Source organism: Acinetobacter rathckeae (assembly GCF_015627125.1).
GTDB lineage: Bacteria > Pseudomonadota > Gammaproteobacteria > Pseudomonadales > Moraxellaceae > Acinetobacter > Acinetobacter rathckeae.
In genome coordinates this window covers 1-57,671 of sequence record NZ_VTDO01000009.1, presented here as the reverse complement: position 1 = coordinate 57,671, position 57,671 = coordinate 1, and the positions used below count along the sequence as shown (strand labels likewise).

At 40.6% G+C, this 57,671-nt stretch carries 44 protein-coding genes and 4 pseudogenes (1 of these 48 running past the window's edge); 20 read left to right on the top strand and 28 right to left on the bottom strand.

Annotation, left to right across the window (positions count from 1 at the left end; genetic code table 11):
* The 10 genes and pseudogenes from I2F31_RS11800 to I2F31_RS11755 form a co-directional block, all read right to left on the bottom strand.
* Window positions 1-286: the start of a tetratricopeptide repeat protein gene (locus tag I2F31_RS11800; protein WP_195769827.1), read on the bottom strand. It extends 308 nt beyond the left edge of the window; only the first 286 of its 594 coding nucleotides appear in the window; the start codon lies at window positions 284-286; its stop codon lies off the left edge, out of view.
* Window positions 283-876, bottom strand: coding sequence for a methionine biosynthesis protein MetW (gene metW / locus I2F31_RS11795; protein ID WP_195769828.1), 594 nt, complete (start codon window positions 874-876; stop codon window positions 283-285). Before metW ends, I2F31_RS11800 begins: the two co-directional genes overlap by 4 nt.
* 5 nt (window positions 877-881) lie before the next feature.
* A complete protein-coding gene (metX, locus tag I2F31_RS11790) occupies window positions 882-2,042 on the bottom strand; it encodes a homoserine O-succinyltransferase MetX (protein WP_195769829.1) in 1,161 nt (386 codons plus the stop codon).
* A 41-nt stretch (window positions 2,043-2,083) separates the two neighbouring features.
* Entirely contained in the window at window positions 2,084-3,778 is a 1,695-nt protein-coding gene (gene leuA / locus I2F31_RS11785) for a 2-isopropylmalate synthase (RefSeq protein ID WP_195769830.1), read from the bottom strand.
* A gap of 185 nt (window positions 3,779-3,963) precedes the next feature.
* Window positions 3,964-5,064 (bottom strand): alpha-hydroxy acid oxidase, encoded by a 1,101-nt coding sequence (locus I2F31_RS11780; RefSeq protein ID WP_195773931.1) that lies wholly within the window; start codon window positions 5,062-5,064, stop codon window positions 3,964-3,966.
* A gap of 31 nt (window positions 5,065-5,095) precedes the next feature.
* A complete protein-coding gene (locus I2F31_RS11775) occupies window positions 5,096-5,779 on the bottom strand; it encodes a Fe2+-dependent dioxygenase (RefSeq protein WP_195769832.1) in 684 nt (227 codons plus the stop codon).
* Window positions 5,780-5,862: 83 nt separating this feature from the next.
* On the bottom strand, window positions 5,863-8,157 hold the full coding sequence (locus I2F31_RS11770) for a TonB-dependent receptor (RefSeq protein ID WP_195773930.1): 2,295 nt from the start codon (window positions 8,155-8,157) through the stop codon (window positions 5,863-5,865).
* A gap of 728 nt (window positions 8,158-8,885) precedes the next feature.
* Complete coding sequence (locus I2F31_RS11765; RefSeq protein ID WP_195769834.1) at window positions 8,886-11,132, bottom strand: TonB-dependent receptor; 2,247 nt, start codon at window positions 11,130-11,132, stop codon at window positions 8,886-8,888.
* Window positions 11,133-11,361: 229 nt separating this feature from the next.
* A pseudogene (locus I2F31_RS11760) lies at window positions 11,362-13,618 on the bottom strand (TonB-dependent receptor).
* A gap of 252 nt (window positions 13,619-13,870) precedes the next feature.
* Window positions 13,871-16,150 (bottom strand): TonB-dependent receptor, encoded by a 2,280-nt coding sequence (locus I2F31_RS11755; RefSeq protein WP_195773929.1) that lies wholly within the window; start codon window positions 16,148-16,150, stop codon window positions 13,871-13,873.
* Window positions 16,151-16,535: 385 nt separating this feature from the next.
* On the opposite strand from I2F31_RS11755, the gene tig reads away from it, so the two are divergent.
* The 3 genes from tig to clpX all read left to right on the top strand — a co-directional run bounded on the left by tig (window position 16,536) and on the right by clpX (window position 19,995).
* Window positions 16,536-17,873: a trigger factor gene (gene tig, locus I2F31_RS11750; protein WP_195769837.1), complete on the top strand. Its 1,338-nt coding sequence runs from the start codon at window positions 16,536-16,538 to the stop codon at window positions 17,871-17,873.
* 194 nt (window positions 17,874-18,067) lie between these two features.
* Window positions 18,068-18,673: an ATP-dependent Clp endopeptidase proteolytic subunit ClpP gene (gene clpP / locus I2F31_RS11745; protein ID WP_195769838.1), complete on the top strand. Its 606-nt coding sequence runs from the start codon at window positions 18,068-18,070 to the stop codon at window positions 18,671-18,673.
* 26 nt (window positions 18,674-18,699) lie between these two features.
* Window positions 18,700-19,995 carry an ATP-dependent Clp protease ATP-binding subunit ClpX gene (gene clpX / locus I2F31_RS11740; protein WP_195769839.1) on the top strand — a complete coding sequence of 432 codons (1,296 nt, stop codon included), beginning with the start codon at window positions 18,700-18,702 and terminating at the stop codon, window positions 19,993-19,995.
* 54 nt (window positions 19,996-20,049) lie between these two features.
* On the opposite strand, the gene I2F31_RS11735 is transcribed toward clpX, so the two are convergent.
* The 12 genes and pseudogenes from I2F31_RS11735 to I2F31_RS11680 form a co-directional block, all read right to left on the bottom strand.
* On the bottom strand, window positions 20,050-20,577 hold the full coding sequence (locus I2F31_RS11735; protein ID WP_195773928.1) for a DUF2059 domain-containing protein: 528 nt from the start codon (window positions 20,575-20,577) through the stop codon (window positions 20,050-20,052).
* 119 nt (window positions 20,578-20,696) lie between these two features.
* The gene (locus I2F31_RS11730; protein WP_195773927.1) at window positions 20,697-21,230 is read right to left on the bottom strand and encodes a DUF2059 domain-containing protein; all 534 of its coding nucleotides are present in this window, start codon (window positions 21,228-21,230) and stop codon (window positions 20,697-20,699) included.
* A 107-nt stretch (window positions 21,231-21,337) separates the two neighbouring features.
* Window positions 21,338-22,864 (bottom strand): fumarate hydratase, encoded by a 1,527-nt coding sequence (locus I2F31_RS11725; protein WP_195773926.1) that lies wholly within the window; start codon window positions 22,862-22,864, stop codon window positions 21,338-21,340.
* Window positions 22,865-23,000: 136 nt separating this feature from the next.
* The gene (pta, locus tag I2F31_RS11720; RefSeq protein WP_195769843.1) at window positions 23,001-25,118 is read right to left on the bottom strand and encodes a phosphate acetyltransferase; all 2,118 of its coding nucleotides are present in this window, start codon (window positions 25,116-25,118) and stop codon (window positions 23,001-23,003) included.
* Window positions 25,119-25,123: 5 nt separating this feature from the next.
* The gene (locus I2F31_RS11715) at window positions 25,124-26,317 is read right to left on the bottom strand and encodes an acetate/propionate family kinase (RefSeq protein ID WP_195773925.1); all 1,194 of its coding nucleotides are present in this window, start codon (window positions 26,315-26,317) and stop codon (window positions 25,124-25,126) included.
* Window positions 26,318-26,561: 244 nt separating this feature from the next.
* On the bottom strand, window positions 26,562-27,827 hold the full coding sequence (locus I2F31_RS11710; protein ID WP_195769845.1) for a glutamate-5-semialdehyde dehydrogenase: 1,266 nt from the start codon (window positions 27,825-27,827) through the stop codon (window positions 26,562-26,564).
* Between the two features lie 112 nt (window positions 27,828-27,939).
* The gene (locus I2F31_RS11705) at window positions 27,940-28,599 is read right to left on the bottom strand and encodes a methionine ABC transporter permease (protein WP_195769846.1); all 660 of its coding nucleotides are present in this window, start codon (window positions 28,597-28,599) and stop codon (window positions 27,940-27,942) included.
* Window positions 28,580-29,647 (bottom strand): annotated as a pseudogene (locus I2F31_RS11700) (methionine ABC transporter ATP-binding protein). Before I2F31_RS11700 ends, I2F31_RS11705 begins: the two are co-directional and overlap by 20 nt.
* A pseudogene (locus I2F31_RS11695) lies at window positions 29,629-30,455 on the bottom strand (MetQ/NlpA family ABC transporter substrate-binding protein). The pseudogenes I2F31_RS11700 and I2F31_RS11695 overlap by 19 nt, the downstream one beginning before the upstream one ends.
* Window positions 30,436-31,809, bottom strand: a complete 1,374-nt coding sequence (locus tag I2F31_RS11690) for an LLM class flavin-dependent oxidoreductase (RefSeq protein WP_195773924.1) — start codon at window positions 31,807-31,809, stop codon at window positions 30,436-30,438. Before I2F31_RS11690 ends, I2F31_RS11695 begins: the two are co-directional and overlap by 20 nt.
* A complete protein-coding gene (locus I2F31_RS11685; protein ID WP_195773923.1) occupies window positions 31,809-33,017 on the bottom strand; it encodes an SfnB family sulfur acquisition oxidoreductase in 1,209 nt (402 codons plus the stop codon). The genes I2F31_RS11690 and I2F31_RS11685 overlap by 1 nt, the downstream gene beginning before the upstream one ends.
* Before the next feature lie 10 nt (window positions 33,018-33,027).
* A complete protein-coding gene (locus tag I2F31_RS11680) occupies window positions 33,028-34,221 on the bottom strand; it encodes an SfnB family sulfur acquisition oxidoreductase (RefSeq protein WP_195773922.1) in 1,194 nt (397 codons plus the stop codon).
* Between the two features lie 216 nt (window positions 34,222-34,437).
* On the opposite strand from I2F31_RS11680, the gene I2F31_RS11675 reads away from it, so the two are divergent.
* The 8 genes from I2F31_RS11675 to I2F31_RS11640 all read left to right on the top strand — a co-directional run bounded on the left by I2F31_RS11675 (window position 34,438) and on the right by I2F31_RS11640 (window position 42,759).
* Window positions 34,438-35,739 carry an acyl-CoA dehydrogenase family protein gene (locus tag I2F31_RS11675; RefSeq protein ID WP_195769852.1) on the top strand — a complete coding sequence of 434 codons (1,302 nt, stop codon included), beginning with the start codon at window positions 34,438-34,440 and terminating at the stop codon, window positions 35,737-35,739.
* Window positions 35,740-35,809: 70 nt separating this feature from the next.
* On the top strand, window positions 35,810-37,174 hold the full coding sequence (locus I2F31_RS11670) for an LLM class flavin-dependent oxidoreductase (protein WP_195773921.1): 1,365 nt from the start codon (window positions 35,810-35,812) through the stop codon (window positions 37,172-37,174).
* Between the two features lie 152 nt (window positions 37,175-37,326).
* A complete protein-coding gene (locus I2F31_RS11665) occupies window positions 37,327-38,784 on the top strand; it encodes an MFS transporter (protein ID WP_195773920.1) in 1,458 nt (485 codons plus the stop codon).
* A 144-nt stretch (window positions 38,785-38,928) separates the two neighbouring features.
* A complete protein-coding gene (gene msuE / locus I2F31_RS11660; protein ID WP_195773919.1) occupies window positions 38,929-39,651 on the top strand; it encodes an FMN reductase in 723 nt (240 codons plus the stop codon).
* Between the two features lie 31 nt (window positions 39,652-39,682).
* Complete coding sequence (gene sfnG / locus I2F31_RS11655) at window positions 39,683-40,765, top strand: dimethylsulfone monooxygenase SfnG (RefSeq protein WP_195773918.1); 1,083 nt, start codon at window positions 39,683-39,685, stop codon at window positions 40,763-40,765.
* A 309-nt stretch (window positions 40,766-41,074) separates the two neighbouring features.
* On the top strand, window positions 41,075-41,425 hold the full coding sequence (locus I2F31_RS11650) for a cupredoxin domain-containing protein (RefSeq protein WP_228285161.1): 351 nt from the start codon (window positions 41,075-41,077) through the stop codon (window positions 41,423-41,425).
* A 10-nt stretch (window positions 41,426-41,435) separates the two neighbouring features.
* Window positions 41,436-42,248 carry an FTR1 family iron permease gene (locus I2F31_RS11645; RefSeq protein ID WP_195769857.1) on the top strand — a complete coding sequence of 271 codons (813 nt, stop codon included), beginning with the start codon at window positions 41,436-41,438 and terminating at the stop codon, window positions 42,246-42,248.
* Complete coding sequence (locus tag I2F31_RS11640) at window positions 42,238-42,759, top strand: iron transporter (RefSeq protein WP_195769858.1); 522 nt, start codon at window positions 42,238-42,240, stop codon at window positions 42,757-42,759. The genes I2F31_RS11645 and I2F31_RS11640 overlap by 11 nt, the downstream gene beginning before the upstream one ends.
* A gap of 47 nt (window positions 42,760-42,806) precedes the next feature.
* Here the strand turns inward: I2F31_RS11640 and nagZ are convergent, their stop codons facing one another.
* Complete coding sequence (gene nagZ, locus I2F31_RS11635; protein WP_195769859.1) at window positions 42,807-43,814, bottom strand: beta-N-acetylhexosaminidase; 1,008 nt, start codon at window positions 43,812-43,814, stop codon at window positions 42,807-42,809.
* A gap of 198 nt (window positions 43,815-44,012) precedes the next feature.
* On the opposite strand from nagZ, the gene I2F31_RS11630 reads away from it, so the two are divergent.
* Window positions 44,013-46,199 carry a carboxy terminal-processing peptidase gene (locus I2F31_RS11630; protein ID WP_195769860.1) on the top strand — a complete coding sequence of 729 codons (2,187 nt, stop codon included), beginning with the start codon at window positions 44,013-44,015 and terminating at the stop codon, window positions 46,197-46,199.
* A 51-nt stretch (window positions 46,200-46,250) separates the two neighbouring features.
* On the opposite strand, the gene I2F31_RS11625 is transcribed toward I2F31_RS11630, so the two are convergent.
* Window positions 46,251-47,018, bottom strand: coding sequence for a hydroxymethylpyrimidine/phosphomethylpyrimidine kinase (locus I2F31_RS11625; protein WP_195773917.1), 768 nt, complete (start codon window positions 47,016-47,018; stop codon window positions 46,251-46,253).
* Between the two features lie 94 nt (window positions 47,019-47,112).
* On the opposite strand from I2F31_RS11625, the pseudogene I2F31_RS13365 reads away from it, so the two are divergent.
* Window positions 47,113-47,291, top strand: a pseudogene (locus I2F31_RS13365) (phosphoglycerate mutase family protein); the annotation flags it as partial.
* A gap of 171 nt (window positions 47,292-47,462) precedes the next feature.
* On the top strand, window positions 47,463-48,119 hold the full coding sequence (locus I2F31_RS11615; protein ID WP_195769862.1) for an HAD-IA family hydrolase: 657 nt from the start codon (window positions 47,463-47,465) through the stop codon (window positions 48,117-48,119).
* A 53-nt stretch (window positions 48,120-48,172) separates the two neighbouring features.
* Here I2F31_RS11615 and I2F31_RS11610 read toward each other — a convergent pair whose 3' ends face one another.
* Both I2F31_RS11610 and I2F31_RS11605 read right to left on the bottom strand, forming a co-directional pair.
* Window positions 48,173-49,057 carry a DMT family transporter gene (locus I2F31_RS11610; RefSeq protein ID WP_195769863.1) on the bottom strand — a complete coding sequence of 295 codons (885 nt, stop codon included), beginning with the start codon at window positions 49,055-49,057 and terminating at the stop codon, window positions 48,173-48,175.
* A gap of 25 nt (window positions 49,058-49,082) precedes the next feature.
* Window positions 49,083-50,252: a benzoate/H(+) symporter BenE family transporter gene (locus I2F31_RS11605; RefSeq protein WP_195769871.1), complete on the bottom strand. Its 1,170-nt coding sequence runs from the start codon at window positions 50,250-50,252 to the stop codon at window positions 49,083-49,085.
* 164 nt (window positions 50,253-50,416) lie between these two features.
* Between I2F31_RS11605 and I2F31_RS11600 the strand changes: the two genes are divergently transcribed.
* Complete coding sequence (locus I2F31_RS11600; RefSeq protein ID WP_195769864.1) at window positions 50,417-50,893, top strand: Lrp/AsnC family transcriptional regulator; 477 nt, start codon at window positions 50,417-50,419, stop codon at window positions 50,891-50,893.
* A 61-nt stretch (window positions 50,894-50,954) separates the two neighbouring features.
* Here I2F31_RS11600 and hemJ read toward each other — a convergent pair whose 3' ends face one another.
* Both hemJ and I2F31_RS11590 read right to left on the bottom strand, forming a co-directional pair.
* Window positions 50,955-51,407 carry a protoporphyrinogen oxidase HemJ gene (gene hemJ, locus I2F31_RS11595; protein ID WP_195769865.1) on the bottom strand — a complete coding sequence of 151 codons (453 nt, stop codon included), beginning with the start codon at window positions 51,405-51,407 and terminating at the stop codon, window positions 50,955-50,957.
* 18 nt (window positions 51,408-51,425) lie between these two features.
* Window positions 51,426-52,655, bottom strand: coding sequence for a beta-ketoacyl-ACP synthase II (locus I2F31_RS11590; RefSeq protein WP_195769866.1), 1,230 nt, complete (start codon window positions 52,653-52,655; stop codon window positions 51,426-51,428).
* A 265-nt stretch (window positions 52,656-52,920) separates the two neighbouring features.
* Between I2F31_RS11590 and I2F31_RS11585 the strand changes: the two genes are divergently transcribed.
* The 5 genes from I2F31_RS11585 to I2F31_RS11565 form a co-directional block, all read left to right on the top strand.
* The gene (locus I2F31_RS11585; RefSeq protein WP_195773916.1) at window positions 52,921-53,967 is read left to right on the top strand and encodes an EcsC family protein; all 1,047 of its coding nucleotides are present in this window, start codon (window positions 52,921-52,923) and stop codon (window positions 53,965-53,967) included.
* A gap of 164 nt (window positions 53,968-54,131) precedes the next feature.
* Complete coding sequence (gene rpsL / locus I2F31_RS11580) at window positions 54,132-54,506, top strand: 30S ribosomal protein S12 (RefSeq protein WP_002050319.1); 375 nt, start codon at window positions 54,132-54,134, stop codon at window positions 54,504-54,506.
* A 156-nt stretch (window positions 54,507-54,662) separates the two neighbouring features.
* A complete protein-coding gene (rpsG, locus tag I2F31_RS11575; protein WP_016657334.1) occupies window positions 54,663-55,133 on the top strand; it encodes a 30S ribosomal protein S7 in 471 nt (156 codons plus the stop codon).
* A 124-nt stretch (window positions 55,134-55,257) separates the two neighbouring features.
* Window positions 55,258-57,390, top strand: coding sequence for an elongation factor G (gene fusA, locus I2F31_RS11570; protein WP_195769868.1), 2,133 nt, complete (start codon window positions 55,258-55,260; stop codon window positions 57,388-57,390).
* Window positions 57,391-57,484: 94 nt separating this feature from the next.
* On the top strand, window positions 57,485-57,671 hold a 187-nt coding region (locus tag I2F31_RS11565; protein ID WP_228285082.1), incomplete at its 3' end, for a GTP-binding protein.

The following is a 57,671-nucleotide window of genomic DNA, read 5'->3' as shown; positions in this document are numbered from 1 at the left end:
TCAGCTGGGCTGCAGGAATACCTTGGTCAGCGGCTTTTTTATACCAAGCAAAAGCTTGGCTCATGTCTTTTGAGGTATCTTTTCCTGCTTGATAGTGCATTGCGACATAAAACTGAGCAGCTGCTTGACCTGCATTGGCTTCTTGTAATAATTGACTAAAGCCCATGGTCGAATAACGTGCTGCTTGTGATGATGCAGAAGGTTGTTGTGGATTTGTTGAGATTAAATCTGCATGTGACAGTACAGATAAACCAAGCAACAAGGTGCTCATAAACAGTTTTTTCATATGGCGCTCACTCTATATATCGCCACTTCGCCAAATAGATTAGGAAGACGTTTGCCTAAAAAGCTATCTTCTTGATTTCCATTGACGGAGAGTCGGTTAATAATCCGAATATTGTTGTCAGCACACAGTGCTTCAAAATCTCGGAAAGTACATAAATGAATATTAGGGGTGTTGTACCACATGTATGGTAATGCTTTGGACACAGGCATTTTGCCTTTGAATGCTAAAAAGGCGCGTGTTTTCCAATAGGCAAAGTTAGGGAAGGTAATAATGGCTTGTTTACCAACTCGAACCATGTCTTTTAACAATACATCTGGTGCATCTACAGACTGCAAAGCTTGTGCCATAACTACATAATCAAAAGATTGATCTGCAAAACGGTGTAAGCCAATGTTTAAGTCTTGTTGTATAATATTTAACCCTCGACTGATGGCAATTGCAATCTTTTCTTGATCAATTTCCATGCCATATGCACTGATGTTATATTTTTTGCTCAAATGTGCGAGGAGTTCGCCATCGCCACAGCCCAAATCGAGCACTTTGTCGCTTGGGTTAATCCATTTTTCAGAAAGTTGTTGGTCTAATCGCATGAAGTTTACCCCTGTTGCACTGTGGTTTCGTTAAGCAGTGCTTCGCCACCTAAAAATGCCCGTAATGTGTTGACATATAAAGGGATTGGAAATAAGAATGAGTCATGCCCTTGTTTGGCATTAATGTCTAAATAGCTCACAGGTTTATTGTTGCTAATGAGGGCGTTGACAATCTCTTCCGAACGTTCAGGACTAAAACGCCAGTCTGTGGTAAATGACACCACTAAAAAACGACACTTGGTGTTTTTCATGGCTTCGGTGAGTGATGAGTCAAACTCACGTGATGGGTCAAAGTAGTCAAGTGCTTTGGTCATAATCAGGTAAGTATTGGCATCAAAGTTTTGGCTAAAACGTTCACCTTGGTAACGCAAATAGCTTTCAACTTGGAACTCAACATCAAAACCGTACATAAATTTGCCCGATTTTAGGTCACGGCCAAACTTTTGTTTCATGGCTTCTTCAGATAGATAGGTAATATGCCCAACCATACGTGCCAAAATGAGGCCACGGCGAGGGTAGCTGTCATTGGCAAGGTAGTAGCCATCATGAAAATCTGGGTCAGATAAAATAGACTGTCTTGCAACTTCGTTAAATGCAATATTTTGTGCTGACAGTTTAGGTGCACTGGCAATAATGACACAGCGTTCTAAACGGTCTGGGTAGTCTACAGACCATTGTAAAGCTTGCATGCCACCAAGTGATCCGCCTACAATCGCATACCATTTTTTAATGCCCATTTGGTCTGAAAGCATAGCATGGGTACGTACCCAATCACGTACTGTGACTAAGGGAAAGTCAGGCCCATAAGGCATGTTATTATTGTCTGGGTTGGGTGAAATTGGCCCTGTTGAACCATGGCAGCCACCAATATTATTCAGTGCGACCACAAAAAAATGATTGGTATCTATGGCTTTGCCTGGCCCGATGCATGCATCCCACCAACCTGGTTTTTTTTCATCTTCACTGTGATAGCCTGCCGCATGATGGTGGCCTGACAGTGCATGACACAGTAAGATCGCATTAGAGTGGTCTGCATTCAATGTGCCATAAGTTTCTACCATTAGTTCAAAACGTGGCAACACACGACCACATTCAAGTTTGAGTGGTTCTTCAAAAGTATATTTTTTAGGGGTCACTAAACCCACTGAATCAGATGCAAAAGACACGATGTAAGTCGCCTTGTTTTGAAATGGATATTTTCAACTGCTTAGCTGTTTGTAGGCACAATATCAGTGATTTGAAGTACGCCTTGATCAATTAACCGGTTGGTACATGCAATAATCGCTTCGATAGGAGAAGTGATGGTGTTGCTATGAATACCTGCGGCAAAAGTACTTTTACCTGTGTCTTTGACTTGAATTTCAAGCAATGCTAAAGATTGTGCACTTGCGCCTGTGCCAATACTGCGTTCTTCGTAGTGCAACACATCGATTGGAAGTTGTAATGCATCAATCACCGCAGAAATCGGGCCATTACCACGGCCTTGAAGTCGTTGCGTTTTTTGGTTGATTTCAATATCTAGATCAATGACTTGGTCATTGTCTTGGGTAGACAGTTCATATTTTTTCACGCTGTAATACTTGTCTTTAATATTAACATACGTGGCTTGGAAGAGTTTCCAAATCTCTGCTGCAGAAATCTCAGCAGAAGTGGTGTCTGTATGTGCTTGCACAATTTGACTAAATTCAATTTGTACGCGGCGTGGTAGCGTTACGTTGTAGTTAGACTCAAGTAAGTATGCAATACCGCCTTTACCAGATTGGCTGTTGACGCGAATCACAGCATCGTAGTCACGGCCCAAGTCTTTGGGGTCAATAGGTAAGTATGGCATGTCCCAAATGGCTTCATTTTTTTGGAAGTCAAAGCCTTTTTTAATGGCATCTTGGTGAGAGCCTGAAAATGCGGTAAAGACCAAGTCACCTGCATATGGGTGGCGTGGGTGTACGGGTAAGCCTGTGCACTCTTCAACGGTTGCAATGATTTCATTAATGTTGGAGAAATCAAGTTCAGGTGAAACACCTTGGGTGTACATGTTGAGGGCAATGGCTGCAATATCGACGTTACCTGTACGCTCACCATTACCAAATACACAGCCTTCTACACGGTCTGCACCTGCCATAATGGCAAGCTCAGAGGCTGCTATACCACAGCCACGGTCATTATGACAATGTACAGAAATGAGTACACCATCACGGCGAGCAAGGTTGCGGTGCATCCACTCAATTTGGTCTGCATAGACATTAGGGGTAGAAACTTCAACCGTCGCAGGTAGGTTTAAAATAACTTTATTGTCAGGTGATGCGTCCCAAACTGCTGTAACGGCATCGCAGACATCTTTAGCAACATGAAGTTCGGTTGCAGAAAAACACTCTGGGCTATATTGAAATACCCATTCGGTTTCTGGTTGTTTTGCTGCATATTCTTTAACTTTCGTCGCTGCGTTTACAGCAAGTTGTTTTGAGCCTTCAGCATCGGTATTCAGCACTTTTTTACGAAAAGTCGGTGAATTTGAATTATAAATATGCACAATGGCACGCTTAGCACCTGCCAAAGATTCAAATGTACGTGTAATGAGGTGGTCACGTGCTTGTACTAAGACTTCAATGTATACATCGTCTGGAATGAGGTTTTCTTCAATGAGTTGACGGGTAAAGTCAAAGTCAGTTTGAGATGCCGATGGAAAACCAATTTCAATGTGTTTAAAGCCAATTTTAACCAACATTAAAAACATTTTGAGTTTTTGTTCTAGGGTCATTGGCTCAAAAATGGCTTGGTTACCGTCACGCAGGTCTGTACTCATCCACAGTGGGGCTTTGGTAATTTCGTTATTTGGCCACTCACGGTTGGGTAAGTCGACACGCTCGTACATGCGACGGTATTTTTTGCTCGGATCAGCCAACATGAATCAATCACTCCTAGATATAGCCGTGCGTTATGGATTGAAATCGCAACGACTATTTTATTTAAATTTTTTGTTTGCAACATAAGTATACAGCACCGTCTAGCGTGATGTAGACGACTTATGCATATTGGGAGTAAGTTTTTAGGGTGGATAACGCTTAAGTTAATTGATCTGCATGGCTTTTGTCAATGGCTTTGTACCTCTATATGTGCCATTGAAATGTCACTTATACGTGCTGTGCCTGCCAATGCCATGGTAATTTCAAATTCTTCTTTCAGCGTGCGTATCACATGGGCCACACCTAAAGCACCTGCGGTTGCAAGCCCATAAATATAAGGTCTGCCAATCAGTACTGCATGTGCCCCTAAAGCAATGGCTTTAAAGACATCTGTACCACGGCGTATGCCACCATCGATTAACAATGGATAGTCATGTGGTACAACCGCTTTAATCCGCTCTAGTGCGGTGAGTGGTGAAATACATGTGTCTAAAACACGGCCACCGTGGTTGGAAATAATTAAGCCTTTAACGCCGTGTTCCATGGCAAGTTTTGCATCATCGGGGTGAGAGACACCTTTTAATACAATGGGGAGTGCGGTTTGCTGTGCTAACCAAGCAATGTCTTGCCACGTTGGGGCAAGTTGCATCAGACCATCAAATACGGGGTGTTGTTCAGGCGAGAGATTTTCTGCCATGAGAAAGGTTTTAGTGTGTGGATGTGGCATGTCAGGCGGTAGTTGAAAGTTGGCCTTTCGTTCGGTATCTCGTATGCCTTTATGGGGAGAGTCTACGGTAATAACAATGGCTTTATAGTGATGCTGTTCAGACAGTTTAACCAATTGGAGGGATTTTTCATGCCCACCTTGCCAATACAGTTGAAACCATTTAAATGGATTGTCTGCGTTTAAGGCACGTAGGTCTGTGGTGGTAAATGTACTTAAAATAAGATTGCTTTGGAGTACTTCTGCGGCTAAAGCGGTTGCAAGCTCTGCATCGGGGTGGAATAAGGCTTGATGACCAATCGGTGCTAAAAAAATAGGGTGGGGGTAGCTTTGGCCAAACATTTCAAACTGGGTATTGCCACCTGATAGGTCTTTGAGTACACGAGGGCGTATGTGTATTTTGTCAAATTGTTGTTGGTTGTCTTTGAGGCTCACTTCATGCATGGCACCACTTTCTAGGTAGGCCCAGTGGCTGTCTGGCATGTGCTTTTGGGCTTGTTGTTGGTAGTCAGCCAATGTGAGTAGGTGGGGTGGGATGGTATTAAATGGTTGTTGTATTGTCATATGTGTTTACCAAATGAAGGCTAAATTAAGCCTACATGTCACTCCATTGTCTGAGTAAGTTGTGATAAATGCCTGTGAGTTGTACAACGTCTTCGTGGTTACTACCCAGTTGTTGGGTGAGTGATTGTATAGATTGGTCAAGTTCAAATAACATGCGTCTTTGAATGTCCGATGAAACAAAACTTTGAATCCAAAAAAATGATGATACTCTTGCCCCACGAGTGACAGGGGTAACTTCATGTAAACTGGTTGATGGGTAAAGAATGGCATCACCTGCATTGAGCTTGACAGATTGTGTGCCATAGGTGTCTTCAATAATCAGTTCACCGCCATCGTATTCATCTGGATTGGTAAAAAACAGTGTGCATGATACGTCTGTACGCATGTAGTTTTTGAGTATAGGGTGGGGGCGAATGGCATTGTCTACATGTGTGCCAAAGTGTCCGCCATTTTGGTAGCAGTTAAACATGGGCGGTAGAATGGTTTTTGGAAGTGATGCACTAAATGCAGTGGGGTTACTTTGCAGTGCTTGAGTAATGATCTGACCAATGTGTAGAGCTTCTTCGCAGTCTATGGGGAGTTGTAAGTTGTTTTTTATCTGAGCAGATTGATGGCCTGCGGTTTGTTTGCCGTCAACCCAAGGGGCTGTTTCTAAAAGGGTGCGGCATTCATTGACTTGATCGAGTGTAAGTAGGTTAGGAACTTGTATAAGCATTATGGTTTCCTAAATGAGAATAAAAAGCGTTTGCTATATTATAATAGCAAACGCTTTTTGATACTTCTAATATTGCTTAAAGATTAGAATTTATAGTTGATGTTGAGTACAGTTTGGCGTCCTGCACCAGGTAAGGCAAAACCAGAGCTATTTTGTCTTGCTTCTCCTGCCCGTAGGTTGGTGTAGTACGTTTTGTTGGTAAGGTTACGACCAATCAACTGTACATTTAAGTTTTTGTTAAACTGATATGTAATAGATGCATCATGCGTGAAGTAGTCTTGAGATTGGGTTTGTGGCAAGGTGTTGTTTTGAGCGGTTTGTGAGCTTGTGTACATTTTACCTTGGTAAGTGATGCCGTAGCCCGCTTGCCATTGGTCGTTCAGTGCGTAAGTTGTCCATACATGGCCCGAGTAAACTGGTACTAACATAATGCGATTGCCTTTTTGGTAATCGGGGACATTGCCTACCGTGGTTTGTTTGTATTTACCTTCCATCCATGCAAATGTTGCAGTCACATCCCAATTTTTGGTGATTTGACCAAATAAACCTGCCTCTACACCGTTGATGTAGTTTTTGCCGTCTAACACGGTATTTTGGTTGTCTGCACCTTGTATGCGTACTTTATTTGATTCAGTTCTAAAGCCTGCCATGGTAAAAAGTAGGTTTGGATTGGCTTCCCATTTCATACCAAGTTCGTAGTTGAGTGCACTTTCGGGCTTGGTATTACAAGTATTTCCTACGTTTGTGGCAACACATGGTGTATTGGCTGCATCCATGGTTGGTTTTTGTGAGTTGGCATAACTGGTGTAAATACTGACCGCTTCTGTTGGTTTATATGTCAAACCTACACTGTAGCTTAATAGGTTTGCATTTTGCGAAGCAGGTGCTGTTGCAGTAACTTGCTGGGTTGTTGCTGAATAGGTGCTACTGGTGTACTTACTTTCTGAGCGGTCAAAACGTACGCCAAGGTCAAGTATCCAGTGTGAACCAAACTTGGTGTTGTTGAATAAATAGCCGTAATAGCTGTTCATGCTACCAGTTGCGTATTCTGATGCTCTAAAGTTGGTTGCTCCACTCCAGTGGTTGTTTGGGTTGTAAAGGTCTGTTGAAGGCAGTGTCATACGTGTGCCATTGCTGTTAAACAATAAGCCACCGAGTAATCTGGTGTATTCTTCTTGGCTAAAACCAATACCTGTAATGAGTGTGTTTTTAACCTGCTCATTTTCAAAAGTGAATCTGATATTGGTGTCGTTGGCAAATTGTTTGGCGGTAATGTTATTCACAAAGCCAAAACGTACTGCATCTGGAATATAACGCCCTGGTTGGTTACAAGAGGTATAACCTGTTTTGTTGCTGTTACTTTTTACTACAGGTGTTAGCCCTGCGAATGAACAAAAAGTACCACGTGGTGAAGAAGTCACCCCAGTTTGTGAAATATTGCTTAGACGAGTGACTGAGTGTAGTTGTATGTTGTCGCTCAGCTGGCTATCCACTTTTAATAGGCCGTTGCTATTTTTAATGTGAATCTGATCTAGGTTTCTAAAGCCGTAATATGTGGCAGGTGAAAGCCCATCTACACCACGACCATTAAAGTAAGGCACGCCGTATAGTGGGTCATTGCTGTCTTTTTGGTAAGCGTAGGCAAGAGTCGCTTTGGTGCTTTCACCAATGCCAAAAGAAATAGAGGGTGCAATGCCCCAACGTTTGAGTTCTTCACTGCGTCCAGGGTAGGTATTTTCATGTCCCATCACGTTTAAACGAAACGCAATATCGTCTGTGAGGACTTTATTGAAGTCGCCTGTAATGCGTCTGTAGTGATCTGTACCTAAGCCCACAGAAACAAGATGTTCATCTTTATTTTTTGGTACTTTAGTCACAAGGTTTACGCCACCACTGACTTGGCCTGCACCATTTTCTACAGAGTTTGCCCCTTTATTAATTTCTACAGCATCGTAATTAAATAAGTCGGTACGAGTAATAATGGCTGTGTCACGAATACCATCGGTAGTGATGTTATTTTTTGCATCGTAGCCACGAAGGTTAATGCGGTCACCGAGAGTACCGCCTGCTTCACCTGCACTAAAAGAAATACCTGGTGTGGTTGAAAGTGCATCTTGTAGTGAAAGTAGATTTTGTTCTTTTAAGGTTTGTTCAGTGAGGACTTGAGTTGTTTTTGCAGTATCACGTAAAGGCTGTATACGCTTTGTTGATGAGCTTTCTTTGGCATAAAAGCTATTTTCACTGTTGGCACTGCTTTGAATAGATGGCAAATGTTGTACAGACTCAGTCGATGCTGCAAATGCAAGATTGGGGAGTGCAATTGCAAGTGCTACTGTTTTTGCTGCGTGAGTATTGGGTTTTGTTTTCTGACTTGGCATAAGTACGCCCTTTAAAAGTGACTCATATTATCGTTTTGATGAATAAACGATCGAAAGAGTAATGAGTATAAATGATAATTATTTATATTTAAAATATAATGTTATTTGGTATTTTTAACTAAGTTTTTGATTTTAAATAGTAATATATATCTGGGTTTTATGTTTTTTTTAGATTGTTAATTGTTTTTGCCGATTTTAATGTATTTTTTGTGTTTTTTTAATTTTATTTTAAGTTTTATTACTATCGTTATTTTTGAAAGAAAAATCATTTCTAATAACGTCCTTATTTGACTTGCTCGGCAGCATTTATAGGTTTTAGCTAAGATACTGTGGTTTTCAGATCTTTTTGATTTAGGCTGAAGTTTTCAAGATGTTGGCTGAGGTGATGGTTATGCCATTAAATGTATATTTCTAGCTTCTTAGGTGCTTTAATCATCTGAAAGTATTCGTCATCAGTGAGCTTAAATTGCATGGATGATTGAATTAGATTTGATTCAAAAATTCTTTCTCGCTTAATATTTAAAGTAATAAAAAATGGTTCTTTCGGTTGTTTAGCGTTAAGTTTAAGTGATTGCAAGCAAGGGCATTCAATTTAAAGCATCATATCAAGTGGTTAATGTTTTAATCTTTAAAAAGGTTCTATTTTTATTAATATTACAATATGACAAAAAGCGTTTGCCATATTGTAATCGCAAACGCTTTTTGATGCCTCTAATATTGCTTAAATATTAAAACTTGTAGTTGATATTTAGAACCGCTTGGCGACCTTCGCCAGGCATTGCCCAGCCATTGTTACGAATGTGTGTATAATAAATTTTATTCGCTAGGTTACGCCCAATCAGTTGGAAGTTTAAGTTTTTACTCATGGTGTAAGTGATTGATGCATGATGTAGTAAGTAGTCCTCTGATTGAACTTGAGCAACTTTATTGTTTGTAGCGGAGGTGTGTGTACTTAAATACATTTTTCCTTGATATGTTGCCCCATAACCAACTTTCCATTGGTCATTCACTTTGTAGTTGGTCCATAGGCTTCCTGAGTACTCTGGCACTTGTGTTACGAAGTCGCCTTTGGAAAAATCTTGAATCCCATTTGCGGCTGTTTGGTTGAACTTGCCTTTCATCCACGCCATACTTGCCGTAATGTCCCAGTTCGGTGTGAAGTTTCCTGCAAGACCAGCTTCTACGCCATTCACATAGTTTTTACCATCTAAGACATAGTTGAAACCATCGCTACCTTGTACACGTACTTTGTTGCGTTCATTTCTGAAGCCCGCAATAGTCACAAGAAGATTTGGGTTCACTTCCCATTTTGCCCCAACCTCATAGTTTATGGCTGTTTCTGGTTTTACATTACACGTATTATTTGTTGCAGTACTTGTGCATGTTTCGCTTGCGACGCCAATGGTTGGTTTTTCAGAGTTTGCATAGCTTAAGTATAGGCTTGTTGACTCCGTTGGTTTAAACGTAATACCAGCATTATAGCTAAATAAATTTGCTTTTTGAGAACCTGTAACGGCTCCATTGATGTCACGGTATACACCATTTGTATTGTCATAACGTGCACCTAGATCAAGTAACCAATGAGAGCCGAATTTGGTGTTGTTGAAAATATAGCCATAATAGGTGTCTAAACTACCTGAGCCACTACGACTGTCTGCTTGGATATAGTTTATTGAGTTATTCCAAACATGATTCGGGTTGTAAACATTCATATTTGGGCGGGTGCTTGTTGAGCCATCGGCATTATTTAAGTAGCTTCCGCTTTTTAGTGTGTAATCTTCCTGACTGAGTCCACCACCGATGATGGTCGTATTTTTAACATATTTTGAACCGATTTGAATTTTGATATTGCTATCATTTGCAATTTGTTTGGTTTCAGTGTCTCGTTTAAATCCACGAGGGCCACTAACAATGTATTGTCCAGGTGTTGTACATTTTGTATAACCTGTGGTATTTGCGTTGGTATATGCTGTTGGTGCCATACCATTTGCTAGACAGAAAGTACCTTGTGGTGCTGATATTGTAGATATTTGATGAATATCACTTAGTCGTGTTACAGAGTTGAACTTAACATTGTCTGTGATTTCACTTTTTACTTTGAGCAGTCCAGTATTATTTGTGATACGAATATTATCTATATCGGTGTATCCATAATTATTTTTATTTGAGATGCCTGGTACCGCACGGCCGTTATAGTATGGGACGCCATATTGTGGGTCGTTGTCGTCTTCTTGATGAATGTAAGACAGAGTCGCTTTGGTATTTCTACCAATACCAAAGGTTATAGAGGGTGCAATACCCCAGCGTTTAAGTTGTTCATCACGTTCAGGGTAGTTGTTTTTGTGTGCCATCACATTCAGGCGAATCGCTGTGTCGTCATCAATTACCTTGTTGAAGTCACCTGTCATTCGTGTGTAGTGATCTGTGCCAAGTCCTACCGATAGATGATTGAAGTCATGGTCTTTGGGTGACTTGGTCACAAGGTTAACACCACCACTGACTTGGCCAGCACCGTTCTCGACAGAGTTGGCTCCTTTGGTAATTTCTACTGCTTCAGAGTTAAATAGATCACTTCGATTCGTTAATGCGGTATCTCTTAAGCCATCTGCAGTGATGTTGCTTGTTGCATCGTAGCCACGTAAAGTAATTTTATCACCATAACCGCCACCACCTTCACCTGCACCAAAAGAAATACCAGGTGTGGTTGAAAGGGCATCTTGTAAAGAAAGCAGGTTTTGTTCTTGTAATGCTTTTTGAGTAATGATCTGTGTTGTTCGCGGTGTATTTAATATGGATTGAGCTCTTTTGTCTGAAGAGCTATGTTTTGCGTAATGGCTATTTGAGTGTGATGCACTTTCAATGGTTGGTAGATTCGTAACATCAGATGTTGCTGCAAATGCTAAGTTGGGTAAAGTCATCGCAAGCGCTACGGTTTTTGCCGTATTGTTACGTTTGTTGGCAATCTTTTTCGTCATTCGTTTTATTCCTTTATGTATAAATTAAGAATTTCACATTTTAAATTTGTTAATATATGTAATCATAGTATAAATGATAATTATTTTTATTTGCAAGTTTATGTTTTTGTTTGCTGATTTTTATGTGTATTTATTCGTAGGTGTTTTTATTTTGTTGTTAGAGTTATATTTAATTGCTTTAGTAGAAACAGCCTCAAGAGAGACTGTTTTTTATTACGAATAATTCCGCTTAGTATTTGAAGTTGACTGTAAGTACGCCGTTACGTCCTTCTGCTTCGGTTGCATAGTGTGATGCATATGCTTTAGTGAAGTAACGAGTGTTACTTACGTTATTGACGTTTAGTTGAACATCAATATTTTTATTTACTGCATAACGTGCCATGAGGTCATAGCGGGTGTAGCCTGAAACCCATAGGGTATTTGTGGTGTTACCGTACACTTTGTCACTTGCTACTACACCACCGCCCAAGGTAAGTTTTGGTGTGATTTTATACGTAGACCAGAGTGTTGCACTATTCTTAGGTACGTTTGGAAGTTGTTTTCCACGAGTTTGAATTGCTGAACCATCGCGTGTACTTACACCAGGGTTCCCTGATTGTATTGCATCTAGGTAACTGTAGCCTAAGCTAATATCCCAATTTGCTGTAATGTTACCATTCAAGCCAAGTTCAAAACCATTCACACGGCTTGCACCACCATTGGTGTATTGAGTTGGTGACACGGCAATGCGAGTATTTTGTTTTTCTGTACGGAAGACTGCTGCAGTCACATTGGCACGGCGGTCAAATAAGTCCCATTTTGTACCAACTTCAAAAGTGCGTGCAGTTTCTGGCTCTAAATCTTTGTAAGAAGTTGAAATGGTCTCAGAGCCATCGCCAGCACTAATACCTACGGGGTTGGCTGACGTTGCAAAACTTGCGTAAATGCTACCTTGTTCTACAGGCTTGTAGGTTAAGCCAGCAGTATAGCTAAAGAAGTCAGTTTTGCTCACTACAGTGGTTGGTGTTGTAAGTAAGGTATATGCTGTGCTGCTTACACTTGCATAAGTGTTTTGCTTGGTATTGAAGTTGTCCCAACGTACGCCAAGGTCTAATAACCACTGAGGTGTAAACTCAATGTTGTCTAAAATGTAAAGACCCGTGTCTTTTGTTGTTGTTTTAGCTGTGTAACCAGAAATGAGTTGGCTAGACCATGCATCGTATGAGTTTGGGTTGTATAAAGAGGTGCAATAGCCATTGCTTGTACCAATACCATATGTTGAGTTGGTTTTGTTTGTACCTGTACCACAAGACTGCGCTGCAGGTAAACCGCTGGTTACACCGTAACTACCTTTGTCTGTTGCTTGGTGGCTAAAGTCAGCACCTAGGCTCAAGCGGTGTGTAACAGAGCCTGTGTTGAGTTTGCCTTGTAGAACCAGTTGGTCTGCAAAGGTTTCGGTGTCTGTAATGCTTGAGTTTGCTCGACGCCATACTTTTCCGTATGTGACATCACCTTGAGAGTCATCAGGTTGTGTCCATAGGTAATCATTTTTTGAGCGACTGTACGTCACAATATTGGCAAGGTTAAAGCCATTGTCAAATGTGTGTTCAAGTTTAAACGTACCTATTTGGTTTTCTTGTTTTTGGAAGTCACGGTTATGTAAACCTGTAGATGCCTTGTTTGACATCTACAGGTTTACCATAGACACCTGTACCTGTTGGGTTGTTATAAGGTACGCCTGAGTCTGGTGTGTCATTGGTACGTAGGTAGTAGTAACTCAGTGTTGCTTTTGTTGGTGAGTTTGTACCAAAAACAATACTTGGTGCAATACCTACACGGTTGTATTCAGCACCATCTTTTTGACCTGCTTTGGTGTTTTGGTGACCCATCACAACCACACGGCCTGCAATACCGTTATCAAAGTTTTTGTTGCCGTCTAATACGATACGGCGGTAGTCATTTGTGCCGCTAGAAATTGAGCCTTGAACAGCATCGGTCAGTTTTGGCAGTTTGGTGATCATATTAATGCTACCACCGGTTGAACCACCACCGCCAAGGGTAGATGCAGAGCCTTTAGTGACTTCAACTTGTTCTACATCAAACATTTCACGTTGTTGAGATGTTGCATTACGTACCCCATCAACGTAAATAGAGCTTTCTGAGTTGTAACCACGAATAAATGGACGATCACCATTTGGGTTGCCACCTTCACCTGCACCCAGTGTAATGCCTGGAACGGTACGTAGTGCATCGCTAAGTGTAGTGACTTGTGTGTCATTAATGAGCTTTGATGAAATTACATCAACAGATTTTGCTGTATCAAGAAGTGGTACAAGGTATTTGCTATTGGCTGACTTTTCAACCTTTAGACTTTCTTCTTGTCCATGTGCTGAAATCGTTGGTAGGTTTGTTGCATCTTGTCCAGCAATCACAGTGCCTGATGCAATAGAAAGGGAAGAGAGTAGTGCTGAAGAGACGATTTTTTTTCGTGTTTTAATGAACGACATGTATTTTCTCGTAACAAACTGTAGTGATTATATAAACAATAATGATTATCGTTAATTTTATGTATTTTTAAAATGGTTAAAACAGAATGCTTTTTTATAATGTATTGATTGGTTTGTATTTAAGATGATGAAATATATGCTTATTTAAAATGCCAATTACTTTTTTCTTTTGATGGGTATTAATTTTTATATTTTAATTTTATTTTAAGCTTAATGCTAGTCACACATAAAATGTGTGACTAGTGGGTTGATTTAGTATTTAAAGTTGATTGCTAGCACAGCATTGCGACCATCGGCCTGCATGGCATAGTGATAGTGTGCGTTGGTGAAATAAAGCTTGTCTGTGAGGTTGTTAATGTTGAGTTGTAGATTTACATTGTCTGTTACTTTGTATTTAAACATAGCATTGTAAACCGTGTATGCAGGTACATATTTAGGTGTACTGCTCGTTGCGAGGTAAGACACCACAGACTTGTCATTGTACTGTGCGCCTGCACCAATAATAAATTTCGGTGTAATTTTATAGGTTGTCCATAAAGTTGCACTGTTTTTTGATACAAATGGTAGGGCTTTGCCTTGACCTGCAAGTGCTCTGGCATCATAGGTAGATGCTTTGGTAAGCTTGCTGTCTAAGTAGCTATAACCTGTAGCAATATTCCATTTGTCTGTTAAGTCACCTGTTAAGCCCAGTTCAAAACCATTGACATGGCTTGTGCCTACGTTGGCATAGCTTGAGGTGTCAACTTGAATACGTGTATTTTGTTTTTCGGTACGAAAGACTGCCGCAGTTACATTGGCTTTATTGTTTAAAATATTCCATTTTGTACCAATTTCATAAGTACGTGCTTCTTCAGGTTTGAGTGAGTTGGCTTGGCTGTTTGCAGTAATTGAGTCTGAACCATCACCTTGGTCAACACCTACAGGGTTGGCGGATGTCGCAAAACTGGTATAAATACTGCCGTTTTCTGTTGGTTTATAAATTAAGCCTGCTTGGTAAGAGACGAAGTCTGTATCGCTACCGTATTGTGTACCTGCACTATATTGTACGTTACGTAGTTTAAGTGGGTAGTTGTATTTTACATCGGTATTAAAGTTATCCCAACGTAGGCCTAAGTTAAGTAACCACTGTGGTGAAAACTCTATGCTGTCTAAAGCATATAACCCCACGCTTCGGCTACGTGTTGTTGAGTAGCCTTTGACTGCAGTTGCTGTATCGCTATAGGTATCGTATGGGGTTGGGTTGTATAAAGTAGTGCAGTAACCATAGCTACTATATTTACAAGATTCGCCACTGCCATTAATTGTATTGTGGCTTTGGTCTTGTATGTCTAAGCCTGTGGTTGGATTAAAGCCATTAAAGGAGTAGATTCCCATATTGGTGGCTTGGTAACTCCAGTCTACGCCTGTGCTAAAGCTATGTTTAATGCTTCCTGTATTAAATTTACCAGAAAGAGCCATTTGGTCGCTATAAGCATTGGTGTCTGAAATACGGCTGACAGCACGGCGGAATATGGTGCCATATTGTGCAATATTACCACTTGAGTCATCTGGGTTGGTGGCAATGTAATTGGTGGTTGAGCGATTGTAGGTAAAGGTATTACTTAAGTTGAGGCTGTCTGTAAAGTCGTGTTCGAGTTTAAATGTACCCACTTGGTTTTGGCGACGGTCAAAATCTCGATTACGCCAACCATAGTATGTTCCTTTGGCCACACTATATGGTGCACCACCTGTGATCGGGAAGGGAATCCCTGCATCTGGAAGGTCGTCACTTTGTAGGTAGTAATAACTGAGAGTACCTCTTGTTGGTGTACCTAGTCCAAAAGTGAAACTTGGTGCAATACCTACACGGTTGTATTCAGCCCCATTTTTCTCACCTGGTTTATCATTTTGATGCCCCATAATGACCACACGGCCTGCCATGCCATCACCAAAATCTTTGTTGGCATCTAGACTAATGTGACGGTAGTTGGCTGTACCGCCTGCAATTGTTCCTTCGTACTGATCGCCAGCATGGGCTTGTTTGGTAATCAGGTTAATGCTACCACCTGCACCGCCGCCACCTGAAATTGCAGAGCTTGAGCCTTTGGTGACTTCAACTTGTTCTACGTCAAACATGTCTCGGTTTTGTGAGGTTGCATTTTTTACGCCATCTACATAAATAGAAGATTGGGCACTATAGCCTCGGATGTATGGAATATCGGTAAATGGTGTTCCACCTTCACCGGCTGCAAGTGTGATACTGGGAGTATTTTGCAGTGCTTGAGTGAGTGAGTTTGAGTTTGTGTCTTGAAGGAGCTTTTGTGAAATGACATCAACACTTTTTGGTGTGTTAATTAAGGGAGCAACATATTTACTATTGGCAGATTTTACAGTGGTATAGCTTGGAGTGCTTGGTGTCTCGACAGCAGCTTGTACATCGATGGTACTGAGCGTTGTTGTTGCTTCTTGTGCAAAAGCTGCACCTGCAACCAATGAGAGAGATGATGCAATGGTTGATGAAACCAGCTTCTTGCGTGCTTTTATAAAGGACATAGTTGGTGTGTAACCCTGTATTGGTGTTGTTGTATGCTAAATAATAATCATTATTGGTTTGTGTGCTAGCTTGCTTTATAGTAAACACGTAAACGCTTTGTTAATGTGTGTAATTTTATATGTTTTTTTATATTAAAATCAGCTGTTTAGTGCTCTATGTTTTATAACAATGACCATGTGGTTTTTAAGTATTATTTTAAATAAATAAGTGCTCTTTTGTTAAGTTTTTGTTAAGAACATTATGAGATAGAATGAAAAAAAGACTGAAAAGCTTGTCTAAAACATAAACTTACAGCAAAACTTTGTATATATTGCTGGTATAGAATATAATACGCCACTTTAAAAAATTGTTTATTACTCACACGTTAAGTAAGTAGAGGAAGCCATGCAAGTAACGACTGAAGCGGTTTCGGGTGTTGCCCGTCGTTTAAACGTATCTGTACCGACGAGCCGTATTAATGAGCAGTTCGAAGCTCGTTTAAAGCGCACTGCCAAAACTGCGAAAATCAACGGCTTCCGTAAAGGTAAAATTCCTTTAAATGTGGTACGCCGTGAATTTGGTGCAAGTGTTTACCAAGAAGTTGTTAACGACATTATTCGTGACACTGTATTTGAAGCGATTCAACAAGAAAAAATCAATGCTGTTGGCATGCCAAACATTGAAAATGTTGAAAACAAAGAAGATGCTTTAGTTTATCAAGCGACTGTTGAAGTTTATCCAGAAGTTGAAGTAAAAGCATTTGATGGCTTAGAAGTTGAGCGTCAAACATCTGAAATTAAAGATAAAGATGTTGACCAAATGATTGAGAACTTGCGTAAACAACGTCAAACTTGGGTAACAACCAAAGGTATGGCGAAAAAAGACATGCAAGTGACTTTTGACTTTGAAGGTTCAATTGACGGCGAAAAATTTGAAGGTGGTTCAGCACAAGACTTTAAATTAGTGCTTGGTGCAGGTCAAATGATTCCTGGTTTTGAAGATGGTATCGTTGGTATGAAAACTGGCGAAGAGAAGGTTATTGATGTCACTTTCCCTGCAGATTACCAAGCAGAAAACCTTGCAGGAAAAGCAGCACAATTTAAAATTAACGTAAAATTGGTTGAAAAACCAAAGTTACCAGAAATTGATGCGGCATTCCTTGAAATCTTTGGTTTAACTGAAGAGCAAGGCGTTGAAAAGCTAAAATCAGATGTACGTAAAAACATGGAACGTGAAGTTAAAAATGGCTTACGTAACCAAGTAAAAGCGGCAACATTTGATGCACTTGTAGCAGCAAACGACATTGAAGTACCAAATGCAATGCTTGCACAAGAAATTGACCGTCTACGTCAACAAATGATTCAGCAATTTACACAACAGTTTGGTGCACAAGGTGCAAAAGCATTTGATGCAAGCCTACTACCAGATGACTTGTTTAAAGAGCAGGCTGAACGTTCTGTGAAACTCGGTGTATTAGTAAGCACAGTATTGGCAAATGCTAAACTTGAAGTAGATGCTGCACGTGTAGAAGCGTACATCGAAGAAATGTCATCTTCTTACGAAGACCCAACAGAAGTGGTTGAATACTTCAAAAATGATGCGCAACAACGTTCGCAAATCGAAGCTGTGATCTTAGAAGATCAAGTCGTTGATCACATTTTAAGTGCAGCGAAAGTGACTGAAAAAGCAGTGTCTTATGAAGACTTGCTTAAAGAGCAACAAGCTCGTCAGCAACAAGGCTAATCGAGTTGAATGAAAAAAGGCGCACGAATTGCGCCTTTTTTTATGAAAAGATTTAAAATAGCTCAGCTTGTATAAAATCAGTGCAACTATTTGTGTGAAGTCGGTTCAAATTTGAGGATACACTTTGCAATTTTAAGGATTATCCCTCATATTGTTGTCGTAAGTAACAAGAAAATTTTAGGAAAAATAAAGCTATGTATGCTCCAAATATAGAAAATGCTTTAGTCCCAATGGTTGTTGAACAATCTTCTCGTGGTGAGCGTTCTTTTGATATTTTTTCTCGCTTACTACGTGAGCGTGTGATTTTTCTCACAGGCGAAGTCGAAGACAACATGGCTAACCTGATTGTGGCACAAATGTTATTTTTAGAAGCAGAAAATCCAGATAAAGATATTCATTTATATATTAACTCTCCGGGTGGTTCTGTGACTGCGGGTATGGCAATTTATGACACCATGCAGTTTATTAAGCCAGATGTATCAACTATTTGTATGGGACAAGCGGCATCAATGGGCGCATTTTTGTTAAATGCAGGCGCAAAAGGGAAACGCTACTGCTTAGAAAATGCCCGTGTGATGATTCACCAACCATTAGGTGGGTTCCGTGGCCAAGCATCAGATATAGAAATTCATGCCCGTGAAATTCTATTTATTAAAGAGCGTTTGAACCGTTTAATGGCAGAACATAGTGGACAAGACTATGAGACTCTCGCACGTGATACAGACCGTGATAACTTTATGACAGCACAAGCTGCCAAAGAGTATGGTTTGGTTGATGATGTACTTAGCAAACGCCCATAATTTAAAAAATAGTGATTGGAGAAACCATGTCCGATAATCCTCAAGGACAAAAAAACTGTTCATTTTGCGGAAAAGCTCAGACAGAAGTCGGTAAGTTAATCGCTGGTGAAGATGCATATATTTGTAATGAATGTGTTGATGTCTGCTTAGACTTGGTACAAACCAGTCAGCAGGTCGATGGTGGTGAGTGGGCAACACGGCCGCTACCAAAGCCACATGAGATTCGAGCGGCTCTTGATCAATACGTGATTGGTCAAGATGTGGCGAAAAAAACCTTGTCTGTCGCAGTATATAACCACTACAAACGTCTTAAAGTCACAGCAACTGCACACCAAAAGGCAGAAGTTGAGTTGGCGAAAAGTAATATTTTGCTGATTGGGCCAACAGGTTCAGGTAAAACATTACTTGCACAAACACTTGCTCGTTTGCTAGATGTACCATTTGCGATGGCAGATGCAACAACGCTTACAGAAGCAGGCTATGTGGGTGAAGATGTTGAAAACATCGTGCAAAAGCTACTACAGAAATCTGACTATGATGTAGAGAAAGCACAAAAAGGCATTATCTATATTGATGAGATTGATAAAATCACCCGTAAGGCTGAAAATCCATCAATTACTCGTGATGTGTCTGGTGAAGGTGTGCAACAAGCTTTGCTTAAAATGATTGAAGGTACAGTGGCTTCAATTCCACCACAAGGTGGGCGTAAGCACCCGCAACAAGAGCTGATACAAGTTGACACCTCAAATATTCTATTTATTTGTGGTGGTGCATTTTCTGGCTTAGAGAAAATTGTACAACAACGCCAAGAAAAAGGCGGTATAGGTTTTAATGCTGAAGTTAAAAACAAAGATGATACGAAAAAGGCATCTGAATTATTTAGCCAAGTAGAAGCCACAGACTTGGTGAAATTTGGTCTTATTCCAGAGTTCATTGGTCGTTTACCTGTACTTGCCACGCTTGAAGAGCTTGATGAAGAAGCACTGATGCAAATTCTGACAGAGCCTAAAAATGCATTAACGCGTCAATATCAGTATTTATTTGATATGGAAAATGTAGATTTAGTCTTTGAAGATGCGGCTCTTCGTGCCGTTGCTAAAAAAGCTCTCGAGCGTAATACAGGTGCACGTGGTTTGCGTTCTATTTTAGAAAATGCATTGTTAGAAACCATGTATGACTTACCAAGCCGTAGCGATGTCGGTACTGTGGTGATTAATGCAGAAGTCGTGAATGACAAAGCACAGCCTGAATTAAAACCTGAGCGTCAACCTAAAGCAGTATCTGAAGAAAAACATGCCGATCTAAAGCTATTAAATAAATAAGCAATAGGTTTTGGTGTTAAAAAAATCGTACCTAAGGGTACGATTTTTTTATCTTTATTTTTTAGTGGGAAGCTGTGCCAAAATACTCTGACTATCTTGAGCAATCTTTTGTTGAAAGCTAACACTTTTTGCAAGATTGGTAATCGAGATAGCCACTTGTTGTTCTACCGCAGCATTGACCTGTGTATTTTTGCTCATAATTGAGCGACCTTCAGGCGATTTTAAAAATTTCAAATAGGCTTGAATTTCTTGGTCTGTGTAGTACGTGGCATATACACCCTCAATACTTTGTAGCATATTCATGCGTTTTAAATAGTCTTGTGAGGTGTTGAACATACTTTGTGTGAGTTGGTCGACCACTTGTAGGTCTTTTGCTGTGAGTGGGTTATGGCCTGTACGTTGTTTTACCATTTGCGTGGCACGTTGTTTATATATAGGTACCATACTGTTGATGGTGTTATCTAATGTATGACTTGCATTGGTTAAACTGATGAGTTCTTGTGTTGGTGAGTTTGCATAGATATGAGTGCTTAAAGTTGTTGCTAAAGCAAATAAGCCAACATGTAATAATTTTTTTTGCATAAGTATCTATCAATCAAAAACAGAGCTTTGAGTCTATACCGAAATGACTGTTTAGGGTATAGACTCATGTTTAGGCAGTGTATAAATCTTATTGAATGACTCAATACACTAAGGGACATTTATTTGGCTTTAGGTAGGCTATTTAAAATATCAGCAACTTGTTGACTGGCTTGTTGTTGGGCTGTTTGAGTTTGTTTATTGCTCAGAATGTTCATGACGTTTTGTACAGTTTCTTGAACAACCAAAGGTTGTTTTTTGTTAATCGATTGGCCTTCAGGGGTTGATAAAAATTTAATATAGACCTGTAGTTCATCTTCAGAATAGTATTTCTTAAACAGATTGCTAATCAACAATGGCATGTCTGCTTGTTGAAGCAAATTGTTGGTATTGTTTTTGAGAATTTGACCAATATCTTGAGCTGCTTTTTGCTCTTGTGCATTTAATGTTTCATGCCCAGTTCTTTTTTGCACTATTTTTATGGCTTGTTGATCTAAAACACTACCAAGATTTTTCACACTTTCATTCAGCATTTCATTGACATGGCTCAGCTGAATGGCTTGTTGTACTGATGTATCGGTTGGAGCAGAAGCAAAAGCAACATTTAAGAAACTGCTCGCAATCAGTGTAGACGTTAATAATACTTTTTTTAACATAGACCTTCTCATTATGTTTATGGTTGTGATATTCATGTATATTAAACTACTTTATATGAAATCGTGATGAAAAAAAGCCCCAAAGGGCTTTTTTTAATAAAACTTCACTAATCTGTCATTGCATCAATGAGCTGAATCTGAGCAATTTTTTCTTGCCAAATTTTAGGTGCAATGGCGTGGATCGATGTACCATTGACATCAACGGCCACAGAAACAGGCATATCTTCAACCACAAATTTATAAATGGCCTCCATACCTAAGTCTGCAAAAGCCACGACCTCAGCTTGGCGAATGGCTTTAGACACTAAATAAGCCGCACCACCCACAGCCATAAGGTAAGTGGCTTGATTGTCTTTAATGGCGCTAATGGCCATAGGGCCACGTTCTGCTTTACCAATCATGCCAAATAAGCCTGTGTTTTCTAAGACCTGACGAGTAAATTTGTCCATACGCGTGGCTGTGGTTGGGCCTGCAGGGCCAACAACTTCATTGTTAATTGGGTCTACAGGGCCAACGTAGTAAATGAATTTACCTTTAAGGTCTACAGGTAATGGTTGTTGTTTTTCAATCATTTCAACAAGGCGTTTGTGTGCGGCATCACGACCGGTATACATGGTGCCACTCAAAAGTAAGGTGTCACCCGGTTGCCATGTGTCCATGTCTGCTTGTGTGATGGTATCTAAATTCACACGCTTGGCTTTTGATGATGACCATGTAATGTCTGGGTAGTCACTTAAGCTTGGGGCTTGTATATGTGCAGGTCCTGTACCATCGAGATGAAAATGTGCGTGGCGAGTAGCAGCACAGTTGGGAATCATACCTACAGGTTTACCTGCTGCATGGCATGGGTAGTCTTTAATTTTAATGTCTAGCACTGTGGTTAAGCCACCTAGACCTTGTGCACCAATACCAAGGGCATTGACCTTTTGAAAGATTTCGATGCGGAGTTCTTCAATTTTATTTTGTGGGCCTCGTTTGAGTAGCTCATGCATATTAATTTCTTCCATGAGAGACTCTTTGGCCAGCATCATGGCTTTTTCAGCAGTACCACCAATGCCAATACCGAGCATACCCGGTGGACACCAGCCTGCACCCATAGTGGGTACGGTATTGACCACCCAATCGACAATTGAGTCTGATGGATTAAGCATGGCAAGTTTAGATTTATTTTCTGAGCCACCCCCTTTAGCGGCAACTGTAATATTGACGGTGTTACCCGGTACAAAGGTGTAGTGAATCACAGCAGGTGTATTGTCTTTGGTGTTTTTACGCCCAAAAGCGGGGTCTGCAAGTACAGATGCACGTAAAATATTACTGTTTTCTAGGTAACCTTGGCGGACACCTTCATTAATGGCATCATCTAAACTGCCACTGAGTTCAAATTTAACATCAAGCCCAACTTCTACAAAAACATTGATAATGCCTGTGTCTTGGCAGATTGGGCGGTGTCCTTCGGCACACATCCGAGAGTTAATCAGAATTTGTGCAATCGCATCTTTGGCAGCAGGGTTAGCCTCATAGTCATACGCACGGCTCATGGCCTGTATGAAGTCTTTGGGGTGGTAGTAAGAAATAAATTGCAGGGCATCTTTTATAGATAGGATCAAGTCTTCTTGCTTGATGATGGTGGTCATAGCATATTCTCTATTTGCGGGCGTTGGCTGGCAGATAGAAGTATATGACAAAAGCTTATGTTTGTGTGGGCTGACGCAGATTTTAGTCGATGAAAAACCCAGTGCTCATATGTAATAAGCACTGGGTTTGTTTGGGTTATTGCTCTGCTTGAATGGCGGTGAGGGCAATGGTAAAGACAATATCATCGACCAATGCACCACGAGATAAGTCATTTACAGGTTTGTTGAGGCCTTGAAGCATTGGCCCGACACTAATGACATTGGCCGAGCGTTGTACGGCTTTGTAGGTGGTATTGCCTGTGTTTAAGTCAGGGAAAATATAAACGTTGGCTTTACCTGCCACTTGAGAGTCAGGGGCTTTGGATTTTCCTACGCTTTCTACCGAAGCGGCATCGTATTGTAATGGGCCATCAATGACTAGATCTGGGCGTTTTTCTCGGACAATCTGTGTGGCCTGAGTGACTTTTTCCACATCTGCCCCTGCCCCTGATGAACCTGTAGAGTAACTGATCATGGCAATACGTGGCTCTATACCAAAGGCTTTGGCAGAGTCGGCAGATTGTATGGCAATTTCAGCCAGTTGCTCAGCATTTGGGTTTGGGTTAATGGCACAGTCACCATATACATAGACTTCGTCAGGTAACAGCATAAAGAAGATTGAAGATACGAGCGAGTATTCTGGAGCTGTTTTAATTAACTGAAATGCAGGTCTAACGGTGTTGGCTGTGGTATGTACTGCACCAGAAACTAGGCCATCAACTTCATTGAGGGCGAGCATCATGGTGCCAAGTACCACGGTGTCTTTGAGTTGTTCTTGAGCCTGTGTCAGCACCAATTTGCCTTTACGCCGTTCAACCATGGCCTCTGCATAACGGTCTTTAATTTGATCTGGATCTATAATTTCTAAGTCAGGCGGTAGAGTGAGCTGTCGTGCTTTGACAATATCGTGGACAGCTTCGGGTTTGGCGAGTAATACGCATTGTGCAAGCCCACGCGTTTGGCAAATAATGGCCGCCTCAACGGTACGTGGTTCATCACCTTCGGGTAACACAATACGTTTTTTATGAGCAATTGATTTTTGCACCAGCTCATAACGAAAGGCTGCAGGTGAAAGGCGAGCTTGATCGTGATGTTGGGTATATGTTGCAAGCCATGTTTGGTCGATGTGACTCCCAACAAAACGAGAGACTTTTTGTGCACGTTCGAGGTCTTGAATAGAGATGTCGTAGTTTAAATGTTTTAAGTGTTGTATGGCTTCAAGCGGGCTTAAGGGGGTGTGTAAAATAGGTAAGCCTTGCTCAAGTGCAGGTTGGCAAAAGTCCATGATGGTTGTTTGAGGTGCTTCTCTTTCGGCAAGAACTAAGCCTGCCAGTGGAATGCCATTTTGTGTGGCCATACTACTGGCCAATAATACATCTGTACGCTCACTGGCCGTGATGATGAGTTGCCCTGCAGTAAATTGTGTGAGTTCAACATCAATATGTGAACTAATCAGGCTATGCCCAAGCACACGGCGTTTTTTTGCTTTGCCTTGGTTTAGCCATGTGGCATTCAGGGCATCGGCAATGTCTAAAGTACGAGGTACACTCAGTATGTTGCTAAATGGCACTAAGCCGACAATCGGTAAACTTGGAGTGGCAATAATTTGGCTATATTGTTGTAATTGTTGGCTAAAGTGTTGGGTTTCTTGGACTAATCGTAGGCTTGGGTCAAGGGTAACAGGAATTTGTGCAGACTGCTCGGTTAAGCCCTTGGTTCGCATGAACAGCACGCCCATGACACGGTTGTTTTCTAGGCCTCCGAGGGATTTAAGATTGGCTTCTAAGTGTAGAGCAGTTTGTTTGGGGGCGGTGAGATCTGCTTCGCTGACAAATAAAATTTTAGCATTGAGTGCTTTGGCAAGTTGTAAGTTAAATTGTTGGCTTGCATAACTATCACTGAGTGGTGGTAAGCCTTCAACCACAACTACATCTCTAGATTGTGCAATGTGCCGATGTAAACGAACAGTTTCTTCAAGCAGTTCATCGGTGTGGTTGGAGGCCATGGCATCAAGTACTTGTTGCTGTTGTAGTGTGGCAACGGGAATGTCATGAAAGAGTTGTTGGTATAACGCGACAGTTTGGCTATGTGCTGACTCAAATGATTTTAAAAAACTTGATTGAATACCGTTGCAGTCTAATGCATAAATGAGACCCAAACTGGCAGAAGTGAGACCAACACTTTCTTTTGTAGGGATAAGTAATAAGGTGTTCATGTCATTTAGACTCCCACATTATCAAATGATAAATGGCGAATAACGTTTAGGGTTTCTTTGGCAATACGTCCTTCTTCATCGGTTGGAATGACCCAAATTTGTGGCCCTTTGCCTTGGTCAATGCGTCCTTCTGTGCCACGGGGCAGTGATTTGTTTTGTTCTAAATCGAGTGAGAAACCAAAATGTGGTAGGTAGGCCATGGTTTTTTCTCGTATATAAGCTGAGTTTTCACCAATCCCACCTGTAAAGACCAAACCGTGAATTTGTGGTAAACCACAGCTAATGGCTGCCAATGATTTTGCTAAGCGGTATGCAAAGACTTCAATGGCTAGGGTGGCATCGGCATGGCCTTGTTCTGAGGCTTCAACCAAGGTACGCATGTCATTTGAGAGATTAGACAGACCAAGTAAGCCACTTTCGCTGTTGAGCATTTTATCAATGCGTTCTAAACACCAGCCCAAGTTGTTGGCAAGGAATTGGTGTAGGCTTGGGTCGACATCGCCACTGCGTGTACCCATCACAATACCTTCAAGTGGGGTCAGCCCCATAGAGGTGTCTATGCTTTTACCGTTCCAAACAGCACAGGTTGAGCTACCATTGCCAAGATGTGCTGTGAGCCAACCGCCGTGTTTAATCGCACCTGCCAGTTGTGATGCACGTTCTGAAACGTAGGCATGGCTGGTACCATGAAAACCATAACGGCGGACGTGATGCTCACTAAATAAAAACTTAGGTAGAGCGTAGCGATAAGCGTGTGCAGGCATGGTTTGGTGAAAAGCGGTGTCAAATACAGCCACTTGAGGGAGTTCAGGAAACAAACGCATGGTGGCTTCAATACCAATTAAATGCGCTGGGTTATGCAATGGCGCAAGCGGTGTTGCATTACGAATAGATTGAATGATTTCTGGCGTGAGCAGTTCTGCTTTTGTAAGCGTACCACCATGTACAACACGGTGACCAATGGCTGTAGGTTTGTGCTGTGAAAGTCTTTGTAAGAGTACTTCGAGTGCTTTTTCGTGGTCTGCGTAAGGAATGCTAAGGTCAAGTGGCTGTTCGCCAAAGGTCATGCCCCGAATTCGTGCATGTTCTGAACCTAAGTTTTCAGCAAGACCTGAAATACGCGTGTTGAGCTGATCTGCAATGAGTGCATATTTAATGGAAGACGAACCGCAATTAATAATTAATGTAGATGTTGACACGTCATATTTCCTTATTTGAGCAAATGTTACTTCACATGAAGCAAATTTATTGGGGGATCTACCCAATCTAAGCATTGCTTATACTCTGACTTTAACAGCATGTTTGTGAAATAGGAAACGGTTTTTTGTGCAAGTAATATCAATGAATTAGCGTTGTTTATTCCTAGTTTTTCACTCAGATTTAAATAAAAAATCATACGGTTGTTACGCCGTATGCTTTTTGATAAACATAGGTGTTTAGTGCTTATTGGCGAATTTCACCATGACCAAAAACAATCCATTTTTGTGACGTCAGACCTTCTAATCCAACAGGGCCACGAGCATGAATTTTGTCGGTCGAAATGCCAATTTCAGCCCCTAAGCCGTACTCAAAACCATCGGCAAAGCGTGTTGATGCATTAATGATGACTGAGCTTGAGTCTACACGTGCTAGAAATTGTTGAACTTTAGAGAAGTTTTCAGTCACGATTGCATCAGTGTGGTGCGAACCATATTGGTTGATATGTTGAATGGCAGCATTCATATCATCAACCACTTTAATGGCTAAGATGGGTGCGAGGTATTCGGTTGCCCAATCTTCTTCGGTGGCCGCAATTACATTTTGGCCTAAAATCGCTTGGGTTTTTTCACAGCCACGTAGCTGGACTTGTTTTTCTAAATAGTACGGTGCAACTTGGGGTAAAAAAGTAGCTGCAATGGCTTGGTCAACCAATAAGGTTTCCATGGCATTACATACGCCGTATCGGTGTGTTTTGGCATTCACTGCAATTGGCAGTGCTTTGGCAACGTCAGCTTCAGCATCGACAAAAACATGGCAGTTGCCATCTAAATGCTTAATGACAGGAATACGAGCGTCATTCGTGATTCGTTGAATCAGACCTTTACCACCACGTGGAATAATCACATCTACATAGTCGGTGAGGGTAATGAGTTCACCGACAGCAGCACGGTCAGTTGTAGCCACCACTTGTACAGCGGCTGTTGGGAAATTAATGTGTGCTAAGGCCGTTTGAATAGCTTGGGATAAGGCCTGATTTGATGCCAGTGCTTCTGAGCCACCACGTAAAATAATGGCATTGCCAGATTTAAGTGCGAGCGAGGCCGCCTCAAGTGTGACATTTGGGCGAGATTCATAAATCATACCCACTACACCCAATGGCACACGCATTTTACCCAGCTGTATACCACTTGGACGGTATGACATATCGGTAATTTCACCAATTGGGTCTTTGAGACCAATGACATCTTTTAGGCCTTGCAGCATGCCATCAAAACGTGCAGGGTTGAGTTCTAAACGGTCAAGTAATGCTGCATCGAGTTGATTGGCTCGACCATTTTCCATGTCAACGGCATTGGCTGCTAAAATCTGATCTTTTTGTGCAATAAGTGCTTCATGTATGGCAAGTAATGCATCATTTTTAGTTTTAGTGGAGGCTGCTGCTAAAAATTGTGCTGCACCTTTGGCTTGCTTGCCCAGCGTTTGCATATAGTCTTGAATAGAGGATTGCATATTATAAAAAGCGTCATCACGAGATTACTTTAAATAGTAACAGCCTCACCGTTGAAAGAGAATCGGATGAGGCAAGGTAATCTAAGTAATTTTATACGAAAACAAGAATTTTTTATAAAGTACGTTTATTGAGTTGCTGTGATAACTGGTCGCCTAAGTATTGAATGAGCATGACCAATATAACCAGTACAATAATCACAGCCACCATAATTTGTACGTCAAAGCGTTGGTAGCCATAGCGGTAAGCCACATCACCTAGGCCACCTGCACCAATAGCCCCTGCAATCGCAGATGAGTTAATCATGGTGACTACAGTCACTGTAAATCCAGCAACAATGCCAGAAAGGGCTTCTGGTAAAAGGACATGCCAAATAATTTGTCTTCGATTACACCCAATGGCTTGAGCCGCTTCTATTAAGCCAAAATCAACTTCTTTTAAACTGACTTCCGCAATACGTGCAAAAAATGGAGTTGCCGCCAGTGTGAGTGGCACAGTGGCTGCCCAAAGGCCATAGCTTGTACCGACAATCCAGCGGGTAAGGGGAATCAAAGCAACCATTAAAATTAAAAAAGGAATGGAGCGGGTAATATTTACAATTGTACCAAGGATCGTATTGATGGTTTTTGATGGGTAAATGCCACGTTGGTCGGTGCATACCAAAGCTAAAGCTAAGGGTAATCCTAAACAAAATGCTAAAAGGGCAGACACACCCACCATGACCAAGGTATCTAGTGTTCCTGTAAGGAGTAAATCAAATAATTGATTCGACATAGCCATGCTCCTTTATCTGTAAAGAACACAAACTGTGTGGTTGTGTAATCTGTGGGGTAGAGGGTTGAATCGGATAGGCAATCAGCAGCTGTCCGACATGGTGTTGTTGAATTTGATCGACTTGACTGTGGAGCAAGAACGCAGAAGGAAAAGCACGAAGCAACGTTTGTATATCAAACAATTGCTTTTTAGTATGTGCATATTGAATGCTGAGTGCATGATAGCGATGCTGTGCTAAACGTGAAGTCGAAAGTGTGGTGTGAAACTGGGGGGTATGACGTTGTAATAACTCTTGTGTAATTTGGTGTTGTGGTGATGAAAATACCTGCCAAACTTGGCCTTGTTCTATAATTTCGCCTGCATCAATCACCACGACTTCATCACAAATTTGTTTAATGACTTGCATTTCGTGGGTGATTAATACAATGGTAATGCCCAACGTTTGATTAATCTGCTGCAGCAGTTGCAGAATAGTTTGCGTGCTTTCAGGGTCTAAGGCAGATGTCGCTTCATCACACAGTAAAATTTCAGGGTTATGAATTAGTGCACGAGCAATGCCAACCCGTTGCTTTTGGCCACCTGAAAGTTGTGATGGTTAATGGTCTGCTTTGTTATCGAGCCCAACCAAAGTCATGAGTTTTTCAACTTGCTGTTTTATTTGGTCAGCAGAATAACCTGCTACTTTTAAGGGAAGTGCAATATTTTCCCACACTGTTTTTGTAGACAGTAAATTAAAGTGCTGAAAAATCATGCCTATACGTTGTCTCAGCTGAATCAGTTGGGCATGGTTAAGCTCGGACAGTGCGTGTTCTAATACATACACCTCTCCGCTACTAATCGACTCTAGGCCATTGAGCGTACGTAAAAGGGAGGATTTTCCTGCACCACTACGACCGATAATGCCACAAATAGAACCCTTTTTAATATTGAGGTGAATGTCTTTGAGGGCATGCATTTTTTCATGCGGGTTTTGCCCAACATAGTATTTATTTAAATGCTGTATTGAAATATGTCGATGATCAGTCATTGTTACCACCCCGGATACCATAAAGGTGCGCCAATTTCACGATTTAAAGCTGCTTTCACTTCAGGTGAGTGCTGATAGATCTCGACAAATTTTTTCAGTTGGTCATTTTTATCTTCATAATTGTTTCGAACTGCAAACACAATGCCATAGAGTTTATCTGCATTTTTATTCAGTAAAAGTGCATTTTCTGGGTCAATGGTTTTGGCCAGTTTTAAATAGTGTGGATAACTAAATACGAGGTCGACATCATCGACTGCACGTGCAGTTTGAGGGCCTTCCATTTCTACGAACTGTAAGTCTTTAGGGTTGTTGGTAATGTCTTGTAATGTCGCAAAAGGATTGTTTGGGTCTTTTAATGTGATTAATTTTGCCTCTTGTAATAAGAGTAAAGCACGACCTTCATTGACAGGGTCATTTGGCACGGCAACACGGGCTTTATTGGGAAGATCATCTAAATGTTGATATTTTTTAGAATATAGCCCCACACGAGAAGCAGCACCCACAGCAAACACTTTGAGCTGGTAATGGCCTTCTTTAATTGCATTATCTAAAAAAGGTTTGTGTTGGAAAAGTTGGCATCTATGTCACCGTGATCTAACGCAATATTCGGCATTTTCCAGTCGGAAAACTCAACCAATTTTACATGAATCCCTTGTTTTTGTGCTTCGGCTACAGCGACATTTAAAATAGATGTAAATGCAGGGGTTGTACCAATCACTAATTCATGGCTTTGGGTCTGACGTTGTTTATTCCAAACAAATAAGCCTGCAATAATAATGACTGCAATGGCGACGCCCGTAAGTATTTTTTTATTTGACATATAAATCACTCTTTTTGAATACATGTTGTTTTGCGGGGTGGTGAGCGGGTAAGTATTGGTCTTGCTTAAATATTTTTTGCCGTAATGTACCTGAGTCGTAATGGGTTTTATAACGCCCTTGTTGCTGTAGTTCTGGAATCACCCAGTCAATAAAATCGTGGTAAGACTCGGGTGTTACAGTGCGGGTTAAATTAAAACCATCAATGCCTGTTTCATCTAAAAATTGAATCAGTTGTTGGGCAATCTGTTGACCACTCCCTATAAATAATGGGTAACGCCCACCGAGCTGATGTTGCTGTTTTAAATGGTGCGGTGTAATGGCTTGAGATTTAAATTTTTTATTAATAGATTGAATACTATTGCTTTTTTGGTATGGGATGGTTTCATGTTCGGCATATTGCGCTAAATTTATACCGACTGAACTTGAGTAGTGTGCTAAGCCTGCTTCGGGACTGGCATAATGTTGGTATTCTTTAAATTTATCTTGAGCCTGCTGTTCGGTTTCAGCCGTCACCACGGTAATGCCGACAAAAATTTTCACTTCATTGCGTGATCTGCCTTGTTGTGTGAGGTGTTGCTGAATATTGTCAACATGACGTTTTACTTGCTCAATGCTGTCGCCACCAATAAAAATACATTCGGCATGCGTGGTGGCAAAAGCCATGCCTGCATTTGATGCACCAGCTTGAAATAACACAGGGGTTCTTTGTGGCGATGGTGACACTTGAAACACCCCTTGGCTTTGATAAAACTGTCCTTGGTGCTGTACTTGATGGACTTTTGACGGCTCTGTAAATATGCGTGCTGTTTTATCTTGACGTAGGGCATCGTGTTGCCATGAATGTTCCCAATACTGATAGCAGACATTTAAAAACTCATCGGCTTGTTGATAGCGTAAATCATGTTCAGCCAGTGCTTTACGTCCAAACAGTCGCTCTGCACTGTCTAAATAGCCAGTGACAATATTCCACCCAATACGGCCTTGTGTTAAATGGTCTAAACTGGCAAAACGTCTAGCCAATGTATAAGGTTGTTCATAGCTTAAATTGACGGTGACCCCAAAACCAAGATGCGCTGTCACAGCGGCCATGCCAGAAATGAGTGTCATTGGGTCGTGGCTTGGTAATTGCACAGATTCTTTTAACGTGACATCAAGGTTGTTTTGATAAACGTCATATACCCCAATAATGTCGGCAATAAATAGACCGTCAAATAAACCACGCTCAAGGGTTTTGGCCAAATCAGTCCAATAGTTTAGTTCATTAAAACGGTAAGACTGGTCACGAGGGTGTGTCCATAAACCATGATTGATATGACCTGCACTGTTCATGTCAAAGGCATTGAGTAAAATCTGCTTGGTCATTAGAGCGTTCCTCTTCGAGGTGGTCGCACATGGTTAAGTACATAGTTGCCAATAAAGTAATATTTCCAACGTGCGGCATCATGTAATGTATGTACGCGTGCATTGCGCCAATACACATCTAGGCCTTTACTACGTTGGCAACCCCGACTGCCTGCCAGTTCAATCAGTTTGGAGGATGCTTTTAATGCAGTTTCAGTGCTGTGTGCTCGAACACGTGCAACATGTATAGAAGCCTGTGCAATATTTTCGGCATTTGGCTGTGGTTTGATGGCATCAATGTATTTGGCTGCTTCTTTTAAGAGTAATTCAGAAGCTTTGACATCGACAGCCACATGGCCAAGTTCGTACAGGGTTAATGGATCTTGTGTTGCAGAGGCGACGTTGGCATCAATCCATGGCCGTGCATGCTTAATTTGTTGTAATGTTTCTTCAAATGCTGCACGTGCAATACCTACATCTATTGCAGCATGTAATAATTGGGCGTAAGGGCCGATCAAGGTTGGTCTTAGAAACACATCACTAAATGCCACCACATCTTCTGCATTGACATAGACTTGATTGAGTTTGACTGTGCCACTACCAGTGAGGCGTTGGCCAAATGCCTGCCAGTCATCAATAATCTGAAGTCCTTGGGTCTCTTTTTTTATAAATGCTAAGTATTCATGCCCGTGTTGGTCTTTGACCAAGGTTGAAATACGGTGTGCGAACAGGCTACCTGTGCAATAAAACTTTTCTCCTTGAATGAGATAGCCTTCACCATGTGCAGTTAAATAACTGTGTTTTTGGGTGGCATCTTTAGATTTAAATTCTGCCAAGGCATTGCCAAAACGTGCACCTTGTAGCACTTCTTGATACAGTCTTTTTTTCTGTTGCTCTGTACCCGTGTTACGTAATACCTCAAGTGCATAAAAATGATTTTGTGGAATTTGCCCAATAGAGCCATCTGCGCCACTTAGCAGTGCAATGACTTGTGTCAGTGTTTCAGCAGAGACTTCAGCACCACCATATGCTTTAGGGACGGTAATGGCCCATAAACCAGATTGACTAAGGGCTTCAATGTCTTGAAAGGGCAAAAGACGCTGTTGATCTCTTTGGGCTGCCTGTTGTTTGAGTTGTTGGCTGAACTGTGTTGCTACACGTAATGCTTCTTCATCAGAACGAATAGTGTGTGCAGTATTTGGCTGATGAAGATGTGGACATGAGTTCATGATATTCCCCTTAAATCCAAGCATGTCGCTTTGGAAAAACTTGATTTAAATAGTAATTACCAAGTGCATAGTATTTCCAACGGACAGGGTCATGTAGGGTATGTACCCGAGCATTGCGCCAGTGTTGATCTAAATTATGCTCGCTCAGTGCGGCACGGCTACCACCGAGTTCTAATAGCTTTTCTGAAATATGAAGTGCGGCATGGTGAGCGTATATTTTGGCTTCGGCCACGCTGATCGATGCTTGAGCAATATCAGCATCGGTTAGGGTATTTTTTGACTCTAGGTGATCGAGGATTTCTGCAGCGTGATTTAATAATAAAATACTGGCTTGTAGCGTAATATCTAACTTTCCAACCTCTTGTAATAAATAGGGTTCTTCGGAAGCATGATTGACTTGAGCATCAGCAATGGGTCGGGCTTTTTTCACCGTACTTTGCAAGTCTTGAAAAGCACCTTCTGCAATGCCTACATCTATTGCGACTTGTAATAGTTGTGAATAAGCACCTCGGTAGTTTGGGGAAAGGGTTAAACGCCGTTCATCAAAAATAAGAAATGGGTCAATTTTAACGTGATTGAGTTTGACACTACCACTGGCCGTTGTACGCTGACCAAACCCATCCCAATCGTCAATAACTTCAATGCCTTTGGTGTTTTTTTCGACTAAAACCAAAGCAATATATCCTTCAGGATGCTGTGCTTTAATGGCCAGCCAGTCTGCAAAAACACTGCCTGTGGAGTAAAACTTTTCACCGTCTAATACATAATCTTCGCCAATTTTGCGTAAAGAGGTCTGTATCTTTTGCACATGTGCTGTGTCTTTTTCAGGCCCTGCATTGGCTAACAATTTACCTGATAAAATTTGTTCGAAAACAAACTTTTTCTGAGCTTCACTACCCACTAAGTCAATGGTATGTAGGATGCCAAATTGATTTTGTGGAATTTGTCCAACACTGGCATCTGCTTTTGCTAAGGTACGAAAAATTTGACTGAGTGTGAGATGTGATACATGGGCACCACCATATTTTTTGGCAATACGGCAAGCGGTTAAGCCTTTATGGGCTAATGCTTGAATGATCTCTGTGGGCAAAATTCGGTGTTGGTCACGCATGTGACGTTGTTCTAAAGCAATGTCTGCAATGTGGTAAGCGATATTGATTGCATCGATATCATTTTGAATAATTTTTTGTTTAAGCAGACTCATAATGAACACCTAGTTTTTTTTATACGCTAGTGTGCAAGTAAATAAATCACAAATAAAAAATATAGAAAAACTTATCACATAATATGCATTTTTTAAAAAGACAAGAATATATATTGAATAGCATATAAAGCTATTTACTTATCTAAAAATAATACTGTTATTTTAAAATAATTGTTTTAGTTTAATAAAAATACAGATAATACGAGTATTCTAAATATGACAAATCTAAATCACGAGTTTAAATTAATAGACTTATATAAAAATACAGATAAACACTCTTTAATTGGTCAATTGTGGGGTAATCCACCTTCGGCACGGTATGAAGCACTTGCGAAAAATTTTAGACCCGTTTTTGAGAAGATTAAACAAGGTGCATTGCTGCGAGAACAGCAACATATTTTGCCCCATGAGCAATTGCAATGGTTAAAGCAAGTAGGTTTTACAAGATTAAGGCTACCTAAAGCGTATCATGGTTTTGAGGCGACCATTCCAGAGCTTTTTGCCTTACTGGTAGAGCTTGCTGAAGCTGATGCAAACTTACCGCAAATTTTGCGTGTCCATTTTGGTTTTAGTGAAGAGTTACTGCTTTCTAAAGACACAACATTCCAAAAAAAATGGCTACATCGATTAGCAAATAATGAAGTCGTGGGCAGTGGTTGGTCTGAAGGTGGGAGTGAGTCACAGCAACAATTTCAAACGCACATTTATAAAGATGAGCGGGGCCGACTTAAAGTATCGGGTAAAAAATACTATACCACGGGTAGCTTATTTGCAGACTGGGTTGATGTTGGAGTGACTGATTTACAAGGAAAATCTGCATCTGTTTTGGTGAGTCGTCATCATGAAGGGGTATCTATTGTAGATGACTGGAATGGTTTTGGTCAGCAATTAACTGCCAGTGGAAGTGCTATTTTTCATGCGGTTGAAATAGACGCCAGCGATGTTTTGCCAGATGCCATCCGTTTTAAATACTCTGCAGCATATTATCAATTGGTGCAGTTGGCGATTATTGTTGGTTTAGGCCGTGGGCTTACCCAGCAGTTGTCTCAAACGGTACAACAACGTACACGAAATTATAGTCACGCCAATGCAAACTACAGCCGTGATGATGCTCAAGTATTGCAAGTGGTTGGTAAAGTGCGTGGTGCAACTTATACCGCAGGAATTATTGTAGAAAAAAGTGCAGAAGCTTTGCAACGAGCCTTCATTGCTGGTTTGGCAACAAGTTTACAGGCAGAAGCTGAACAAAATGCCATCGTTGAATTAGAAACAGCACAAGCACAAACAGTGGTCACAGATTTACTTTTAAATGCATCAACCATTGCTTTTGATGCTTTAGGTGCATCTGCAATAGATAAAAAACATGGCCTAGATCGTTATTGGCGTAATATTAGAACATTAAGCTCACATAATCCAAGAATATATAAAGATCGTATTGTTGGAGATTTTAGTGTTAATGGTCATTTGCCACCATATCAATGGCGTATTGGTAATATAGAGTCATTAAAAGCCAGTTAATAAATAATAATATATGTGATTTATATCATGCATTTTATAAATCATAAAATATAAAAAGTGGTGATTTAAAATGACTAAAAAAATAAGATTTAATGCATTTGAAATGAATTGTATTGCGCATCAATCTCCAGGTTTATGGCGACATCCTCAAGATCGATCACTTGAGTATAATCAGATTGAATATTGGACTGATTTGGCAAAAATTTTAGAGCAAGGGAAATTTGACGGTATTTTTATTGCAGATGTTTTGGGTGTTTATGATGTTTATCATCAAAGTGCCGATGCTGCACTACATGGTGCAGTACAAGTACCTGTTAATGACCCTTTGCAAGTCATTCCAATAATGGCAGCAGTCACCACACATTTAGGCTTTGGTTTAACCACATCGGTTTCTTTTGAGCATCCGTATCCATTTGCTCGCCGTATGAGTACTTTAGATCACTTAACTCAGGGGCGTATTGGGTGGAATATCGTGACCTCTTATTTAGAGAGTGGTTCTAAAAATATTGGGCTAAAAACACAGTTAAACCATGATGAGCGTTATGATTTTGCCGATGAGTATTTAACAGTGTTGTATAAGCTGTGGGAAGGATCATGGCAGTCAGATGCGGTACATAGAGATAAGCACAGTGGCATATTTGCAGATGCAAATAAAGTACATGCGATTGATCATGTGGGTCAGTATTTTTCGGTACCGGGCATACATCTTTGTGAGCCATCACCTCAGCGTACCCCTGTGCTTTATCAGGCAGGGGCATCGAGTCGGGGACAAACATTTGCAAGCCAGCATGCAGAATGTATTTTTATCGCAGCACCTTCAAAGATTGCAACAAAAAAATTGGTACACAGCATTGAACAACAGTTAATTCATGCTGGACGTCGCCGTGAAGATGTAAAAATTTATGCATTGGTCTCGATTGTTACCGATGACACAGACCAAAAAGCCACCGCTAAATTTAAAGAATACCAACGTTATGGTAGTCAAGAAGGGGCACTCACTTTACTTTCTGGTTGGTCTGGCGTTGATTTTTCTCAGTATCAAGCCACAGATCAGGTGGAGTACGTACATAGCAATGCTATTCAATCATTACTGGATTCTTATGTAAATGCAGACCCTCAGCGTGTATGGACAGTCGATGAGATTGCACGTTGGAATACACTAGGAGGCAATGGCCCTGTTTTTGTGGGATCGGCGTCAACAGTGGCAGATACTTTAGAGTCTTGGGTTGAAGAGACAGGTGTAGATGGTTTTAATTTGGCGTATATTTTAGCCCATCAAAGCTTCATAGATATTGTGCAGTGGATTGTACCAGAATTACAGCGTAGGGGTGTTTATCCATTAGAATATACCGAAGGTACTTTACGACATAAACTCTTTCAAAAGGGGGATATTATTTCAAAGTCCCATCAGGCATATCAATATAAAAATAAGTAGTCGTAAAATATATTTTTAAACAGGGAATTAATCCCTGTTTTTTTGTTTTTATTAAATATATTTTGTCTATTAATAAAGCAGATATAATTGTTTTTAAATACAGGTAAATAAAAATATAGTGTGGAGGTGACTAAATAAAAAGGTAAATTATAATGTCGAATCAAATATATGAAATAAAGCATGCTGATGATATATCACAACTCATTTCAAAGGATGCGGGTAAGGGTAAGTCGAATAAAGTCATTTGGTTGGCATTGATTGGTGTGTTTATAGATGCTTATGATCTAACCACGTTATCCTTTGGGATTGAGCAAGTCATTTCAGAGTTTTCGCTTACCCCTATGATGACTGGCGTTGTGGCATCGTCTATTGTATGCGGTACGATTGTGGGTAATTTAGTGGGTGGGTTTTTAACAGATAAAATTGGCCGATACCGTGTGTTTATGGCCGATATGGTTTTATTTGTGATTGCAGCACTTGTTGCAGGCTTTGCCCCAAATGTTTGGGTACTCATTGCGGCTCGCTTTGTCATGGGCATAAGTGTTGGTGTTGATTTACCCGTAGCAATGTCTTATTTGTCCGAGTTTTCAAAGTTTAGTGGTAAAAGTAATAAAGCGGCACGTTTGGCGGCATGGTGCCCAATGTGGTATGCGGCTTCTTCGTTATGTTTTGCTTTAGTATTGGTGCTGTATTTTGTTTTACCCACAGCGTATAGCCATTGGTTATGGCGTGCCTCTTTAATTTTTGGGGCAGTACCCGCACTGCTGATTATTTTTATTCGTGGCAAATATTTAACCGAGTCACCAATTTGGCTCGCGAATCAAGGGCGGTTAAAAGAAGCAACAGCTGTTTTAAAAACATCTTATGATATCAATGCTGTATTGTCACCACAGGCTGTATCCACTCCTCAAAAAATACCGCATAAAACACCTAAAATAGGGTTTAATATCCTGTTTAAACAAGAGTATTTGGCAAGAACAATCGTTGCAATCACCATTCATATTTCAGTGGCTTTTCAATATACGACCATTGCGTTTTTTCTGCCATCAATTTTAACGCGTTTTTTTCATACCACAACGTTAACAACCATTACCACAACGCTTGCACTGAATTTATTGTTTGCTTTTACGGGTGGTTTACTCGGTATTTATTTGGCCAGTCGGTTTGCATCGAGACACATTCTGGTTTTGGGCTTTGTATTACAAGCGGTTGCTTTAGTCGCACTGGCTTGGGTAGGGCATCCGAGTAATCCTATCTTGTTGTATTTGGCCATCGGACTATTGGGTTTATGGTTGTTTGCTGAGGGTTTTGGGCCAGGTGCACAAATGATGGTTTATCCAACCATGGCATATCCTGCTGAAATTCGTGGGATTGGTGTGGGCTTTAATCGAGCAGTGACAGGGGTTGCACAAGCGATAGCACTGTTTGTATTGCCTGTATGGATGACCAAATACCAAACAGATGTATTTAATATTATCGCAATTTTTGCATTTATACCTATTGTTGTGATTGGTTTTATTATTCGATTTGAACCTACAAAATATGATGTGGATTTAGGTTTAAAATCTAATGTTGATATAAATAAGGTGCTTATTAAAGATTTAAGTTAATACGTATTTATATGTGTTATTAAATAAATTATATGAATAATTCATTAGTTTAAAAATATATAAATAATCGCGTATTTTATATTTTACAAAAAATACAATACGGTGATTAATAGACAGTAGATTTTATTTAAAAAAGGATTCTAAATGTCAAATAATAACCGTACTGTATTGAATGTTGTTGCTGTCTCTGGTGGATTAAATACGCCTTCAAAAACAGAAAGTCTTGTACAAAATATTTTAGATGAATTGTCGAGTGCAATAGAAATACAGGTTCATTTTGTAAAGTTAAGTGAAATAGGGCCGTTATTAGGTGGTGCGATTTATCGTCATCAGCTTCCTGAACAAGTTCAACTCGACTTAGAAAAAATAGAGTCTGCAGATGCACTCATTGTGGGTACGCCAGTATACCGTGCATCATTTACGGGGCTATTTAAACATTTATTTGATTTCGTTGAGCAAACTGCTTTAGTTGATGTCCCTGTATTATTGGCGGCATCTGGTGGTAGTGAACGTCATGCATTGGTGCTTGAGCATCAATTGCGTCCACTGTTTAGCTTCTTTCAGGCTCAAACTTTGCCAATAGGTGTTTACGCAACAGATAAAGATTTTACGCCACAGTACACATTGCAAAGTGAACAATTAAAACAACGTATTACTTTAGCGGTAGCACGTGCTTTACCTATTTTAGAGTGGGCACCAGCCAAAGGAAAACGTGCCAGTGCATTGGCACAGACCTCTAAACAAGCGAATAAAAATTTAGGAATTAATAAACATATTGAGCAAGAGGAAGTTTTGCCCTCAATTAGTGTGCCCGATTTGAGTGTTGCCGAATCTCGTATACATCATAAAAAACCATTTGTTGCTTAAGTGACGATGAATAATATGAGGGGGTAAATACATGACAACAGCATCTTCTACGGCATTAAAATTTGCCTACTGGGTACCCAATGTAAGTGGCGGGCTTGTAATTAGTAATATTGAACAACGTACAGATTGGAGTTATGACTACAATATTCGTTTAGCACAAACAGCCGAAAAAAATGGTTTTGACTATGCGCTCACTCAAATTCGGTTTACTGCAGGTTATGGTGCTGAAAACCAACATGAGTCAGTGAGTTTTAGTCACGCATTATTGGCGAAAACTACACAGTTAAAAGTGATTGCTGCAGTACTTCCAGGGCCTTGGAAACCCGCTTTGGCAGCCAAACAATTGGCCACGATTAGTCATCTAACACAGGGCAGAATCGCCATAAATGTTGTCAGTGGTTGGTTTAAGGGGGAGTTCGATGCCATAGGCGAAGAGTGGCCTGAGCATGACCAACGCTATGTACGTTCAGAAGAGTTTATTCGTAGCATTAAGGGGATTTGGGCCACGGATCAATTTTCCTTTCAAGGTCAATATTACCAATTTAGTGATTACACGCTTAAACCGAAGCCTGCTGAACCTTCTACCATTGAAGTGTTTCAGGGCGGAAGCTCGAAAGCCGCTAGAGATATGGCATCACGTGTATCGGATTGGTATTTTACCAATGGCAATACAGTAGATGAGATCAAAAAACAAATTGATGATATTCATCACAAAGCCAAGCTAAATGGTCATCAGGTCAAAATTGGTGTCAATGCATTTATTATTGCTCGTGATACCGAAGCAGAAGCACAGGCGGTTTTAAAAGACATTATTCATAATGCCAATACTGAAGCTGTAGATGCATTTGCAGATGCCAGTAAAGAAGCAGGTGCTTCAACGAAAGAAAAAGAAGGCAATTGGGTCAAATCTACTTTTGAAGATTTTGTACAGTATAACGATGGTTTTAAAACTAACTTGATTGGAACACCACATCAAATTGCACAGCGTATTATTGAGTTAAAACAAGTGGGTGTTGATCTAATTTTGTCTGGTTTTTTACACTTTATAGAGGATGTTGAATATTTTGGTCAGCATGTTTTACCGCTAATACGTGAATTAGAGCAAAATGAGTGATGGCTAAGTATAAATAGATGTGTCATATCGATTTGAAAACATTGCAATAGATCACACAAATGTGATCTATTTTTTATGCCAAAATGAAATTGCTTTGTATAGAAAAGATCTTCTTTGTTGTTTTTTTGTGAAAAATATGAAGTGGGTTTTTATTTAAGATATTGATTTTAAATTATAAAAATAAATCATATGTGAGTGAAAATATAAAATACTTGAAATAAATTAAACCAATAAATTTTTCTTTAAGGTGAGCCTATGATCGGTTTGCTATAGTTTTTGATAATAAGAATTATTTAGGGCTACTTACGTATGATAAAAACGAAGCAAGCACTTGGTATCATGGCTGTAATGAGTGGGCTACTTATTTGTGCAACACAAGCAGGTGCGGCAGATCGAGAAACCATCAAACTCACCCTTACAGAACAGGGGTTTGTGCCCAATAAAATTGTGATTCATCAGGGGCAAAAAATTCTAATTCAAATGACCAATAACACACAAAAAGTCGCAGAGCTTGAAAGTTATGACATGAAATTTGAAAAAATTGCCACACCACACTCAACCATTACGGTATTTGCAGGCCCTTTAAACGTCGGAACATATACATTTTTTGATGACTATAGCGCTACAGGCGTAAAAGGTAGTCTTCAAGCGACACCATGAGGGAGCGAATATGTTTGCAACACTATTAATTGTATTTCGAGAAGCGTTTGAAGCAGGTCTGGTCATTTCAGTCATTTTATCTGCTTGTAAAGGCATCAATATTAAATGGCAAGTGCTGACAGGGATTACCCTAGGGGTGCTTTTTGCCTGCCTTTTGGCTGTATTTACTAACAGTATTGAAAATTTACTTTCAGGGCGTGGTCTAGAGGTTTTTAATGCAAGTTTATTGTCACTCACAGCCATAATGCTTGTTTGGCAAATTACATGGATGTCGACTCATGGTAAAGAACTGGCAGAAAAAAGCTCTAATCAAGCCATAGATATTATTAAAAATAAAAGTAATCACTTTTCGATCGCCATTATTGTCATGGTTGCTGTCATGCGTGAAGGCTCAGAAGTGGTGATGTTTTTATACAGTATTATGGTTTCTACAGGTACAGGCATACAAAGCATTATTATTGGTGGTTTGCTCGGTATTGTACTGGGTGTGATTGTCTCTTGGATTACTTATAAAGGCTTAGTGCTTATTTCCATTCGAAAAATCTTTTTATATAGCAATATTTTATTGTCACTGATCGCTGCAGGTTTAGTGTCACAGGCAACAGGGCTTCTGGCATCAATCGACCTACTGCCAGCATTGGGTTACAACATTTGGGACACATCAAATATTCTTTCTGATAATGGCTGGCTAGGTAATGTCATGCGCGCCATTTTTGGATACACATCTACCCCAATGGGAATCCAGTTATTGTCTTGGGGAGTCACATTGTTCGTGATTATTTTACTCACAAAAATATTTAAGAGGGTTGCACATGCAAATTAAACCGTTATTGATTGCTGTATCTTTGGGTAGCTTCATGCTTGCAGGCACTGCCTTTGCAAAAGAGTATCCTGTTGGTGGGCCAGTACAAAAAGATGGGATGGAAATCGCATCATCTTATTTACTTGGGATTGAAACCAGTCCTATGCCTGTATCTATGGATATGGGGGATGATGTGATTCATTTAGAAACAGATGTTCATGCTACAGCAGACAACAAATGGGGCTTCCCACCCGATGCATGGATTCCTTATTTAAGCATTGATTATGTGGTTCAAAAAGTAGGTGACAGCAACTTCTTAGAATTTGGGCAATTGGTGCCAATGTCGGCCGCAGATGGTGCTCATTATGCCCACAGTGTAAAAATGGCTGGGCCGGGCACATATAAAGTGACGTTTAAGTACACGCCACCTGATGAAATGGGCTATGAGCGTCATGTCGATAAAGCCACAGCATTACCACAGTGGTTTAAACCCTTTAAAGAAACGTTTACGTTTAAATACCCACAGTCATAGTCTATTTTGCACATAGGCCTAGGGGTCTATGTGCAAAAACAGTGTATTTATATCTGTAATATACGCTGTTTGACTTCACGCCATTCATCGCCTAAATCTAGCTCATCTGTAATGGTTAAGCTCGGAATTTTACCTTTCATACGCTCAATACGCTCTTGCTCTGGGAGTGGGCGATCTTGAATGGCTTCAAGTGCCAATATAGCATCGCTACGGTTATTACAGACCAATCCCATATCACAGCCTGCATCTAATGCCGCTAAAATACGAGCATCTGCACCACCTGCCACACAAGCCGCTTGCATGGTTAAGTCATCAGAGAATAACACGCCTTCAAAACCAAGTTGTTTACGTAAAATTTCTTGAATCCAGTAACGAGAAAAACCTGCTGGGTTACGATCTACCTGTGGGTAAATCACATGTGCAGGCATGAGAGCATTCAGTGTTGGCATCAGCTCAACAAAGGTTTGCATGTCGGTATTGGCAATTTCATCATAGCTACGATGGTCGAGTGCGGTCGCAATATGCGAGTCGGCTTTGACTGAACCATGCCCCGGAAAATGTTTGCCTGTGGTTGCCATGCCTGCTCGTTGCATGCCTTGCATAAAGGCACGTGCTAAAACCACCACATCTTCAATGTTGCTAGAGAAGCTACGATCGCCAATCACGTCACTAATATGGTTGAGATCTAATACAGGTGCAAAGCTTAGGTCTATACCTACTGCTAAAACCTCAGTGGCCATAAGCCAACCACACTGTTCAGCTAAAACAAGTGCTTGTTCGGGTTTAGTCTGATACAACTGTCCAAACTGACCCATGGCAGGTAACTTGGTAAAGCCTTGTTTTAAGCGCTGTACGCGGCCACCTTCTTGGTCTACTGCAATCAGAATATCTGGTCGAACTTGCCGAATGTGGTCGGTGAGAGCTCTAACTTGGCGAGGAGATTCAATATTACGAGAAAATAAGATGATGCCGCCCACCTGAGGGTTTGCTAAAATCTGTATATCTTCTGTAGACAAAGCAAGTCCTGCAATGTCTAGCATGAGCGCACCAATCATAGTATGTGTTCCATTTTTACGCAGTATATTTTTTAGATAAGTATATTTTGCAATGATTTGCTACATTGTGTTGCTACAGAATATGATAAAACTAAAATATATAGAAGATATAGTTTGTATTGATCGATGCAATACACAACAGCTTCATCGACTAGATTTAGTATGGTCAAGCAAAACCCAAGGAAATATAATTCGTTTATGAAACTACAAATGATTGCGTGTGCTGTTGCTTTAGTAACAGGTGGACTGTTTTTTAACCATACAATGTCTGAGGCGATTGCAGCAACCAATGCAAGTATAGACCGCCGTAGCATTGAACCAACACAAGAACAAAAACTGGTTACTCGTCAGCTAGCAACACTCATTGACCGCCAACATTATTTAAATATGCGTTTAGATGCAACAACATCGCAACGTATTTTAGATATGTACTTAGACAGTTTAGACCCTGACCATACTTTGTTTTTAGCTTCGGAAGTAGAAAACTATAAAAAAACTTATGGTGATGCTTTAGGTGCAGGCTTAAAAGCGGGTGATTTATCTGCTGCATACCAAATACATGCACAGTATAGAGATCGCTTAAATGCATATTATAGCTACATGTTGACTGAGCTTAAAAAACCACAAGATCTTGAGCAAAAAGGCGTGTACTTAGACACAGACCGTGAAAAAGCCCCTTATTTTGCCACCACAGCAGAGCAAAAGGATTATTGGCATAAAGTTTTGGTATCACAGTTAATTAACCTGACCATTACCAAACAAGAAGACCTTGCAAAACAAGCAGCCTTAAAAGCAGACCCAAGTTTAGCCAATGGCCAAGATTTAACAGAATCAGAAAACTTAACACCTGCACAAACACTGACCAAGCGTTATAAGCGTAAACTTGAACGTATTAGCCGTTTAAAAAGTGACGATGTATTAGAGAAAATACTCAACTCTATGACATTGACCTATGACCCACATAGCAACTATTTCCCACCAATAGATGCAATGGAGTTAAACCGTCAAACCACATTAGAGTTAGAGGGCATTGGGGTGTCTATTCGCCCTGAACGCCGTAATGAAGATTACACCCGTATTGAAACCATCGTAGAAGGTGGCCCTGCAAGTAAGTCAGGACAAGTGCATGCGGGTGACCGCATTATTGGTGTGGCACAAGATGGCAAAAAAATGGAAGACGTGATTGGCTGGACAAGCCAAGAAATCGTTGGCTTGATTCGTGGTAAACGTGGTACGAAAGTGACGGTTCGTTTACTTGGGGCAGGTATGTCTATGAACCAAGCGCGTAATGTAACGCTGGTTCGTGGTGTGATTAAAGAAGAAGATGAGGGTGTACGTACCCGTACTATAGATGTGGTACGTGATGGACAAACACATAAATTCGGTGTGCTAGAAATTCCATCTTTTTACCTCAATTACCGTGCACGCCGTGATGGTGCGGACTACCGCTCAGTGGCACAAGATACTGCAAAAGCATTACAAAGCTTACAAGCACAGCATGTCGATGGCATTATTGTTGACTTGCGTAATAACCCTGGTGGTTCACTTGAAGAAGTGGCACGTATGATTGGGCAAGTGATTAAATCTGGTCCTGTGGTACAAATTCGTGATGGCAATGGCACCGTTAATATTTTCCAAGACAACGACAGCGGTGAGCAGTTGTATTCAGGGCCACTTGCGGTATTGATTAACCTTGCTTCTGCCTCTGCCAGTGAGATTTATTCAGCAGCCATTCAAGATTATGGTCGTGGGATTATTATTGGCAGTACCACTTTAGGTAAAGGAACAGCGCAAGTACAGCTCGACAGTTTAGCATATGGTCAGGCCACGCTAACACAGCGTAAGTTTTACCGTATTACAGGGGGCAGTACGCAAAATAAAGGGGTTGTGCCTGATATTAAATTGGTCGATATTTACAACGATGAGTTTGGTGAGCGTAAAGCAAAAAATGCGTTAAAATGGGATACCATTCCAACTGCACCGTTTAAGCGTGAAGGCGACTTTAAAGACTATCTACCACAGTTAGAGAATCTGTCTGCACAGCGTGTAGCAAAAGACCCACAGTTTAACTTCTTGGAAACACGCACTAAACTTTTGAAAAAAGAAGATGATCAAAAGAAAATAGTATTGAGTTTAACTGAACGCCGTGCCGATATTGACCGTATGGAGCAACAAACACTTGATGCGGAAAATAAACGCCGTGAGCTTACTAACTTAAAGCCGTATGCCAATTGGGAAAGTTACCAAGCATCACTTGATGCACAAGCAGAATCTAGAGCAAAAATGAAAGCCAGTAAACGTCCGTTACTGCCTGAAGATAAAGCATTTGTAGACGAAGCAGCGAATGTGTTGCTCGACTACGCCAATGTATCATCTAAAAAGTAATGGCTGATTTTTAGCAATAAAAAACCCCTCATATTGTGAGGGGTTTTTTATTTAAAAGCGTTTCGGTATTTTTTGTCCACCGATGACGGGTGATTCAGCTTCTTTAAGCACACCAAATAGCCAAGTTTCAGCCAAGTGTACGGCATTTTCAATGCTGTCTCCTTGTGCTAAACGACCTGCAATAAAGCTTGCTAATGAACAACCCGAGCCATGATACTCACCTTCTAGGCGAGGACATTGGGTTTCTGACACCACCTTTCTTGCAACATATAAAGTGTTTTGAATATAGTCTTGGGTTGGCTCATGGCCACCTTTAACCAGTACCGCTTTTGCACCCATATCGAAGAGTTTTGCAGTAGCTTGGTTCAGGTCATCAAGCCCTGTGAGTGCACGTAGCTCAACGGTATTGGGTGTCATGATGGTTGCTAGAGGAATGAGTGCACGAAATGCCGTTACCAAAGTGGCTTGATCGCCCAATGCACCGCCACTGTTGGCAACAAGGACAGGGTCAAGCACGTATGCATAATCTGGGTGCTGTTGCAAAAACTCACTTAATGCCACAATGTTGTCGGTTGTACCTAACATACCCGATTTAACACAGCGAATCGGTAAGTCTTTGACCATTGCATTGGCCTGTGCCAAAAGTAAGTCTTGAGAGGTTGCTTCAAAGCCAAAGACTTGCTGGGAGTTTTGTACCGTAATGGCTGTACAGGCAACAGCAGCATGAGCACCACTTTGGCCAATCGCTTCAATATCTGCTTGTAAACCTGCACCACCAGAAGGGTCTAAGCCAGAAAAACATAACACGGTTGCACGCACGGTTTAATCCCTTATTTTCGATCTGTTAAGGGGGAGTATACCCCGAATAAAGTGATAAAATCTAAGATCATCAAAGTGATTAAACTCAAAGCATATGGCTATTTTTTTGATTCGTCATGCACAAAGTGAAGCAAATATTAATAAACGTACGAAAACAGATGCAGACATTGTTTTAAGTGAGTAGGGGGGCAACAAGCACAAGCTTTACCTGATCACTTGCCCCGTATTCAACAGTTGATGATTTCAAAGTACATTCGTACCTTACAAACAGCTCATTTTGCAGTTGTTTCAAATTTTACATGACAATCCATAACCAATCAGCAAAGCATTAATGCAACAATTTAAAGAGAAAATGCTCAAGCAACTGATACAAAATACTGAAATTTTTATACTGTGATATATTTTGAATCAAACACAGTCGACATTAAAAATAAACGAGGCGTTATGCAATTCCAAGCAGTTAAACACATTTTATTAGATTTAGACGGTACGTTAACTGACCCCAAACAGGGTATACATGCATGTATTTACCATGCCATGCAAAAACAACAGCAACCGCTAGACCCTAAATTAGATATAGACTGGACGATTGGGCCACCATTAAAGCAAAGTTTTAAGATTTTATTAAATACCGAAGATGATGCCGTGGCAGATCAGGCTGTAGCGGATTATAGAGAACGTTTTTCGAGCATTGGATTGTTTGAAAACACTGTGTACGAGGGTGTGGCAAAAACATTGGCATGGCTTCAAACACAAGGCTACAGTGTATATTTGGCGACATCTAAACCGCATGTGTATGCCAAACGTATTTTAGAGCACTTTGGTTTAGCCCAATACTTTACCTATATTTATGGTAGTGAGCTAACAGGTGAGCGTACAGACAAAGCAGAGCTGATTGCTTATATTTTGCAACAACAGCAATTAGATGCCCAGCAATGTCTGATGGTGGGTGATCGTAAATACGATATTTGGGGTGCACAAGCACATCAGATACGATCAGTTGCAGTCACCTATGGTTATGGCAGTGCAGATGAGTTAAAACAGGCACAACCAGATCTATATATTGCCGAATTTAGTCAGCTGATAGATCTTTTAGACTGACTTAAAATTTTATAGCGTATTCAACTTTTAAATATGACGTGAGGTAGTTAAGCTCACGTCGTTGATGTTTTATCTGATCTTTTTAACTTCAAGTCGCTAATTAATACACCAATAAAGACCAATATTGCACCAAAAATAGCATAGCTTGAAAGGCGCTCACCGGCTATGCGGCCAATTAAGCCTGCCCATACAGGCTCACCTGCATAAATAATGGTTGCTCGTGCAGGCTCAACATATTGCTGTGCCCAATTCATCACGAATTGAATCAGTGCAGTTGCTATACCAATCGCCACAATAATTGCCCAAAACTGCCATGGTGGCGTTGTCGTAAATGATTCTTCAAATATTGGCATACTACAAAATGCGAAAAAAGAGGCACTCAATAACTGAATAATCGTTACACGTTGGGTGTTAACGTATTTAGATACCCAACCAATTAAAACAATCTCGGTTGCTACAGCACAAGCACTCAGCAAAGTAAAAATCTGACCATGACTCAGCGATAAATTGAGGCTGTGATTACCTGTGAGTAATACTAAGCCAACAAAAGCACATAACACGCCTATCCACGTCGTTAGTTTAGGCATTTTTTTAAAGATGACCCATTGCAAAATAGGGACAAGAGGTACATACAACGCAGTAATAAATGCAGACTCACTGCTTAAAATACTTTTTAATCCAATGGTTTGACTGCCATAACCGATTGCAATGGTCAGACCAATGCCTATGCCTGCAATGGCATCTTGCCATGTCGTGTGCTTTAACACTTTAAAATACAATAACAGCAGAACAAGCCCTGCGGCAGCAAAACGACAGCCCACAAAAAACATTGGGCTACCCATGGTCAAAGCCATTTGCACCACAATAAAGGTGCAGCCCCACAGTAAAGTAATAAAAACTAAAGCAAGTTCAGGCCATTTTTTAGATTGAATAGACATAGTATGACATCAGCATCGAGCGAATTTATGAGCGTTTAAAACGGTAAAATATATGCACAGCAAGTCCTAGAACTAATCCCCAAAAGGCTGCTCCAACGCCTAAAAAATCAATGCCTGATGCACTAAATAAAAACGTCACACAAGCGGCTTCACGTTCTTGAGGTTGCTCAAAAGCCATGGCAATATTGTGTGTGATGGTACTGAGTAAAGCAATCCCTGCCAGTGTTGTAATAAATACACTCGGAAAGGCCAATAAAATATTGGTCAGGGAAACAGCTATAACAGCCATGAGCAAATAAAATAGACCTGAAAAAAGCCCTGCAATATAGCGTTTTTTAGGGTCGATATGCGCTTGTTCATCTAAATTAATTGCAGCACTAATGGCAGCTAAACAGACAGAAAAAGCCCCAAAAGGTGCAAGAATGGTTTGAGTCACACCCAGCCACCCCACCAGTTGGTTGGTATGTGGGGTATAACCATAGCTTTTAATCATGCCAATGCCAGGCAAAAACTGAGAAGATAAATTCACCACAAATAAAGGCAAGGCTAAGCCAAAAATACTTTGCCAAGAAAAATACGGTTGTACCCAAACCGGTGAAGGCAAACTGCTCTGTATGGTTGGAAAATGAAAAGATAAAAGGACTGGGCAAAGAGCAATCGCTAGCACCACAGTAATCACTATACAGTAACGTGGCAGATACTTTTTACTTATGAAATAAGCCAACAACAATATAGCAACGAAGACAACATGTTGCTGTAACTGAGAAAATAAACCAAGCCCAAATTTAAGCAAAATACCTGCAAGCATGGCACAGCTTAAACTCATTGGAATCTGTTGCACACATTTTTGAAACCAACCTGAAAAGCCAATACATGCTGTGAGTACACCACAGACAATAAAGGCTGCGGTGGCTTCATTTAAACTGTAGTGATGTCCAACAGCAATAATCAAAGCAATACCGGGGGTAGACCATGCTGTTGCTACAGGATATTTAAATCGCCAAGATAAAATAAATCCTGTTAGACCCATTGCAATTCCGAGTACTAAAAACCAAGAAGAAATTTGCTCTTGAGATGCGCCTAATGCTTGAGCTCCTTGAATAATGAGTACAGCAGAGACACTAATACCTACTAAAAATGTAATAAATCCTGCAAATGCGGCAGATACTGAAAAGTCATCTAAAAATTGTTTAATCACAGATAAGCCTATTTTGTAATAATTTTGACAGAGCAGATAATTTAGCAAGATATATTAAAAATATGTTGCTTATTTTAAGTGATTTTATGATTGTTTATTTCTTTAAATGCTTTTATAAAATAAAAATATGGTTATTTATGTGTTGAAAAGGGAGGATTATTTTGAGTGATCAGGTTGATAAAAAGTTAACCGCAACAGACCTTAAAATTATGCGGAAATTACAAGACAATGGTCGTTTGAGTAATGCCGAGTTGGCTAAGTTGGTTGGAATGAGCACCACAGCATGTTGGAAACATACCCAACGTTTATTTAACACGGGTGCAATCAAAAAAGTTCAAGCCATCATTAACCCAAGTATGGTGGAAAAAGAAACCATTGTATTGGTTGGTATTGTCCTTGATCGTTCAACACCAGAAAGCTTTGCTGCTTTTGAGCAAATGTCTCATCAGTTAGATGCGGTCTTGGAGTGCTATTTGGTGGCGGGGGAGGTCGACTATTTTTTAAAAGTTAGAGTGAAAGATTTGGCTGCTTTTAATCAGTTTCATCGTGAGCAAATTATTTCTTTGCCTGGTGTTAGGCAAGTGAGAACGTTTTTTGTACTGAATGAGGTGAAAACAGATGGCGTATTGGTATTTTAATTTTAACCAGTTAGTGTAATTTTTACACACAATCTATTAAAATATGTATGAAAAACCTCAGTTAGAACTGAGGTTTAACAACAACTAAGATAATGACTGCAAACAAAATGATGGTAGGAAGCTCATTAAACATACGCCAAAACTTATGTGTTTTATAGTGTGCATCTTGTATGAGCTTTTTACGATAATAACCACACACAAAGTGGTAAATCACCAACAAACCCACCAAGCTTACTTTTAAATAGAACCAAAGGGCTTGATGATAATGTTGTGTTGCATCCCCCCAATCGACTAAAAAATGGGCTGTAACCAATGTGGCAATCATTGCTGGCCACATAATGCCACGGTAAAGTTTACGTTCCATCACCTGAAAGCGATCATAGCTGACTTGGTCATTACTCATTGCATGGTAGACATACAGACGAGGTAAATAAAAAAGTGCGGCAAACCAACATACCACAGCAATAATATGTAACGCTTTTACCCATAAAAAAGCATCTGAGGGAGCATGCATGTGCAATCCTATCTTAAATTAGCCTGCCCATTTTTTGAAAACAAGACAAGCGTTAACGCCACCAAAACCAAAACTGTTGCTCATCACAGTATTCAATGTTGCATCACGTTTTTCAAGTACAATATCAAAACCTGCTGTACCTTCATCAAGCTCAGTCACATTAATATTTGGTGCAATAAAGTCATTTTGCATCATTAAAATAGAGTAGATTGCCTCTTGTACACCAGCTGCACCTAAGCTATGCCCAGTCATTGATTTTGTTGAACTTACTGGCGGAACTTGACCTTCACCAAAAGCACGTGCCATCGCCTTTAATTCAGTGATGTCACCAGCAGGTGTTGATGTGCCATGTGAATTAACGTAATCAATTTTTTCTATGCCATGCTGCTTCGCTTCGTCTAATGCAAGCAGTACACAACGTGTTGCACCTTCACCACTTGGGGCAACCATATCCGCACCATCACTGTTTGCACCGTAGCCTACAATTTCAGCAATAATGTTTGCACCACGTGCTTGAGCATGTTCTAAAGACTCAAGCACAAGGAAACCACCACCACCAGCAATCACAAAACCTGCACGGTCTTTAGAGTACGGGCGAGATGCAGATTCAGGTGTATCGTTATACTTATCACTTAAGGCACCCATGGCATCAAATAATAAACTTTGTGACCAATGATCTTCTTCACCACCACCTGCAAGCATTAAATCTTGTTTGCCAAGCTGAATGAGGTTGTAAGCGTAACCAATTGCATCGGCAGATGTTGCGCAAGCACTGGCAACAGAGTGAGCAACACCTTGTAGTTTAAATGCAGTACCTAGGTTTGCAGTAATGGTATTGGTCATGTTACGTGGTACAAAGAATGGGCCGACTTTGCGCGCACCTTTGGTTTCCAAGATTTCATTCATTTCAACCACAGAAGCTGTTGAACCACCACCTGAACCGCCTGCAATACCATAACGTGGGTTATTGCCTAAATCTGCAACTTCAAGACCTGCTTGTTTGAGTGCGTCTAATGCTGAGTTATATGCATACATTGCACACACACCCATAAAACGTTTTGTTTTACGGTCAATATGGTCAAACTCTTCTTTTGCTGGTGCACTGACATGGCTTTTGAAGTTAAGGTCTACATGCACTTGGTTGAGTTGTGTGCCTGAAACACCATTTTTTAAAGATTCAGTCACTTGTTCCAATGTATTGCCAATACATGAGTTAATACCCATACCAGTAATTACGACACGTTTCATGAAGCGATCCTTATGTTTTTCATCATGAGAGTGAGTGATCGCATCAGTGCTCAAACTGAGCGATACTCACAGATATTTTGTATGTAGTCATCATAACAGAAAGCTTTTTTAAATCTTATGGCAAATCATACGTCTATTTGAATAAAAATACGGTAACTGATTGATGGAGTAGTATTTATGTAAAAGATAGAGATTCAAGTTGAGATAAATGTACAGTGATTCTAATATTTATGAATTATTTAAGAAAAATCATGGGGTAAATTTGATGCAGTATCAAGTCGATGAACCTGCTGTAAGCAAAGCGAGTCAAGTCTTGAGAGTGGCTAAAAAGCTCAAAGGCTATGGTTTAGTACAGTACAAGCGTTGGGAGCAAAAAAACAAATTACAACCTTATTACTCATTAGGTGATCAGCCTGCGATAGAAGGGCATGCAACAGATAAAACCTATGCCAATATGCAAAATATGATGCGTCACTATGTGCCTAACGTATCACAACAACTCTTAGGTCGTCGTTTTGGTCAAGTCACTAAAGCGGTCGGCTTTTTATCACCCATAGGGTTGGATCAAATTGCTGATTACCTATTTACGCAGCTCAACACATATGCCATTCATCTGAGCAAAGTACAAGCCATACTCGAAGAAACTGGTATAAAGAGCCTACAAGCGTTAGCTTCTGACCCTTCACGCTCTGGCAGAATTGCTCAAGCTTTGGGTGAGCAAAATAAATGGTTTTCTTGTGCACAAGGTGGGTTTGCTGCCTTATTTGGTACGATGGGTGCAGTTGCTGACTTACCTTTAACACTGTTATTTGCACTTAAAACTGTCTATCAAACAGGCCATGCGTATGGTTTTGAACTCAAAGATGAAGAACAAGATCTTTTGGCACTGATTTTTGAACACATTGAGTTTGATCAAATTGCACAAAAACAAGCCATTTTGTTGGCTATACGTTCGTTGTCTAGAGTGCTTGAACATAATGACTTTGAAGGGTTACAACAGTTTTTAGGCTCAAATAATGATTTTACATGGCTAACAGATTTTATAAAAAGTCAGCAAGATGAATCACACTGGTCATGGTTAGTGCAATTGCCTGCATTGGGTTGGCTTAGTAAAGTCACACCTTTGGCACTGGTTGGTGTGAGCGCTGTTTATAATTGGAAGTTTATAGATCATGTCAGTGCTCAATCACAACATGTTTTTGCTGTGGTGAGAAATTATCAGCAACAGCACTACGCTGAAAATTTAACAGCCTTACAGGCATATCATGCGGCAAAACAAAACGATCATTTTGTTTCAAAAATTGCCCACTAAACCATATAAAATCACAGCGTCAAGATTTATATTTCTTAGTGATGGTTTAAATTGCTTAGCGATACGCTGATATTGACGATCGCTGTATTTTTGAATACAATTATGTGCCCTCAAAAGTGTTAAGTTTTCTTTTTTGGGTTTTTAATCAACGGGAGAATTGCCATATGGCAACAACGAATCAATTGATCCGTAAGGGTCGTACAACTTTGGTTGAGAAATCCAAAGTTCCTGCGTTGAAGGCTTGTCCACAACGCCGTGGTGTATGTACACGTGTTTACACAACAACACCTAAAAAACCTAACTCAGCAATGCGTAAAGTTTGCCGTGTACGTTTAACTTCAGGTTTTGAAGTATCAAGCTACATCGGTGGTGAAGGCCATAACCTACAAGAGCACAGTGTTGTTCTTATCCGTGGTGGTCGTGTTAAAGATTTACCAGGTGTACGTTACCATACCGTTCGTGGTTCATTAGACTGTGCTGGCGTTAAAGATCGTAACCAAAGCCGTTCTAAATATGGTACTAAGCGTCCTAAGAAGTAATTAGGCCTTAAAACCAAAAAAATCCTTTAGCGTTTCGCTGGTTTGATTTTATTTAATTGAAAACCAAGCGACGTATAGTAAGGCCAGCGTAGAGTACATGACACTTTGTACACACTGCTGGATTATCCTGAAGTGTCATAAATTAGGTGTATTAACATGCCAAGACGTCGCGTAGTCGCTGCCCGTGAAATCCTTCCGGATCCTAAGTTCGGTAGCCAAACAATCGCTAAATTCATGAACCACGTAATGCAAGATGGTAAAAAATCAATTGCAGAAAGCATTGTTTACGGTGCTTTAGATCGTGTTCAAGAAAAAAACAAAGTAGACCCAGTCGAATTTTTCGAAACAACACTTGAAAAAGTTCGCCCAATGGTTGAAGTAAAAGCACGCCGTGTTGGTGGTGCTACATACCAAGTACCTATGGAAGTGCGCCCATCCCGTCGTACTGCCTTGGCAATGCGTTGGTTAGTAGATGCTGCTGCTAAGCGTTCTGAAAAAACGATGGCTTTACGTCTTGCTGGTGAGTTGCTTGATGCAGCTGAAGGCAAAGGCTCTGCGATCAAAAAACGTGAAGACGTACATCGTATGGCTGAAGCGAACAAAGCCTTCTCTCATTACCGTTTCTAAGCGGATAAAACAGGCTGTCATAAAAATAGTGTAAAAGATACTTGTATTTTTTGCATTTGAACGCATTAAGTCATTAGACTTAATGCGTCCTGTTTTATAAATAACATTAGGAATGTAAGACACCATGGCTCGTCAAACCCCTATTTCTCAATACCGTAACATCGGTATTTCTGCACATATTGATGCAGGTAAAACGACAACTACAGAACGTATCTTGTACTACACAGGTGTATCTCACAAAATTGGTGAAGTACATGATGGTGCAGCGACAATGGACTGGATGGAACAAGAGCAAGAACGTGGTATTACCATCACGTCAGCTGCAACGACTTGTTTCTGGTCTGGTATGGCTAATCAATTCAAGCAACACCGTATCAACGTAATTGATACTCCAGGACACGTAGACTTCACGATTGAAGTTGAACGTTCTATGCGTGTACTTGATGGTGCATGCATGGTGTACTGTGCAGTTGGTGGTGTACAGCCTCAATCTGAAACAGTATGGCGTCAAGCAAACAAATATAAAGTACCTCGTTTAGCATTCGTGAATAAGATGGACCGTACAGGTGCAAACTTCTTCCGTGTTGTTGAACAAATGAAAACACGTCTTGGTGCGAACCCTGTACCAATCGTTGTACCAATTGGTGCAGAAGATACTTTCACAGGTGTTGTTGACTTACTAGAAATGAAAGCGATTATCTGGGATGAAGCATCTCAAGGTATGAAGTTTGATCTAGGCGACATTCCTGCTGATCTTGTTGAAACAGCACAAGAATGGCGTGTAAACATGGTGGAAGCTGCAGCTGAAGCTTCAGAAGAGCTAATGGACAAATACCTTGAAGAAGGTGATCTTACGAAAGAAGAGATCATGCAAGGTCTACGTGCACGTACATTGGCTTCTGAAATTCAAGTCATGCTTTGTGGTTCAGCATTCAAAAACAAAGGTGTTCAACGTATGTTGGATGCTGTCATTGAATACTTACCATCACCGACTGAAGTTCAAGCGATTCGTGGTATTTTGGACGATAAAGCTGAAACTGAAGCAACGCGTGAAGCATCTGATGAAGCACCGTTCTCTGCACTTGCATTTAAAATCATGAATGACAAGTTCGTAGGTAACTTGACGTTTATTCGTGTTTACTCAGGTGTATTGAAGCAAGGCGACCCAGTATTTAACCCAGTTAAATCTAAGCGTGAGCGTGTTGGTCGTATTGTTCAGATGCATGCTGCTGACCGTCAAGATTTAGACGAAATTCGTGCTGGTGACATTGCTGCGTGTGTAGGTCTTAAAGACGTTACAACGGGTGATACACTATGTGATGAGAAAAACATCATTACACTTGAGCGTATGGAATTCCCTGATCCTGTAATTGCTTTGGCAGTAGAGCCAAAAACAAAAGCAGACCAAGAGAAAATGTCTATCGCTTTAGGTCGTCTTGCAAAAGAAGATCCTTCATTCCGTGTTCGTACAGATGAAGAGTCAGGTCAAACAATTATTGCTGGTATGGGTGAGCTTCACTTAGACATTATTGTTGACCGTATGAAGCGTGAATTCGGTGTTGAAGCAAATATTGGTAAACCAATGGTTGCTTACCGTGAAACAATTCGTAAAACTGTTGAACAAGAAGGTAAATTTGTTCGTCAAACAGGTGGTAAGGGTAAATTTGGTCACGTATACGTACGTTTAGAGCCAATGGACCCTGAAGGCGAAAAAGAATACGAATTCGTTGAAGAAGTTGTTGGTGGTGTTGTACCTAAAGAATTCTTCGGTGCTGTTGATAAAGGTATTCAAGAGCGTATGAAGAATGGTGTCCTTGCTGGTTACCCAGTTGTCGGCATTAAAGCAACATTGTTTGACGGTTCTTACCATGATGTCGATTCTGATGAATTGTCGTTCAAAATGGCAGGTTCTTACGCATTCCGTGACGGTTTCATGAAAGCTGATCCTGTGCTTCTTGAGCCTGTGATGAAAGTAGAAGTGGAAACACCTGAAGACTACATGGGCGATATCATGGGTGACTTAAACCGTCGTCGTGGTATGGTTCAAGGTATGGACGATTTACCTGGTGGTACTAAGTCTATCCGTGCAGAAGTTCCATTGGCAGAGATGTTTGGTTACGCAACACACATGCGTTCTATGTCTCAAGGTCGTGCAACTTACTCTATGGAATTTGCAAAATATGCTGAAACTCCACGTAACGTGGCTGAAGGCATCATTACTAAGTTCCAAACTGGTAAAAAAGGTGACGACGAGTAATCTTTAGATTATTATATTGTCGATACAAATTATTAAGTTAAAAACCTATTGCTCATGAGTTACCCCTCATGAGCATGAATAAAGGAAGATCATCATGGCTAAGGCTAAGTTTGAACGTAATAAGCCACACGTAAACGTGGGAACAATTGGTCACGTTGACCATGGTAAAACAACGCTAACTGCTGCAATTGCAACAATCTGTGCAAAAGTGTACGGTGGTGAAGCTAAAGACTACGCAGCAATCGACTCTGCACCAGAAGAAAAAGCACGTGGTATTACAA

Bases quoted from the DNA above. Each gene is read 5' to 3' on its own strand.
- I2F31_RS11630 (WP_195769860.1), top strand. From the start codon at position 44,013: ATGAAACTACAAATGATTGCGTGTGCTGTTGCTTTAGTAACAGGTGGA.
- I2F31_RS11725 (WP_195773926.1), bottom strand. From the start codon at position 22,864: ATGACCACCATCATCAAGCAAGAAGACTTGATCCTATCTATAAAAGAT.
- I2F31_RS11640 (WP_195769858.1), top strand. From the start codon at position 42,238: ATGCAAATTAAACCGTTATTGATTGCTGTATCTTTGGGTAGCTTCATG.
- I2F31_RS11650 (WP_228285161.1), top strand. From the start codon at position 41,075: ATGATAAAAACGAAGCAAGCACTTGGTATCATGGCTGTAATGAGTGGG.
- sfnG (WP_195773918.1), top strand. From the start codon at position 39,683: ATGACAACAGCATCTTCTACGGCATTAAAATTTGCCTACTGGGTACCC.
- I2F31_RS11685 (WP_195773923.1), bottom strand. From the start codon at position 33,017: ATGAACTCATGTCCACATCTTCATCAGCCAAATACTGCACACACTATT.
- clpX (WP_195769839.1), top strand. From the start codon at position 18,700: ATGTCCGATAATCCTCAAGGACAAAAAAACTGTTCATTTTGCGGAAAA.
- rpsL (WP_002050319.1), top strand. From the start codon at position 54,132: ATGGCAACAACGAATCAATTGATCCGTAAGGGTCGTACAACTTTGGTT.
- I2F31_RS11765 (WP_195769834.1), bottom strand. From the start codon at position 11,132: ATGACGAAAAAGATTGCCAACAAACGTAACAATACGGCAAAAACCGTA.
- I2F31_RS11680 (WP_195773922.1), bottom strand. From the start codon at position 34,221: ATGAGTCTGCTTAAACAAAAAATTATTCAAAATGATATCGATGCAATC.
- I2F31_RS11690 (WP_195773924.1), bottom strand. From the start codon at position 31,809: ATGACCAAGCAGATTTTACTCAATGCCTTTGACATGAACAGTGCAGGT.
- clpP (WP_195769838.1), top strand. From the start codon at position 18,068: ATGTATGCTCCAAATATAGAAAATGCTTTAGTCCCAATGGTTGTTGAA.
- I2F31_RS11770 (WP_195773930.1), bottom strand. From the start codon at position 8,157: ATGCCAAGTCAGAAAACAAAACCCAATACTCACGCAGCAAAAACAGTA.
- I2F31_RS11705 (WP_195769846.1), bottom strand. From the start codon at position 28,599: ATGTCGAATCAATTATTTGATTTACTCCTTACAGGAACACTAGATACC.
- I2F31_RS11585 (WP_195773916.1), top strand. From the start codon at position 52,921: ATGCAGTATCAAGTCGATGAACCTGCTGTAAGCAAAGCGAGTCAAGTC.
- msuE (WP_195773919.1), top strand. From the start codon at position 38,929: ATGTCAAATAATAACCGTACTGTATTGAATGTTGTTGCTGTCTCTGGT.
- pta (WP_195769843.1), bottom strand. From the start codon at position 25,118: ATGAACACCTTATTACTTATCCCTACAAAAGAAAGTGTTGGTCTCACT.
- I2F31_RS11590 (WP_195769866.1), bottom strand. From the start codon at position 52,655: ATGAAACGTGTCGTAATTACTGGTATGGGTATTAACTCATGTATTGGC.
- I2F31_RS11665 (WP_195773920.1), top strand. From the start codon at position 37,327: ATGTCGAATCAAATATATGAAATAAAGCATGCTGATGATATATCACAA.
- leuA (WP_195769830.1), bottom strand. From the start codon at position 3,778: ATGTTGGCTGATCCGAGCAAAAAATACCGTCGCATGTACGAGCGTGTC.
- rpsG (WP_016657334.1), top strand. From the start codon at position 54,663: ATGCCAAGACGTCGCGTAGTCGCTGCCCGTGAAATCCTTCCGGATCCT.
- I2F31_RS11710 (WP_195769845.1), bottom strand. From the start codon at position 27,827: ATGCAATCCTCTATTCAAGACTATATGCAAACGCTGGGCAAGCAAGCC.
- I2F31_RS11775 (WP_195769832.1), bottom strand. From the start codon at position 5,779: ATGCTTATACAAGTTCCTAACCTACTTACACTCGATCAAGTCAATGAA.
- I2F31_RS11730 (WP_195773927.1), bottom strand. From the start codon at position 21,230: ATGTTAAAAAAAGTATTATTAACGTCTACACTGATTGCGAGCAGTTTC.
- I2F31_RS11675 (WP_195769852.1), top strand. From the start codon at position 34,438: ATGACAAATCTAAATCACGAGTTTAAATTAATAGACTTATATAAAAAT.
- tig (WP_195769837.1), top strand. From the start codon at position 16,536: ATGCAAGTAACGACTGAAGCGGTTTCGGGTGTTGCCCGTCGTTTAAAC.
- hemJ (WP_195769865.1), bottom strand. From the start codon at position 51,407: ATGCATGCTCCCTCAGATGCTTTTTTATGGGTAAAAGCGTTACATATT.
- I2F31_RS11610 (WP_195769863.1), bottom strand. From the start codon at position 49,057: ATGTCTATTCAATCTAAAAAATGGCCTGAACTTGCTTTAGTTTTTATT.
- nagZ (WP_195769859.1), bottom strand. From the start codon at position 43,814: ATGATTGGTGCGCTCATGCTAGACATTGCAGGACTTGCTTTGTCTACA.
- metW (WP_195769828.1), bottom strand. From the start codon at position 876: ATGCGATTAGACCAACAACTTTCTGAAAAATGGATTAACCCAAGCGAC.
- I2F31_RS11735 (WP_195773928.1), bottom strand. From the start codon at position 20,577: ATGCAAAAAAAATTATTACATGTTGGCTTATTTGCTTTAGCAACAACT.
- I2F31_RS11755 (WP_195773929.1), bottom strand. From the start codon at position 16,150: ATGTCCTTTATAAAAGCACGCAAGAAGCTGGTTTCATCAACCATTGCA.
- I2F31_RS11670 (WP_195773921.1), top strand. From the start codon at position 35,810: ATGACTAAAAAAATAAGATTTAATGCATTTGAAATGAATTGTATTGCG.
- I2F31_RS11780 (WP_195773931.1), bottom strand. From the start codon at position 5,064: ATGACAATACAACAACCATTTAATACCATCCCACCCCACCTACTCACA.
- I2F31_RS11615 (WP_195769862.1), top strand. From the start codon at position 47,463: ATGCAATTCCAAGCAGTTAAACACATTTTATTAGATTTAGACGGTACG.
- I2F31_RS11645 (WP_195769857.1), top strand. From the start codon at position 41,436: ATGTTTGCAACACTATTAATTGTATTTCGAGAAGCGTTTGAAGCAGGT.
- fusA (WP_195769868.1), top strand. From the start codon at position 55,258: ATGGCTCGTCAAACCCCTATTTCTCAATACCGTAACATCGGTATTTCT.